The sequence below is a fragment of the Myroides sp. genome (genome assembly GCF_032073645.1).
Classification (GTDB): domain Bacteria; phylum Bacteroidota; class Bacteroidia; order Flavobacteriales; family Flavobacteriaceae; genus Flavobacterium; species Flavobacterium odoratimimum.
On sequence record NZ_DAMANB010000008.1, the window covers coordinates 57672 to 115342 of the forward strand.

The following is a 57671-nucleotide window of genomic DNA, read 5'->3' on the forward strand; positions in this document are numbered from 1 at the left end:
CTCTTTATTATTAATCTTAGTGATAATATCTCCATTTTTTAATCCAGCCTGAGCTGCACCAGAGTTCGTTATTATATCTTGAATATAAAAACCAAAAGAAGTATTGCTAATGTTGAGCTCTTTGACAATTTGAGGAGTTAATTCATATCCAGATACCCCTAGAGTAGCATTCTGTACATTTCCATATTCTAATAAATCCTCAACTATCTTACGCGTTACATTAGAAGGCACAGCGAAGGCGTACCCTACATAAGCACCTGTGTTAGACGAGATCATGGTGTTAATACCGATTAATTCTCCTTTAGTATTGACTAAGGCACCACCACTATTACCAGGGTTGATAGCGGCATCTGTTTGTATAAAAGACTGAATACTTGTCTTAGATAGATTACGAGCTTTAGCAGATACGATACCTGCTGTCACTGTAGAGGTTAAGTTATAAGGATTACCTACAGCGATAACCCATTCTCCTAGTTGAATGTCGTCAGAATCTCCAAATACGATATAAGATAATTTCTCTTTTGGTTCTATTTTTAATAGTGCGATATCCATTTCTTTATCCGTACCGATTAGTCTCGCTTTATACGTTTCATTATTCGAGAGTGTCACTTCTAGTTCAGAAGCATTAGCGATCACGTGGTTATTCGTGACGATATAACCATCTTCAGTAATGATAACACCTGACCCTGTTCCTATCTGAGGTTTTGGCGAAGGCTTATACCCATAGAATAGTTCCATAATAGGGTTAGAACGAGAAGATACATAGCTTAGATTTTTGACGTGGACTACTGTATTTACAGTGTTTTCAGCCGCTTCAACGAAATCAATAGACGAATTTGGGATAATAGAAGATTTAGTAGTAGAAAGTGCAGAGGGTACATCCTCTAGTTTACTTAGTTCAGTATTGTTTTGATTTTCAAAAAAATACTTATAACCAGCCAGTGTCATACTACCACTTAATAAACAAATTAAAAAAACACCTAAGATCTTTTTCATATATAAATCTATTAATTAAATAAGACTAAAATTACTAAATAAAAATTTGAACAAAATGATGTTTAACCATCACTTAACACCGTGTTTTAACATACATTATTTGTATTTTTACCACTTTAAGTAAGATTAGCTATATGTTGAGATTTTATAAATATCAGGGAACTGGTAACGATTTCGTAATGATAGATAACCGCACTAGTTTTTTTCCTAAAGAAGACAAGGAATTAGTAGCACATTTATGTCATAGACGCTTTGGAATAGGTGGAGACGGTTTGATTTTGTTAGAAGAAGCAGAAGGATATGATTTTAGAATGGTCTATTATAATGCAGATGGAAGTGAGAGTACCATGTGTGGTAATGGAGGTAGATGTCTAGTAGCCTTTGCGAAACAATTAAAAATAATTAATGACAATTGCCGTTTTATAGCTATAGATGGAGAACATACCGCTACCATTAGTAGTGAGGGGATAGTATCGCTACAGATGATCAATGTGTCAGGGATAGAGATAGAGAAGTCATACAGCTTTTTAAATACGGGATCACCTCATCATGTACAGGTAGTGAGAGATTTAGGAAATTATGATGTATTCGGTATAGGACAAGAGATAAGAGAGAGTGAATTATACGCACCAGGAGGAACTAATGTAAACTTCGTAGAGCAGGAAGGACCTAATCATTTCAGAATACGCACATTCGAGAGAGGGGTAGAAGACGAGACCTTATCGTGTGGTACAGGAGCTACTGCAGTAGCTATCTCGATGTATGCTCAGGGGAAGTGTGATCACAATGAAGTGAAGATAGATGTAGAGGGAGGATGTCTGACGATTAGTTTTGAGACAGAGGATCGTATTAGTTATAGAAATGTAGTATTAAGCGGACCAGCCAAACTAGCGTTTGAAGGGACAATAGAAATATAAAAAAGATGTTACATATTCGTGGGAATGCTATATTTTTACGTGCTTTAGAGCCAGAAGATTTAGAGTTCATCTATCAGGTAGAGAATGATGTTGATCTATGGGAAGTTAGTAATACGGTGACACCTTATAGTCGCTTCTTGATTCGACAGTATTTAGAGAATGCTCATCTCGATATCTATGAAGTAAAGCAGTTGCGATTAGTAATCTGTGATATAGATACAGAGCAGACATTAGGACTGATTGATCTATTTGAGTTTGACCCTAAGAACAATAGAGCAGGTGTAGGTATTGTAATCCAACACCCAGAGGATAGAGGGAAAGGAGCAGGAGCAGAAGCATTAGAATTAGTTATTAATTATGGCAAAGAAGTATTAGGTTTGCACCAGCTGTATGCTAATATTTCGGTAGATAATTATCCTAGTCAACAACTGTTTTTAAAATACGGTTTTAAACTAGTAGGTATAAAGAAAGATTGGGAAAGAGTTGGCGGAGTTTATAAAGACGAAGCGTTGTATCAATTATTATTTTAAATAAAATTATGAAGTTAAAAAACATCTTAGTTATTCTAGTTGTTCTAGGGGGATTTGGACTATTAGGATACTTGTATATATGGTATGGTAAGGCGTTTTCGCCTAATTTAAAAGGTTGGGATGAAGAACAGTTTATCTACATTAAGCAAGAAGATAACTTTCATTCTGTATTAAAGGTATTAGAACCTTATCTAAATGATAAAGAAGGTTTCGTAGAAATAGCCGAACAACGCAGTTATCCGTCTAATGTATTCAGTGGTCGTTTTAAACTTAGAAACGGAATGAATACTTATGACATCATCGAGGCACTTAGAAAGAATGTACCTGTGCGTCTAACGTATAACAACCTTGAGCGAATAGAAGATTTCGCAGGGAGATTAGGTTCTATGTTTGAGACGGATAGTATAGGTTTCTTAGAGACGTTCTATGAACCTAGTTTCTTAGAAGAAAATGGATTTACTAAAGAAAGTGTATTAGTCTCTTTCTTACCTGAGACATATGAATTCTATTGGAATGTAAGCCCTTTGAAAATCCGTAATAAGATGCATAAGGAGTACATCCGATTCTGGAACGCTGAGCGTCAAGAGAAAGCAAAAGCTCTAGGGCTAACACCTGTAGAGGTATCTATCTTAGCTTCTATTGTTCAGAAAGAAACGAGTAAAGCAGACGAGAAAGAAAAAGTAGCAGGAGTGTACCTAAATAGAATTAAGTTAGGAATGCCATTACAAGCAGACCCTACTGTAGTATATGCTAAGAAACTACATACTAACGATTTTAAACAAGTGATCAAAAGAGTATATCTAAAGGATACTCAGATACCATCACCTTATAATACGTATCAGAATACAGGACTACCTCCAGGACCTATCTTTATGTCAGATCAGTCTAGTATAGATGCAGTGTTGAATGCAGAGAAACACGATTATGTGTACTTCTGTGCAAGTGTAGATAGATTAGGATATCACGAGTTTGCGGTAACACTAGCTCAGCATAATGCTAACAGTAGAAAGTATAGCGCATGGCTAAATCAAGCAGGTATCAATTAAAAAAATAATAGAAGTAAGCTGTCTAATTTTGGACAGCTTTTTTTATATTTATACTTCTGAAGTGGAATATAAATATAGTTTATAGGGATTTAATGTTGTATGACTTTACTATAAATACTCATGCTGTTTTGTTTCGAATGAGTCCGTAGTGAGTCCGTTATGAGTCCGTAGCAAGTCCGTTAATGTGTATAAAATAACGGAGTGAGTATGGACATACGATATAAGTACTAATGAGGTATTCGCAATCTAGGTACAATCTAGCTAAAATAAGAGTAATAGAAAAGGCTGTCCACGGACAGCCTTTTCTGGTATAGATTATAAGAGTATAAATGTGGAGTACTATTTCCATCCACCACCAAGAGCTTGGTATAGTTTTACTCTTGAAATTAGTTTGTTCTGTTTTAATTTGTTTAGGTTCAGCTCACTATCTAGCATATTCTTTTGTGCATTGATAATCTCTATATAGTTTGCATATCCACTGTTAAATAGTAAGTTAGATTGCTTTACCCCTAATCTAGAAGTCGCTACTTGCTCTTCAGCGATCTCTATCTGCTCTTTCACTGTCTCTAATGTGATTAAGGCATCAGATACCTCTGTGATAGCTGTATAGACAGACTTCTGAAGATCTATTTCTGCTTTTTCTCTTTCTATTTTAGCTACTTCATAATCTGTTTTTAGTTTTCGCTTATTAAATAGAGGAGCGGCTACATCACCTATTAACCCACCGAATAAAGAACCAGGTATATTAAACCAATTCTTACCTAACATACTATTTAATCCTCCCGTTACATCTATTGTAAGAGAAGGGTATCTGCTAGTCTGTGCTACACCTACTCTTGCATTACTCGCTTTTAGAGCTAGCTCTGCTTGTTGTACATCAGGACGCTGACTCACTAAGTATAGTGGTACTCCTGTTGTCAGTGTTTCTTGGTAGTTGACCTCTGCTAACTTAGTATCTCGCTCGATAGCATCTGGTAGCTGTCCTGTAAGCAGGGATAGCGCATTCTCCTGAACTGCTATTTGCTGTTTTAGAGAAGGGATTAACGCCTTTGCTACTAGCATTTGGTTACGCGTCTGTTGAATAGCAAGAGAGGTGGTCTGACCTGCATCTCGTTGTAGTTCAACTATCTTTAGGGTATTCTTCGTCAATTCATAGTTAGACTGAGCTACTTCCATCTGAGCATCTAGCAGTAGTAAGTTATAATATCCTTCTGCTATATTAGCGATTAGAGTAGTCTGTACCGCTTTGCGAGCTTCGTGAGTCTGTAGATAGTTCGCTAGAGCTTCAGCACTCATGCTCTTCATCTTTCCCCAGACGTCTAATTCCCAGCTTACACTTAGAGAAGAGACGTATTGAGCAGAGTTGACATACATATTCTTAGGAGCGTCTTTCCCTTTATTTTCGTAGTATTTACTTGCTGCTGATCCATAGTAATTAGAAGAGCGATACTGATAAGCTACATTGCCAAGTGTCATATCTACTGATGGCAGCCATTCTAGTTTAGCTTGTCTAGCCTTTTGGTCAGCTATTTCGATATTCTTTATAGCATTAGCCATATCGAAGTTGTGTTCTAATCCACTGTTGATTAATTCAATCAACTTCTCATCTTCAAAGAACGTCTTCCAATCAATATCAGCTATTCCTACCGAATCCCTAGTATTGTTGATAGAGTCTAGTTGACCTCTATACTGTTCTGGCAATTCGAATTCAGGTGCTTTATAGTTAGACTGTGGAGCACAAGAATGTAAGGCTAAAGCTGCGGAAACCACCGATACATATAAAGTGCTTGTTATAATTCTTTTTGTGTTCATGGTTTCTATCTTTTATTCATTAGTAAGTTTAGATTTAAGTTTTTCGTCCCAAGTCTGGAAGATATAGAATAATACTGGGATAATAAATATACCTGCAATTACTCCAAATATCATACCACCAGCAGCACTGAAGCTGATCGAGTGGTTTCCTTGAGCTGATGGTCCTACTGTAAACATCAACGGTATTAAACCTGCTACGAAAGCAAATGATGTCATTAGGATAGGTCTTAGACGCATTTTAGCTCCTTCTACGGCAGCATCGAATATCGACAATCCGTTTTTGCGCTGTTGTAGAGCGAACTCTACGATAAGGATGGCATTCTTCGCTAATAACCCGATCAACATAATCAATCCTACTTGTACATAGATATTGTTTTGTAATCCAGCTAGGTTAACGAATAGGGCTACCCCTAATAATCCTGTCGGTACTGTCAATAGAATCGCTACTGGTAACAAGTAACTCTCATACTGAGCACATAATAAGAAGTACACAAAGATGATACTTAGCCCAAAGATGATAATCGCTTGGTTACCCGAATCTTTTTCTTCTAATGACATACCTGTGTACTCATAAGAGTAGTTACCAGGTAGTTGTTCTGTTACTTCTTCTATCGCTTTCATCGCATCTCCTGTACTATATCCTGGTGCAGGATTAGCTTTGATAGAGATAGAGTTATATAAGTTATATCTAGTTACGGTCTCTGGACCTAATACTTTCTTCAGTTTAATTAAGGTATTAGCAGGTAGCATTTCTCCATCTTTGTTTTTTACATAGATAGAAGAGAAGGACTGTGGACTCTCTCTAAATGGGATGTCTGCCTGCATATATACACGGTACGTTCTACCGAATCTATTAAAGTCCCCTGCTTTTACACGACCATAGTAGTTCTTGATAGTAGTCATTAGGTCTTTTACACTTACACCTAACGATTTTGCTTTTACATAGTCGATCTCAAGTAAATACTGAGGGTAGTTTGCTTTAAATGAAGTAAAGGCATTAGATATTTCTTCTCTTTCATTTAATTGTTTAATTACCTCATCACTCACTTGGTTGAACTCTGTAAATCCACCTCCCATACGGTCTTGTAATACAAACTCAATTCCTCCAAAATCACCAAAACCAGAAATAGTAGGTCTAGGGAATACGTTAAAAGAAGCCTCGTGTATCTGTGATAAATCGCCTTGTATCTCTGCGATAATCTTGTCTATATTCTTTACTTTACCTCTTTCTTTATACGGTTTAAGGTTAATATACCCTACCGCAAATGATGGGCTGGCATTACCGTCTATCGTATTATATCCTGAGATAGCTGTCATCCCCTCGATATCCGTACGCTGTTTTAAGATACTATCTGCTTTCGCTAATACTACCTTAGTACGTGCTAATGAAGCTCCTGGAGGCATCGCTAGAGAGTAAGTGATGTAACTATCATCTTCTCTAGGGATAAATGAAGAAGGGGTCTTGTATAGATATAGAACTCCAACTCCTATGATTAGGGCTAATCCTGCGATAGCTACCTTCTTGTTAGTAATTAACTTCTTGATCGTTACGACATACTTCTCTGTAAAACTGTCAAATGCAGTATTAAACGCAAAGAAGAACTTATTGCGCACTCTCTTAAATCCTGCTTGAGGTTTCTGAGCAGCGTACTCTTCTCCTGATGGTTGCTTTAAGAATAAAGCACATAGTGCAGGACTCAGTGTCAAGGCATTCACAGCAGAAATCAAAATAGCGAAGGCTAGGGTATAAGCGAACTGCTTATAGAATATCCCTGCAGGCCCTTGCATAAATCCTACTGGTAAGAATACTGCTGACATGACTAACGTAATAGAGATAATAGCTCTCGTAATCTCGTTCATCGTCGTGATTGTCGCTTCTTTTGCCTTCATTCCTGTATGATGCATCTTCTCGTGGATGGCTTCCACTACTACGATGGCATCATCCACCACAATACCGATGGCCAGTACTAGGGCAAACATGGTCAATATATTAATAGAGAATCCCATTAAATAGATAAAGAACAAGGTACCTACTAGCGAGATAGGAATAGCAATAACTGGAATAATCGTAGAACGGAAATCCTGTAAGAACAAGTAAACAATAATGAACACTAAGAAGAATGCCTCGAATAGTGTACTTCTTACTTGACTAATAGATTCGTCGATCTGCGCTTTTACAGAGTAGCTAATTTCATAATGCACTCCTTGTGGGAATGATTTAGACAGTCTCTCTAATGTTTTGCGCACTGCGATATCGATATCACGTGCGTTAGAACCGTTGGTCTGTGTAATATTCATCGTTAGACCAGGGTACCCATTCACACTGTTATCACTACCTACGTTAGAGGCTCCGAACTCTACTCTAGCTACATCTTTTAGCAATAGAACAGAACCGTCCTTATTCGTTTTAATAACGATGTTCTCGTATTGTTCAGGTAAGTTAAATCTCCCTTTGTGCTTTAAAGCAGTCTCAAAGGCTTCATCAGATGTCTCCCCAAAGCTACCTGGTGCAATCTCAAAATTTTGATCTTTGATAGCACTGATGACATCTTGTGGAGTTAAACTATATAAGGCAAGCTTATCAGGGTTTAACCATGTTCTCATAGAGTAGTCACGAGCACCGATACGGCTCACAGAAGCTACTCCAGGTACACGAAGTAATTCACGGTTAATATTAATCTGTGTATAAGCTTGTAAGAAAGTTTCGTCATATACTTCTTCTGGGTGATCACTGTAGAAATTGATCGTCATAATGTTACCACTAAGACGAGGAGTCACAGATATACCGTTCTCATTCACTTCTGATGGTAGATCACCAGCAGCTTTACTTACTCTGTTCTGTACGTTTACCGCAGCTTGATCAGGGTCAGTACCTGCTTTAAAGAATACGTTGATTGTTCCTGATCCACTGTTACTCGCTTTAGAGCTAATGTAGGTCATATTGTCTACCCCGTTAATAGATTCTTCTATCGGAAGTAAAACACTCTGAGCAACAGTCTCTGCATTGGCACCAGGGTAAGAAGTTGATACACTTACACTAGGAGGTGCAATCTCTGGGAACCTTGTAATTGGCAGTAAGGTAAGCCCTACTAGTCCTAGTAACACAAACATAATTGAGATTACAGTGGCTAATATGGGGCGTTCTATAATGGCTTTTAACATATTAAATTGTTTTGTAAGGCGAGTACAAATACTCTAAATTCTGTTTTTGTCTTTTGAATAGTACTTTGTCTAGTTTAAAGGTTTTACATACATCCCTTCAGTAAGTTTATCAAAACCAGTTTTGATAATTCTATCTCCGATTTGTAATCCTTCAGATACGATAAAGTTATTTCCTGACACTCCATTTAATTCGATAGACTGTAATTTTACTTTGTCTTCTTTATCTAAGATATAAACAAAAGTCTTGTCTTGTATAGAAGTAGTTACTTCTTGTGGAATAAGAATAACACGAGGGTTTGTTTCTTTTAGTTTGATCGTTCCTGTATTACCTGATCTCATCACGTCTTTAGAGTTTGGGAATGATGCTCTTAAAGAAATAGAACCTGTTGTTCTGTTTACTTGTCCATTGATCATATCTACTTTACCTTTCTCAGGGTATTCGTGTCCATCTGCTAAGATTAGGGAAACGTCTGGTAAGTAATGACCGTTGCTGATACTAGCTGTATCTGTTTTCTTATTGTCTTTGCTGAAGTATAAGAAGTCAGACTCACTCATTCCGAAGTACACATATACCTCACTCACGTCTGATAGTACAGTTAGAGGTTCTTTATCTCCTTTAGATACTAAGTTACCGATACGCTTAGGCATACGTCCGATGTATCCACTTACAGGTGCTTTTATAATAGTGTAGTCAAGACTAATCTTAGCACTATTAACAGCAGCAGTAGCTTTAGCCAAAGAAGCTTTCGCGATATCGTAGTTAGACTTTGCTGTTTCTAATTGTACCTGAGCGATAACCTCATTATCGATAAGAGGCTTTAGACGGTCTATTTCTAGTTTTGCGTTTTTAAGTTTTGCTTTCTCTACATTTTCAGTAGCGATCATATTGTTTAAAACTTCTTGGTAAGGTAGTGGGTCTATTTGGAATAAAGGTTGCCCTTCTTTTACGAAAGCACCTTCATCTACGAAAATCTTCTCCAGTATACCTTCTACTTGAGGTCTGATTTCTACGTTTACTTTTCCCTCTATATTTCCTATATAATCTTTGATTGTAATTGCAGTTGTTGTATCTACTTTTATGATAGGTAAGGCTAAAGCATTTTCTTTAGGATCTAGTGTTTTAGATGAACCTATATTGCAGCTGTTAATTCCTATCAATGTACCAAACATAATCAACGCTGAAAATGCTACTAAAACTGTTTTTCTACTTGTAATCATAATTCTTTAAATACTATTTGTTGTTGTAGGTGAGAGTCTATCTCCACAGTAACCTTACTCAATACTAATGCCAAAACGACTTTATTTGTAATCAAAAACTAATTTAATAAATATAAATGTTTGATTTGTAGGTTTTTGTATTTGTTTTGTGTTATTGAGTAATAGTCATTATTGTTTAAATTTAACTAATCTTATTTATAAAAGTTGTTGCTTTTTGTGGTATCGCTCCACATATTGGCAAAGATAATGTTTTTAGAATAGTAAGAAATGATTGAATTTATTAGGTAAATATTAATTAATACTCATAAATTATGTTAACAAAGGTGTTTGGGAGCGCTGTATTTGGGATTGAAGCTACAACTATCACAGTAGAGGTACACATAGATGGAGGAGTAGGATATCACTTAGTAGGGCTACCTGATAATGCGATAAAAGAGAGCAGCTATAGGATAGCCGCAGCATTGAAGAATAACAGTTATAAGTTTCCAGGGAGGAAGATAACAATCAACTTAGCACCTGCTAATTTGCGTAAGGAAGGTTCTGCTTATGACCTAGTGATTGCTATTGGTATTTTGGCAGCTTCTAACCAGATGTCATTACAAGAAGAGTTGTCGGATTATATTATTATGGGAGAGCTATCCTTAGATGGTACTGTACAGTGTATTAATGGAGCACTCCCTATCGCTATAAAGGCAAAAGAAGAAGGGTATAAAGGAATTATAATTCCAAAAGAGAATGAGAAGGAAGCCGCTATAGTAGAAGGATTAGAGGTATATGGTGTCAGTAATATAAAAGAAGTGATAGACTTCTTAGAGGGAAAGGGGGAGTTAGTACCAGTGGAGTTAGACTTCGCTAAGATGTTTAGTGAAGAGTCTGAGCATCACCTAGAGATAGACTTTAAGGATGTGAAGGGACAAGAGAGTATCAAGAGAGCGATGGAGATAGCTGCAGCTGGTGGGCATAATATCATCTTAATAGGTCCTCCAGGTTCTGGAAAGACAATGCTCGCCAAAAGACTACCAAGTATACTGCCTCCGATGACACTAGAAGAAGCATTAGAGACAACTAAAATTCACAGTGTAGTAGGAAAGGCAAAAGACTGTGGGCTGATGAGGTCTAGGCCCTTTAGAAGTCCTCACCACACTGCGTCATCTGTTTCTCTAGTAGGAGGGGGAAGTTATCCACAACCTGGTGAGATATCTCTGGCGCATAATGGGGTACTGTTTTTAGATGAGTTGCCTGAGTTTAAAAGAGAGGTATTAGAAGTGATGAGACAACCACTAGAAGATAGGGAGGTGACTATCTCACGGGCAAAGTTTACAATAACGTATCCTTCCTCATTTATGCTAGTGGCAAGTATGAATCCGAGTCCGAGTGGCTATTTTAATGATCCTAGTGCGCCTGTCAAGTCTACACCACTAGAGATGCAACGGTACTTGAGCAAGGTATCTGGTCCTCTGCTAGACCGAATAGATATACATATAGAAGTAAATCCTGTACCTTTTGAAAAATTGTCAGATAAACAATTGTCAGAACCAAGCCAAGATATCAGAGAGCGAGTAGTAGTGGCAAGAGAAGTACAATCAGATAGATTTAAATCTCATAAAGGAGTTCATTATAATGCGCAGATGTCTACTGCTCTGCTAAGGAAGTACTGTGCCCTACAAGAAGATTCGCTAAACTTATTAAAAACCGCTATGGATAAGCTAAACTTATCAGCCAGAGCCTATGATAGGATATTAAAAGTATCTCGCACAATAGCTGATTTAGATGGTTCAGAAAATATAAAGCCCCAGCACATAGCTGAGGCAATACAATATCGTAGTCTAGATAGAGAGGGATGGCTAGGTTAGCGCTGTTTATTCTCTTCTAGATTATATCCTATGACTTGTTTATACAACACAAAGTATACTGCGAATAAATAAGGTAAGACAAATAAAATACCAATAACAAAGAATAGTAAACCACTAATCAAAAAGAAGTAGTTCAATATTATCGTTAGGATGATAGGGATAGGTTGTTTATTCACAACCATGATACTATTCTTTATTGCTGCAATAGGCTTTAGGTGCCCAAATATAATTAAGGGAATAGTGAATATGGTCAAAGTACTAATGATCCAGTTAATAGCCATAGAAACCATTTCAAGGTTTTGTAACTTTAAAGGAATAGTAATCGCCATAAAGACAAGTGATATCAATAAATGAGATATAAAGATATAAAGCCCTTTTATATTAAAGAAGTACTTAAATGCATTAAAGAAAGAAGGAACTTCATTTAAGTGTACTTGTGCATTTAATTTATAAAAACCACCTATAAGTATGCTTCCTAGAGCGCTAAATATAGCAAATGATACAAGATAGTAATAGAAAAAAGGTGGTTCTGTTAGCTGTCTAGTCATTTCCTGAATTTGTTCTTGTAGAACATCTTGATTAGGGTCTAAGGTGACGAATTGACTTAATATCAGAGAACCTAGTAGTGTCGCAGCAAAAAAGGTAAGTAATAAAGTTGTAATTACTAGTAAGAAGGTCTTTCTGTAGTAATTAAACGCTTCACTCATTACCTGAAATGGAGCTAGTGCAAAACTATTCTGTTTAATATTGTCTAGTATATCTTTTAAGTTTGTCATAAGGTTAGGCTCTTAAGAAGAGTCTTTTTAATTGTCTATAAATATTAGTTTGTTTGTGGTAGGAAGATGTGAATCTATCGGATAAAGTCAAAAGTATTTCCTTGCTTGATATCCGCAGTCTCGAATCCTTTCATAAACCACTCTTTTCTTTGTTTCGAACTTCCATGCGTGAACGAGTCAGGATTTACTTGACCTGTTACTCTTTTTTGTATTGCGTCATCTCCTACAGCTTGTGCAGCACTTAAGGCAATATCAATATCTTTAGCATCTAAGTACTTTTGATTATACTTAGCCCATACACCAGCGTAGAAGTCTGCTTGTAGTTCTAAACCTACTGATAGCTTATTCGCTTCTTTCTTACTCATACTTTGTTGAGCTTGGTGTACTTTACTATTAGTACCTAATAGAGTCTGTACGTGGTGACCTACTTCATGGGCGATAACATAAGCGATAGCAAAGTTACCTCTATCTGCTCCAAAACGAGTGTGTAGTTCTTCAAAGAATCTTAAGTCCATATACACTGTTTCGTCAGCAGGGCAATAAAAAGGGCCTACCTCAGCAGTAGCACTACCACATTGTGTGTTCACTTTATCATCGAATAGCTCCATCTTAGGCTCGCGGTATTGCATTCCATTTTCTTTGAATATCTTGTGCCATACATCTTCAGTGTCTGCAAACATCACAGCTACCATCTTACCCATCTCTACTTCTTCTTGTGATAGGTTTCTAGTTTCTACTTGTTCTGTTTGTTGACCTTCACCCATTTGTTCTAATACAGGAGCTATTTGTTTACCTGTTTCTCCTCCAAATAGGTATAGCAACATCGCTATAATACCAATTAAACCACCTCCGATAGCTGTTTTCCCAGCTGAAGATTTACCTCTATTGTCAGTAACATTTTTACTTTCTCGTCTACCTTCCCATTTCATAATGAAAAATTTTTATTGCAAAAATAGGAAAAATAGAGGAGTATAGGTCAATATGTGAGAATATTGCTAGTAGAACGAATGTTTTAAAATAAAACATCCCTTTCTAAAACAACTAGAAAGGGATGATCTTTATGAAGTCTTCTTTACTTTTGTAAAATAAAGGTTATAGAAATTTGCGTCACTAAACAAAATTTATAATCTCACGTACCTAGTACTTTACAAAGTTAGAATAGAGTGAGACATAGGGTCATATTTATCATGGAACATAAAGCGGAGATTTTGTGAATGATGCTGTTTATCTATTCATTAAAAGTCACTCTTTGAATATCTGATGAAATACTTCTTTTTACATAGAAATATAATGTGCCTATACCTCCTTTTATCAAATAAGTCAAAAGTAATAAAGTTAGATTTACACTTTACCAAGTTTAAAAAGAAACTTTAAACTAGTTAATAGGCATAGCAAATATAAAATTTTCTCCATTATTACCAACATCCGCAGGTATAGACTCACTTGTTTCATCAACTCCTGCAAACCATGTCCATAACGTAACCTCATCGGCAGTAACCTCTACTGGTATTACACCTGTTAACATAGAAAAACCTCCGTATGTAGCTATAGAAGGAGATAACCATCCCGAAATATAAATACTAGTACTTATAAATTTAAACCCTGTTTTCGTATTAGAAGTATTACTACTACTTAGAGTTATTCTCACCCATTTATTTTTAGTAGTTGATGCAGAAGTATTACTTCTTAACAGTTGCCCGATATTAATAATCCATTTTCCTCGTGTTAAATTAATAGAAGCACCTAATAACACATGTGAAGCAACTGATTTTGTTGTAGTATTAGGTTCTCCTAATATTGTAGGTCTTATAGATGCAGGAGACTGCCACGTTCCTACACCATTTTCATTACTCATTAAAACCTTTGATTCACCTTGTGTACCATCAGCTATTCTAATAGCACCTCTTGTGTCACTCAAAATATCCAATTTAAAATTTGGATTAATAGTTCCTACCCCTATTTTTCCTTCTTCATCTAAAACTACATCATTTTTTATTTGTTCAGCATTCGGTTTTTCAAATAAAGGGTTGTCTTTTTTTCCATCAATGTGTAATGGTTGTAATGGTAATGAAGTATTTACTCCTAGTTGGGAATAAGCGACTTTAAATACAAACATACATAGGATAAAACATATTTTCTTCATGATTTTTTTTAAAAATAAATATATAGCTAAAGATGTTAATTTTTATATATTTTGTATAAAAATTAACAAAAAACAATTACTGCTGAATATTTTTTTCTTTATTAGCTACTTTAACTATACTAAATTGTTTTTAGTGAGTAGATTTAGTTTTAATCATCTTTAAAAAGGTGTTATGGAAAATAGTTTATTTAAATAATAGCGAATACCTGCCCTAATAAACGAAATGGGCAAGATAATGAAGATGATTATTTTGATGAAAAATCATAAAAAAAAGATATGTTATTGAAAGAACCAAGGCTTGGTTAGATAGCTTTCGCTCTTTACTAAATAGATTTGATACCACACTTTCTAGCTGGATGGCATGGAACTTTATAACTTTTATTGTTATAGAACTAAAAATACTTCAGCAAAATAAAAAGTTGAGATGACTTCTAATTATCTTTTATCTTATTAGAATGTATAAGCTAAACTAAGTTTGAATGACAGTGGTGTAGTAGCTCTCCATCCATAGTGTGTGTATCCCCACGCACCAGGGAAGTGACCTACATAATTATATCTATCTGTGATATTATTAACAATTACGTTGAATGCATAGTTGTTCTTTTTATACGATACTCCTCCATCAAGGGTGAAGTAGTCGTCTGGTAAGAACTTTTTAGCTTGTACAGGAGCTTGTGAGCGATCTTTTTGGTATTGGTATCCAAGAGAAAACCCTAAACCTTCGAATGTACCTGATTGAACTCTATAAGTAAGCCATGCATTAGTACTGTGCTTAGCAGTTCCTGGTAATAGTTGTCCTTTCTTAGCTGGATTATTATCTTCAGTTATCTTAGCATCAGTATACGCATAGTTCATTGTCAAGGTCAAACCATCTGTAATTTGTCCATTTAAGTCAAATTCTACTCCTTTAGACGTAGCCTTCCCACTCTGTACCATAATTTGGTTATTAGCAGAGGCATCACGTGGGGTAAGGATATTTGTTTTATCTACTTGGTAGAAAGCTAATGAAGTGAATAGTTTTTTCTCAAACCATGTCTTCTTTAATCCAAATTCTTTATTGGTTCCTTTAGAAGGATCAGCTGTTTTGTTGTTTTCTAATTGACCAACTTGTTCTTGGAAGCTCTGATCATATAAGGCATAAGCTGAGAATGATGGAGAGATATTATACGTGATACTAAAACGAGGAGTATACGCTTGATTCTTTACAACATCTCCTTTAGAAGCACTCGTTGTTTTCTCTGTTGAGGTGTAGCGTACCCCAAGCCCTAATCTAAGTTTCTCATCTAATAGAAGAAATTCGTCTTGTACATATAGAGAGATATAGCTATATTCTTGAATATTACCTGCTGCTCGTTCTCTTAGTGAACGTGAACGGTCATAAGTAGGGATATCTTTTTTAGTAAGCTTACCATACACAGGGTTATATATATTAAACGATGGACCTACTGGAATAGCATTTCCTTTAGTATCAGAAATAACAGACCAATCAGCCATGTGTTCTTTTTGCCCCATATCTAGCCCAAATAACACATTGTTTTTAATCTGATCTGTGATCTTAAATTTGCCATTCATATAGACTTGCCCAACTTTAGCTGAGTTATACGCATCATTTACAGAAAGTGCTCTTTGTACATTGCCTTTATCGTCTATAGAGTTATAGATAGAGTACAGACTTTCTCCTTCCATAGTAGCTTCTACATAACCCAGTTTAGCAGTAAGATTCCAATCAGCACTTAATCTGTGATTAAGGTTAATAAACACATTGTGTTCTTTAATCATGGTAGGATCTATGATAGGGTCAGTGAATGTAAATTTACGAGGTAGTTCTTTAAACTCCTTTTTAGAATAGGCATATTTAGAGAACCCACCTTCGAACTCATTAGAGTTGAATATATACTCAAAGGTAATATTCGTATCATCACTAATATTGTACTTTAAAGAAGGTGCTAATGATAAGTAATTGTTTTTGTTGTACAATTGGAAAGAACTGGCTTTTGTAGCCATCCCATTGATACGGAATAACAGTCTCTCATCCTTTGTTAGCTTAGTATCTACATCTACCTCTGCACGATATAGATTATAGCTACCTAGTATAGTCTTAACCGTAGTTTTGTTACTACCTGTTGGTTTTTTGGTTACGATATTATAGAAACCACCTGGTTGTGTGTTTCCCATCATAAAACCTGCTGGTCCTTTTACAAACTCTACACGTTCTATAAAGGTATTGTCTTCTCTGATAGGGCCAAAGCTTCCTGAGATATCCATACCATTTCTTAGATTACTAGCGCCATAACCACGTACATATATACCTGCACTAGCTTGCTCTTGATGTAATACAGATCTTACACCGCTCACATTCTGAGCAATAGCATCACTCATCGTCATACTAATCTGATCATCCATTAACCCTTTATCTATCACTTGGATGTTTTGTGGTACATCTAATAGGTTAGCTGCTGTTCGCAAAGAAGAAGAAGAACGAATGTTTTTATTTGTATTAATGACTACTGCATCTAAGGTTTCATTGTTGTCATCAAATAGCATGAAATCTTTTATGACAGTTTGATTTGCAGGTATAACGATACTGTCTTTTGTAATGCTATTTTTATACTGAAGAGTAATAAGGTATTTACCTGATTCGATATTTTCTAGTAAGTAGTATCCGTTATTATCTGAAACAGTTTTAAATAAGTTGTTATTTAAAGTAATTGTAGTTCCTACCAATTTTTCTTGAGTATGGCTCACAACAGTTCCTTTGATATTCCCCTTTTCTTGGGCATAGGTACTTATATTGATCAAAAGTAGACCAGTAAGTATGAATTTATGACTTGTGTTGATTAAAAAGAATCTTTTCATCTGATACTTAATTTAGATTGAATAAATTTGAATGCGGAAACAAAAGTATATTCTATATCATGGAATGACTTAGCCAAAAGGGAATAAAAATTAGCAGTTTAGTAATCAATAGGTGGTTTTATGAGTAAAGGTGATCAAATCGTTGAGTTTTTTGAGTTAGAGAATATGGTAACTAATGAGATGTATCAGAGTAAAAAGGAATTAGTAAATGATTCTGGGAGTTTCGTGACTTATCATATCTTTGATTCTGCTGATATTATTATTAGACAGTATTATCTGAAGTATACACAAGATTATGCCCTGCACTATGTTTTTGAAGAAATAGAGTATGTAGAGCTAAGTTTCTTTTTTGGGAAGCATATCGTCAGAGATGTCATTAATGGGACACCTAATAAGTACTTGCCTTTTCACTGCTATTTGACTTATCTGAGTACAGGATCTGTAGCAGATGTCATATTCGAAAAAGATGCTGTATATGAGCATTTAGATATCTACTTACCTTTAGAGTTCTTTAATGAATGGGGACAACAAGATGAGGCTATAGCGAAGTTTACTACTGCGATAAAGAATGACCAGACCTCTAGGTTAATTAAGGATATAAAACTGACGCAAGAGCTTTTAGTACTGTTAAATGAAATTAAAACATGTAGTTATAAAGGAATAGCTAAAGATATGTATGTCAAAGGGAAGGTACTAGAGGTAATATCTGTATTGTTACATGAGAAAGAGGTTGGGGTAGAGGAGTGCTCTAAGTTACAGCTTGGGGTAAAGCTGACACCAGAAGATGAACTAATACTATCTAATATAAAAGAATTTATAGACCTTAATTACCGAGAGTTTTATACTACAGAAGAACTGTCTAAACTGTTTTTTATCAATGAGTATAAACTAAAGAGAGGCTTTAAGCATCTGTATAATCTAGGACTATTCGAATATGCTCAACATAGACGTATGAATATCGCTATACAGAAGTTAGAAGAAGCTCATCATACCATTGCAGAGATAGCTTTTGACTTAGGATATTCTTCTTCTGTTGCCTTTTCTAAAGCGTTTAAGAAACACTTCGGATACCCTCCTAAACGATTTCACCTGACTTAGTAAGATTTAAATAAAAAAGACGGAATACTTTAGATAAAGTATTCCGTCTTTTTATATTATAAACGAAACTGTGGATTATGCCATAGTAGTGAAAACGTTTTGTACGTCGTCATCTTCTTCGATTTTTTCTAATAATTTTTCTACGTCAGCTATTTCTTCTTCAGAAAGCTCTTTCGTTACTTGTGGTATTCTATCGAATCCAGAAGACAAGATCTCAATTCCTCTACCTTCTAATTCTTTTTGGATAGATCCGAAGCTTTCAAAAGGAGCGTAAATCATTACACCATCTTCATCTTCAAAGATTTCATCGATACCAAAATCAATTAATTCTAATTCGAACTCTTCTAGATCTCTACCTTCTTCAGCAGGGATTCTGAAGTTACATGTATGGTCGAACATAAACTCAACAGACCCTTGTGTACCTAAAGTACCGTTGCATTTATTGAAGTAACTTCTAATGTTGGCAACAGTTCTATTGTTATTATCTGTAGCACATTCGATTAAGAAAGCGATACCATGAGGTCCGTATCCTTCGAATATTACTTCTTTATAGTTTTCAGTATCTTTATCAGTAGCACGTTTAATGGCACGCTCTACGTTATCTTTAGGCATATTCGCTGCCTTAGCATTTTGTATTACGGCACGAAGGCGAGCATTAGCCTCGGGATTAGGTCCACCTTCTTTTACAGCCATTACGATATCCTTACCAATTCTTGTAAACGTTTTTGCCATAGCAGACCAACGTTTTAGCTTACGTCCTTTTCTAAATTCAAACGCTCTTCCCATAATAATTTGTTACTTAATTTTATAATTGCAAAAATAACTCATTATTCAAATATATCATAAAAAAAAAGGAAGCTTATTTTTAAGCTTCCTATTCTTTTGCCTTATTTTTTATAAAAAGGTGTTTTTACCACTTTTGCTTCAACATCATTCTTACGAATACGGATGAATATTTGGCTTCCTTCAGCAGCTAGTGCTACAGGTACATATCCCATACCGATTCCTTTACCTAATGAAGGAGATTGAGTACCAGAAGTCACTTTTCCGATTACGTTACCTTCAGCATCTACGATTTCGTAGTCATGTCTAGGAATACCTTTACCTACTAGTTCGAAACCAATCAATCTATTTTTGATACCTGCTTCTTTTTCAGCTTTTAAATTATCAGAGTTGATGAAGTCTTTTGTGAACTTCGTTACCCATCCTAATCCTGCTTCTAATGGAGAGATCTCATCGTTTAGCTCATTTCCATATAGGCAATATCCCATCTCTAGACGTAATGTATCACGCGCAGCTAATCCGATAGGTTTGATCCCCCAGTTAGCACCAGCTTCAAATACTTTATTCCAAAGAGCTTCTACATCTTCATTTTTTACATATACTTCAAAACCACCTGAACCTGTGTATCCAGTAGCAGAGATCACTACATCTTTTACTCCAGCGAAAGTATCAATCACAAAGTTGTAGAATTTGATATCCGCTAAGTTAACGTCAGTTAAGCTTTGCATAGACTCAATAGCCTTAGGTCCTTGTATCGCTAAGATAGAGTAGCCATCAGATAGATTCTCTAAGGTAGCATTCATATCATTATGAGAACTTACCCAGTTCCAATCTTTTTCAATATTTGACGCATTTACTACCATCAAATATTCATTTTCATTCACTCTATAAGTAATAATATCGTCTATAACTCCTCCAGTAGTATTAGGGAAGTAGCAGTATTGAGCTTTACCATCTACTAATACAGAAGCATCATTAGAAGTAACTTTTTGGATTAATGCCAAAGCATTTGGTCCAGAAATTTTGAAGATTCCCATATGAGATACGTCAAAAACACCAACACCGTTTCTAACTGTTTCGTGTTCAATGTTTACTCCTTCATATTGTACAGGCATATTAAATCCTGCAAATGGAACCATCTTCGCTCCTAAAGCTTCATGGATATGGTTTAAAGTTACTTGTTTCATTGTGTTGTTAATGATTTAATTATAATTAGGTGCTAAAGTAAGTTTTTTTTACCTCAAATAAAAGTGCTTTTGTATGGAGATTGTTGTGTTAGTATGAATTAATTATATTATTGATATTAACTACTTTGTTTTATTATAGATAATTCTTTGTTATTGATTTTTAAATGATTATAGTTTTTATTATCTTAGAGTAATCTAATTTATAAAGAATTAAAGTATGGAAAGGGCAATTAAAATATTAATAGCACTTTTATTGATCTTAAGTGCATTTACTTCTTCATCAGATTTTGATCTTTTAGTGGGATTTATCGTTATGGTTGGTTTAGGAATATTAGCCTATAACTCTCATATCAATAAGAAAGTTATCGAAATGGCAATGTATATTCTTATTATTGGAATATTCCAGCCCTTTTATGCTATCCCTATAGAGCATATATGGTGGGTTATAATAGAATTAGTAGTAGCAGCATATTTAGTTCTATCTGCTATATTTGTTAAGTCTAAAGCAGTAGCGCAAGATTAGTCTTATCCCTTTTTTGAAGATGAGCTAAAACAAAAAGCTTATCACAACACCAGTTGTGATAAGCTTTTTGTTTTTAAGAGCCCTGTTTTGGCTGTAGAAATGAACGGCATGTACTAAAAGTAATGTCAATTTAAATTTTAATGAATAAAATTATGTTTTATTGAAAAAGATATATGTAGTTGATTATAAGAGTTTTTAAATGTTATTTTATTGATTGATTTTCTGTTTTTATATTAATTTATTACGTCTAGTTCTTTTAAATGTTAATATTTGCTTTTTTTTTGTATATTAGCACTGTTAAACTTTGAAGATATTTAAGAACATCTAATTACTTTAATAAAAAACAGAGTGGGGACTTGTTTTTTTTTATATAGATGATTCTGATTAGGCCATTCTTTGGGATGGCCTTTTTTTTAGGTTTAATAAGCTAAAAATTGGTATTTGTGTTTGCAATTTTAGTTTTTAAGGTGAGTAAAAAGCCTGGGTAGATCACCCTGGCTTTTTTGTTTCTATACCTGTTGTCTTAAATTAAAAACATAAAAAAAAACCAGAGCTATGGTGATCGCTCTGGTTAAAAAAATGAAAGGTATTATAAAAAAAATGATGATTAAAGTTTAAGATTCTTTAGTCGTAACGAGTTTGTAATAACTGATACAGAACTAAAGCTCATCGCTACAGCTGCAATCATAGGTGATAATACTATTCCGAAGATCGGATATAGCACACCTGCAGCGATAGGAATACCTACACTATTATAAACGAAGGCAAAGAATAGGTTCTGTTTAATATTCTTCATTACTCCATGACTTAGGCTAATAGCCTTCGGTATACCTGCCAAATCTCCTTGTAGTAAGGTTACTTCTGCACTTTCGATAGCGACATCAGTTCCAGTACCCATAGAGATACCTACATTAGCTTGGGCTAGAGCAGGAGCATCATTAATACCATCACCTGCCATGGCTACTATCTTTCCTTGTTCTTGTAGTTTCTTTATTTCGTTTAACTTATCTTCTGGCATAGCCTCAGCTAAGAAGTGTTTAATATTTAATTCTGTAGCCACAGCCTGTGCTGTCTTAGGGTTATCACCAGTGATCATAATCACTTCGATTCCTTTATTTTGAAGATCTTTTACAGCTTGTTTACTCGATTCTTTTATTTTATCGAATAATACAGCATATCCTATGACTGTATTGTTATCAGCTATATAAGATACAGTTTTTCCTTGGCTTTGTTCTTTTTCTACTTGTTGTACTAAGCTATCAGTTAGTGATGCTTGTACTACATCCATAAGTGCTTTATTCCCTAGAGAAATACGTTTTTTATCTACTAGACCTTGTATTCCTTTTCCTGTGATATTGTTAAACATCTTTACAGGGGTTAGGCTTAGACCGTCTTCTTTCGCTTTTTTAGTAAAAGAAGTCGCTAATGCGTGCTCACTATTTTGGTTAAGCGAGGCAGTTAGCACTAGTAAATCTTCTGCTGTGTAGTCTGGAGATATACGCACGATTTTCTCTACAGATGGCTTACCTTCTGTCAGTGTACCCGTCTTATCTGTGATTAATACATTTACTTTATTGGCTGTTTCTAGTGCTTCAGCATTTTTAATCAAGATACCATTCTGTGCCCCTTTACCTATTCCTACCATGATAGACATCGGAGTCGCTAGTCCTAAGGCACAAGGACACGCAATGATTAATACTGCTAATGCATTAACGAATGCATAAGCTAATCTTGGTTCAGGCCCTAATGTCTTCCATAGAATAAAAGTAGCTATGGCGATAATCACTACGATAGGTACGAAGTACTTCGCTACTTGATCTGCTAGTTTTTGGATAGGCGCTCTAGATCTACTGGCATTATTCACCATCTCAATGATTTGAGAAAGCAATGTTTCGTCACCAACCTTCTCAGCCATCATGATGAACGAACTATTTCCATTAATGGTACCTGATACTACTTTATCACCTTTTACTTTGTGTACTGGGATAGGTTCTCCAGTGATCATAGATTCATCTATACTAGATTCTCCTTCTATGATTTCGCCATCTACAGGTATCTTCTCTCCTGGTTTTACACGCAGGTGATTTCCTTTGACAATTTTGTCTATTTGTATTATTTCTTCTCCATTTTCAGTAACCAAAGTTGCTTCTGTAGGAGATAGTTTTAGTAATTCTTTTATAGCGGTATTGGTACGACTATGCGCTTTTGCTTCCATTACTTGTCCTACTAATACCAGTGTAAGAATCACGGCTACAGATTCAAAGTAAAGGTGAATACCATGCTCTCCTTTAAAATCATCAGGGAAAAGATCAGGGAAAAATAAGGCTACAACACTAAAGATTAACCCAGCAGCAGATCCTAAACCGATTAAACTAAACATATTCAGATTCCATGTCTTAAATGAAGTCCATGCTCTACTAAAGAACATCCAACATACATAGACTACAGGAATAGTGAATAATAACTGTATATAGTTATTCCATTCATGTGGTACAACTTTTCCGATAGGATCCCCAGGTATCATAGACCCCATGGCTAGTATAAATACTGGAATAGTGAAGGCTACCGAGATACGCAGTTTCTTCAGCATATCTGTATATGTAGTATCTTCTTGTTCTACTAGTATGGTCTTAGGCACTAAGTTCATCCCACATTTAGGACAATTCCCCGGTTTGTCATAGGTCTTGTCTCCCTCACATAGCATCGGACAGTAGTAGACTGTCTTCTCTACTTTAGGTGCAGGGATTTGTTCTAAGTTCATCCCACATACAGGACAGCCTACATTGGTATCATATACTTTATCCCCCTCGCATAGCATCGGACAGAAGTATTTACCCGCTTTATCTTCCATTCCCTTAGGAAGTTCTTGTTGGTACATATCTTCTTCTGATACTTCTACAGCTGGTAGAATCTCTTGCGTACCATCTTCATGAGTTACTATTTCTTGTAGTATATAGTTTCCTTTTTTAAGTAATTCTTTCTGAAGTGTTAAGGTATCTATATCATGATGAGACTCTATATTGGCTTGCTCTTGTTCTAAAGAAACTTCGGCCGTTACACCGTGTATTTCATTTAGGGTATCTTCTATCTTGGTTCTACAGCCATTACAGCTCATACCACTTACTTTATATTCTTTTTTCATTTGTACAATAATTCTTTTTGTGCAGATACAAAGTACGAATAAAAAGACAGATATAGTGTTATACAATTTTGAAGAAGGGTTATACAGTTTTGTATTAATGTAGAGTGAATTTGTTTTTATTGATTAGTTTATGTGGGTTTGTTATCGTTTTTTTAGAGTAATTTCTGCTATATGTTGCAATGACCGAATCTTTATGGGGTTATGATAGCATAGTGGTCGCATAGTTTTAGCCCTTTTTTATGCGACCATTATGCCATCACTATGCGATCACTATGCGACCACTGCTGTAAAAACGGTTTCGTCCTAATATAGCTGTACAGTTATTGTTTATAATCCTGCTTTTAACTGTACACTTGTTTTTAGTGATTATCAGATTGTTTTGCGGGTTTAGTATTTATTATAACAAGAAGAAATAAGAGAACGTGGTTATTTTTTGTACTTTAGATTTTCAATATAAGATAGAATGATAAGACTTAGTTTAGGATTGTTTATAGTAGGGATAACCCTGATGGGATGTAAGGAGAATAGACAACAAGAAGTCAGTAATACAACTGCAGAGTCTCAAGAGAAAGTGGTTGTAAATAAGAAGAAGTTTATAGAAGGGGCTCTAGTGTATAAGATGTCATTAAGTGATTCTCTTCTCAATCAGTTTATCGTACACATTAGTCATGATCCATTGTACAGTAAAGAATTAGCTAATAAGTACCTAGCTGAGCTATCTGTAGAAGATAGAGATAGAGTGAAGCAGTTTCTGACAGAGAATCCTCAGATATTAAAAGAATACGGTAGATTGCCTTTTATAAAGAATAATGTATATGTAGCAGGGTATGAAGTCGTGTATAAGGCAGAAGGAGCTACTTACCTTCTAGAGAATAAGTGGAATGATATACTAGATGAAGGATTTGTATATGCGACCTCGACGATAGTTCCTAATACAGCATTAAACTTCTCTTACCAAAAAGACTTTTTAGAAAAAGAACACTGGCATACTCATATTACCTTAGATGATTATACTCGTGTGACGTCTGATGAGGTAAGTATGGTAGCAGGGTATGAAGTAGAGAAAATAATCTATACTCTAAAGAAAAATAGCAAAAAGAACAATTTGCCTAAATCTCTAATAGTTTATACCAGTATACTCTTTAATCCTGTTATCAATAAAGTACAGCCTTATTGTCTAAATGAAGAAGGAGGAATCCTAAAATTAGAAGTAGAGATGCCTAGTGTACCTCAAAGTATGAATATGGTGTATGAAGCTGAAATGATCGTAGGGAGAAAGCTGTTAGAACAAGAGACAGCCATAGTAGCTACTAAAGCATTCTATGGGACTAAAACAAATGATGACTTAGCTAAGTTAAAAGAAAGATTATCTAAGATTTTTGTGGTACCGAGTATATAGAATAAGAGATGAAACAAACAATAAGTATATATGAAACCAATTATCCAACCAGTTGAACTATTGTCTTTAAGAGAACAAGGAAGTAGTTATATATTAATAGATGCTACGAATAGTAAGGTGGCTAGAGCTGAGTATGAGAAAGAACACTTAGACGGAGCTTTATTTGTAGATGGAAATACACAGCTAGCCCATATAGGAGAAGATGCGTCAAAAGGAGGGAGACATCCATTGCCTTCTGTAGCACAATTTGCTCACAGCTTGAAGTCTTTAGGTATTACTCCAGATAGTCATGTGATTATTTATGACACAGTATTCGGAGGTAATTCTGCTGCTCGATTTTGGTGGATGCTGACAGCTGTAGGTCATCAGAAAGTACAAGTGCTAAGTGGTGGAATGAGTGCTGCGCAGCATGTAGGTTTTCCAAGCAATAATAATGTGGTCAAAGCAAGTGAAGTAGGAGTGTACCCTGTAACGGAGTGGCAACTACCACTAGCTGATATTCATGAAATAGAGACGAATGTAGGGCGAGAGGATTATGTAGTGATCGATGTACGTGAGGCAAATCGATATAAAGGGATAACAGAACCTATTGACACAGTGGCAGGGCATATACCAGGAGCTATCAATGTTCCGTTTATGTCTAATCTAGATGAGAAGGGGATGTTCTTGACAGAAGAACAGTTAAGAGAGAAGTACACTGCTATTCTACAAGATTATCCGTTAGAGAATAGAGCAGTACACTGTGGCTCTGGTATTACAGCATGTCACACTCTATTAGCCATCACAGCAGCTGGTATCCCGACGCCTAAGCTATATGTGGGCTCGTGGAGTGAATGGTCTAGAAGTAATAAACCTATTGCAACAGAAGCGTAAATAGTATAAACACTAAGAGCTAACTTTATAAAGTTAGCTCTTAGTGTTTTATTGTGCAGTATAGAATAGTTGTGCTCCTGGCCCTAGAGGTAATTCTAGAAGTAACCAAATCACAAATATAATAGACCAACCGATAAAGAATACAATAGTATAAGGAAGCATCGTAGAGACGATAGTTCCTATACCTGCTTTTTTGTCATAACGCTGCATAAAGGCAACAATTAAGGCAAAATAACTCATCATCGGAGAGATAATATTAGTAACGCTATCTCCTATACGGTAAGCCACTTGGACTAGTTCTGGAGAATACCCTAATAACATGAACATAGGGATAAATACAGGTGCCATAATAGCCCATTTAGCAGAGGCACTTCCCATAATTAGGTTAATTAAGGCCGAGACTACAATAAACATCAGCATCAATGGAATAGCTCCTAAACCTGATTTTTGTAGTGTTTCTGCACCCTCTATTGCGAAGATTAACCCTAGATTAGTCCAATTAAAATAAGCAACGAACTGAGCAGCAAAGAACACTAAAACAATATAAGACCCCAAAGTTTCCATCGCTTTTGACATTCCTTTCATTACATCTGTATCGTTTTTGATGGTTTTAGCTCCGATACCATAAGCGATACCTGCTAGGGCAGCTCCAATAAATAATAAAGCAACAATACCTGACATAAAAGGAGACTTCAAAATCCCACCATCAGTACCTCTTAAATAACCGTTCTCTGGGATCAGACCTCCTAGTATAAATGCAGTGAATAAAAGACCTGCTATAGAGGCATAGATTAGGCCTTTCTTTTCTTCTTTTGTTAAAGGATCTATAGAAATTGCTTTTTCATCTCCTGTGTATTCTCCTAATCTAGGTACGACTATGCGCTCTGTAACCCATGTACCAAGAATAGCAATAATGAAGGTAGATACAAATAAAAAGTAATAGTTCGCAGCGGGGTTAACTACATAAGCAGGGTCTATAATTCTAGCTGCTTCTTCTGATAATCCTGCTAATAGCGGATCTATAGTTCCCAATAATAAGTTAGCACTATATCCTCCTGATACTCCTGCGAAGGCAGCTGCTAGTCCTGCTATAGGATGTCTACCTGCTGCTAAGAATATGATAGCAGCTAAGGGTACTAATAAAACATAACCTACTTCACTAGCCGTATTAGAAAGTATGCCTGCAAATACGATAACGAATGTCAGTAGCTTCTTAGGAGAGGATAGTACAATCTTTTTTAAGATAGTTCCTATTAATCCAGAACCTTCTGCAATACCAATACCTAGTAAAGAGACTAGTACCGTACCTAAAGGAGCAAAGTTAGTAAAGTTAGTAACCATTTTAGAAAGAATCATGTGTAATCCTTCTGCACTTACTAGGTTGAATGACTTTATCTCTTCTTTAGTACCTGGATGGAGTACGGAGAGATCGAAAAAACTGGCTATCCATGAGGCTATAATAACTAATACAGCAAAACTAGCAAACAGAGTTGCTGGATGAGGTAACATATTACCAATCTTTTCAACACTAGATAAAAACTTATCTACTAAACTTTTTTTAGGCTTATCATTCATTTATCAAAAAATTATGTAAAAAGTGAAGATAATATTTTTTACTTATCTATGAAATGGGATTCGTTTTTTTACAATAATTTATATTGATAATATATGCTTAGCGTTTTTATAACTTTAGGTCATAGATGGATACGCCTTTTTCATTACATGATAAGAACTGCTGAGAGGTAGTGTTATATATATAAGTACGAATGGTATGATCCTGATGAAGTACTTCTCCATTCTTAGATACGATATATACCCCTTCATCTGAGTTAACTAATACGAAAGCATCGAGTATAGCGTCAAAGTACATAGCGTTGTATTGGATAGCTTTATCTTGTAGTTGTATTTTATCTAATAAGGTAGCTTTGTTTTCTTCTAATAGGTATAGGTGTATTTCATCTAAGGTGTCCTCTGTTGCTTCTTCCTCTTCTTCTGTATAAGGGCTGTGTTCTACGGCAAGGATATTATTGCTTACCCAACATATTTGTCTTGATTCATGTTCTCCTCCATGAACGATGATATCTTGTATTCTAGGGTTGGTGATAAAATTATCGACATCATAAGCATTGATACAATCAAAAGAACCCCATACCCATCCTACACTTGCGAAGTATTGATGATTAGGAGATAATAGTAACTTACCATAGAAATAATCATAGGTACTCGGCCAAGCTAGCTTATTGTGTTCTTTATGAGTTTTATAAAACTCGATATGCTTCTCTTCTGCAGCGTCTTCTATTAAAGATTTAGCAGCAGTTAGTACTTGACGAGTATCTAAATTCATGATTTGTACATGGTTCCAATCATCCGCATAGATGATATGAGGTATTTCATTGGCATCTTTATACAGTGCGATAGGGTACTTCGTAATATTAGCGTAATAATCCCCTCTCCATAGATGTAGTCGGTATTCTTGTTTAGGATTAATGATATAACCATGACGTTTAAAGTCGTTTACGATAACGATAATATCATCTAAAGTATAGATAGAAATAGGAGCAGTGAGGTCAAACCCGTCATCAGTATACCCCATACTATCTTGTAAAGTAGATACTAGGGTAGTTTTGTCTGTCTGAAAGTTATGTCTTGTTACATCTCCATTGCTCAGTACCATCACTATTTCGTCAGTATTAGATAGTGTAGAAGCGAGTATGGTGTCATCAGTCCGTTGTGTATAGCTATATTTCTTTTCTATTTGCATACTTTGTAATTTGTAGCGAAGATACGAAGTTGACCAATAGGAGATTATAGAAATATAAAAAGCTATTCATTTCTGAATAGCTTTTTGTATTATTTTGGTTCTATATTATTCCATATTACTTCATCAGGAGTAGGAGCTACTATGGTAAGTGTCTCTTTAGTCACTGGGTGAATAAAGGTAAGCTTACGAGCATGTAAGTGAATACCTCCATCAGGATTACTTCTGTCTGCTCCATATTTTAGATCTCCTTTAATAGGGCAACCTATAGCTGATAGCTGGCATCTTATCTGATGGTGACGTCCTGTGTATAGATCTATTTCTAGAGTAGAGTAGGTCTTTAGTTGGTGAAACATTCTATACGTTAGCTTTGCCTTTTTACTATTAGGAACTTCTTTTTTATGTGCTTTAGAAGTATTATTCTTAGGGTTTCTAACTAGGAAGTGCTCTAATGTGTCCTCTACTTTAGGGGGAGCATCTTTTACTACTGCCCAATACGTTTTTTGTGTTTCTCTGTTCTTGAATGATTCGTTTAAGCGACTCAGTGCTTTAGATGTTTTTGCAAATACTACTAATCCAGAAGTAGGACGGTCTAAGCGATGTACTACGCCTAGATAAACTTCTCCAGGTTTATTGTACTTCTTTTTTAAGTATAATTTTACTATTTCACTTAGTGGCATATCACCTGTCTGGTCACCTTGTACGATATCGCCTACGCGTTTATTAATGACGATGATATGATTATCTTCATGTAGTACTTGTAGGTTTTCGGGTGTAGAAACAATCTTCATTTGTAATAATTTGAAACAAAAATATCCTTTTTATATGTAAAAAGGATATTCTTTGTATTTTAAATAAGTAAGCTTTCTTAATACTGTTCGTTTTCATTCGGAAAATCAACAGACTTAACATCTTCAACATATTGAGATACTGCATTTTTCATATCTTCAAAAATGTTCATATAACGACGTAAGAATTTAGGGCTAAATTCGTGAGTAAGTCCTATCATATCATGTACTACTAATACTTGCCCATCTACACCATTACCAGCACCGATACCGATAACAGGGATAGAAATACTCTCAGCAACTTTCTTTGCTAAAGCAGCAGGAATCTTTTCTAGTACAAGAGCAAAACACCCTATCTCTTCTAACATTTTAGCGTCTTTGATCAGCTGATTAGCTTCTTCTTCTTCTTTAGCTCTTACGGTATAAGTACCAAATTTATAGATAGACTGAGGAGTAAGTCCTAAGTGGCCCATCACAGGGATACCTGCATCTAAGATACGTTTAATACCGTCCTTAATCTCTTCTCCACCTTCCATCTTTACTGCATGAGCGCCACTTTCTTTCATGATACGAATAGCTGAACGCAATGCTTCTTTAGGATCAGATTGGTAAGAACCAAAAGGTAAGTCCACAACAATTAGCGCTCTGTCAGCTCCACGTACTACAGACTGTGCGTGATAGATCATCTGATCTAATGTAATCGGTAGAGTAGTCTCATGACCAGCCATTACATTACTAGCAGAATCTCCTACAAGCATTACGTCAACTCCACCTGCTTCTAATACTTTAGCCATAGAGTAGTCATAACATGTTAACATTGATATTTTCTCTCCGTTGGCTTTCATATCTATTAGCGACTTAGTTGTCACTTTTTTATAGTCTTTTTTTGCTACAGACATTTTTCTTGTTTTTTTGGGTTATTGTAAAATTGTTATTTCAGAATAAAAAGAAGAGAACTAGCAGAAGTAAATCAATTCTACTTTACTCAGCTTACCTTCTGCAAATGAAAATTGGTATACCATATCTCCAGCTGCTATCTGATACGCTTTTTCTAAAGGAAGAATTGTATTAATAAGGCCTTTTCCTGTTTCTAAAAATTCTTTTTCTGTTGTATTTTCATTCACGATGCTGTTGTTGATCTTGAATCCAGCATCATTTTTTATTTCTATTATTCTTAACTTATATGTTTTATTGACATCATGTCCAATACATTCAGCTGTATTGAATATTATATTGCTCTCATAGTCTCCTAGAGCACAATCATCTAAGTTAGAATAACTCTCTTTTATCTTCCCTAGACTTTTCTCTAATGTGGCTAAGCTAAAACCTTTTCTTGGTTCTAACACATTATTTAACGTAAAACCGAATAGTTGTTGGTTTAGCATATTTTCTATTTTGTCAGCTATTTCTTCATTATTAGGAGACACTTTTAGAACTTCTGCTTGTAGTCTAGCGATGGTTGCTTTTTCTGGACGGTTATTTTTGTCCGCATATTCAGCAAAAACTCCTAGTGCTAGTGCTGTTTCATCTTGGCTACTATTCCAACCAAGCTCTACGATACGTTGGATAAATCTCTTTTGATCTTTTGGATCAGTAGCTTTTTTATAATTTGTTATTAGATTGTTTAGGTTAGGTCTTTTACCTAAATATTTCACTGGTACATAGCCTGTATTTCCTAAGTGAGATACTTCTACCCAAGCTTCTTTATCATAAGGGTAGTAATCTATGGCTAATGGTGTACCTGTGTACAGTGTCTCTAATACTTCTGCTTGATGATTAGGAGCTTTTCTTACCTTCAGTCCACCTACTGTTGTGAATAAGTGAGGACTTCCATAATAGTCGTCAAAGTCTATAATCGGATTAGGAGAGGCTTCTGATGTATCTTCTGCTGAGAGCGTTTTTTTTAGATTATTAATATCTAAAATATAAGTCTCTTCTGCATAAGCATTAGTTACCTTGAATACATCTTTGTTTATTTTTTCTATATTTTCTAAATAGGCACCACGTGTATAGACTCCTATCTGAGTAGTACCATTAGCATCGTTGTAAGCTACAGTGGGTGTAGATACATAGAGTTGACTCTGTCCTAAAGCATAGGCAGAGACTAGGAAACACAATATTCCAATCGTTTGTTTCATCTGTTTAACAGTCTGATAAGTTTACAGCTACAGCAAGACCACCTTCTGAAGTCTCTTTGTATTTATTATTCATGTCTTTTGCAGTTTCCCACATTGTATTGACTACTTTATCTAAAGGAACTTTTGCATTCTTAGGGTCAGTATCTAAAGCAAGCTCTGCCGCATTTATAGCTTTAATAGCGCCCATCGTGTTTCTTTCTATGCAAGGTACTTGAACTAGACCTCCGATAGGGTCACATGTCAGTCCTAAGTGATGTTCCATAGCTATCTCAGCTGCTACAGTTACTTGTTCTGGAGTACCTCCCATTAGCTCACATAAGGCACCAGCAGCCATTGCACTAGAAACCCCAATCTCTGCTTGGCATCCTCCCATAGCAGCAGATATCGTAGCTCCCTTTTTAAAGATACTACCTATTTCGCCAGCTACCATTAAGAACTGTTTGATTTCTTTATCGCCTGCTTTATGGTTCTCTATAACTAGATAATACATTAATACCGCTGGTATAACTCCTGCACTACCATTAGTAGGGGCAGTCACTACACGCCCAAGAGAAGCATTCACTTCATTAACAGCTAAGGCAAAACAACTTACCCATTTCAATATCTGTCTAAAGTAAACCTTTGTCTTACGAATAGTCTGTAACCATTCTTGAGGTGTGTTATAAGGGAGGTCTCCTTTCAGTTTAGAATGAGTGTCATAAGCACGTCTACGTACGTTAAGGCCTCCTGGTAATATACCTTCTGTATGACATCCGATATACATACACTCTAGCATGGTATTCCACACGCGTAATAACTCATTATGTATCTCTTCTTCTGAACGTATAGACTTTTCATTTTCATATACTAATTCAGAGATAGACATATTCTGCTCTTTACAGTAGGCTAATAATTCCGTAGCTTTTTCTATAGGGAAAGGGAAAGTAGCTTTGATCTCTTCTTTCTCTTGATTATCAGGGTTTTCTTCTTTTACTACAAATCCTCCACCGATAGAATAAAAGGTAGATTCATATAGTTCATGTTCACCATATTGTACAGTAAATGTCATTCCATTAGCATGGAAAGGGAGGAAGTTTCTATTAAATACAATGTTTTCCTTAGGGTTAAACACTACAGGCATTGTTCCTCCTAATAATAAAGACTGTGAAGCATTAATATGATCAATAATACCACTAATGTCTTCGACAGGGACATATTCTGGATCAGCTCCACTTAGTCCTAACATGACAGCTAAGTCAGTAGCGTGCCCTACTCCCGTAAGAGAAAGTGAACCAAATAAATCTATTTTCAGAGAAGAAACTTGGTCAAAGATATTGCGATCACGCAATTCTTTTAAAAAAAGCTCAGCGGCTCTCCAAGGACCTAAAGTATGCGAACTAGATGGTCCTACACCGATTTTGAGCATATCAAATACAGAAATACATTCCATAAAATAGTAGTGATTTAATAATACGAAGATAGCTAAATTCTAATCAGAGACAACTTTTAGAGATTTATTTAACGCAAGATGGGAAGGGAATTATGTGGATAGATAATTATATAGTTGTTTTATGTTTCTTGTATTGATTACTAAGTAGGAGTAGTAAGTGATGTGTTTTTTAAGGAGAGGGCTTCTTAAGGAGAGGTATCATTGTCAGTATATACTGACGTTATGTATGCTTATTTCTTATCTAAAAGAGAGGTAAATGACAATATGACATTATTTAAAAGATAAAATGACCTAAAAACAGACAAAATATTCAATTTTTTCTGTTGGCACAAAGATTGTTTAAGAGTAACCGAGCATGAAGCTCACGACAATGAATTAAGTATAAAAATAAACTATAGAAAATATTATGAGTAAAATAATTGGTATTGACTTAGGAACTACAAACTCTTGTGTTTCTGTAATGGAAGGAAACGAGCCAGTAGTAATTTCAAACGCTGAAGGAAAAAGAACTACACCATCTATCGTAGCTTTCGTAGAAGGTGGAGAGATTAAAGTAGGTGATCCTGCAAAACGTCAGGCTGTAACTAACCCAACAAAAACAGTTGCGTCTATCAAACGTTTTATGGGAGAGAAATATAGTGAGGCTGCGAAAGAAGCAACAGCAGTACCTTACCAAGTAGTAAAAGGAGATAATGATACTCCACGTGTAGATATCGATGGACGTTTATATACGCCACAAGAAATCTCTGCGATGACACTACAAAAAATGAAAAAGACAGCTGAAGATTTCTTAGGACAAGAAGTATCGGAAGCAGTTATTACTGTACCAGCTTACTTTAATGACGCACAACGTCAAGCGACAAAAGAAGCAGGAGAGATTGCAGGATTAAAAGTAAGACGTATCATTAACGAGCCTACAGCGGCTGCGTTAGCATACGGATTAGACAAAACAGGAAAAGATCAAAAAGTAGTAGTATATGACTTAGGTGGTGGTACATTCGATATCTCTATCCTTGAGTTAGGAGACGGTGTATTCGAAGTATTATCTACTAATGGAGATACTCACTTAGGAGGAGATGATTTCGATAACGTAATTATCAACTGGTTAGCAGATGAGTTTAATTCTGCTGAAGGAGTAGATTTACGTAAAGATGCTATGGCATTACAACGTTTAAAAGAAGCTGCTGAGAAAGCTAAAGTTGAGTTATCTTCTGCTACACAAACAGAGATTAACTTACCTTATGTAACAGCTACTGCTTCAGGACCAAAACACTTGGTACAAACATTGACAAGAGCTAAATTTGAGCAATTATCAGATGATTTAGTACGTCGTTCTATGATTCCTTGTGAGAAAGCTTTAAAAGATGCTGGTTTATCTAAATCAGATATCGATGAGGTAATCTTAGTAGGTGGATCTACACGTATCCCAAGAATCCAAGAAGAAGTAGAGAAATTCTTTGGTAAAAAACCACACAAAGGAGTTAACCCTGATGAGGTTGTAGCTATCGGTGCTGCTATCCAAGGAGGTGTATTAACTGGAGATGTAAAAGATGTATTATTATTAGATGTTACGCCACTTTCATTAGGTATTGAAACTATGGGAGGTGTATTCACTAAATTAATCGAATCTAATACAACTATTCCAACTAAGAAATCTCAAGTATTCTCTACTGCTGCAGATAACCAACCATCGGTTGAAATCCACGTATTACAAGGAGAGAGACCAATGGCTAATGATAACAAAACAATCGGTCGTTTTCACTTAGATGGTTTACCACCTGCACAAAGAGGAGTGCCTCAAATCGAAGTAACTTTCGATATCGATGCTAATGGTATTATCAAAGTATCTGCTACAGATAAAGGAACTGGTAAATCTCACGATATTCGTATCGAAGCTTCATCTGGATTAACTGAAGAAGAAATCCAAAGAATGAAAAAAGAAGCTGAAGCCAATGCTGATGCTGATAAAAAAGCAAAAGAAACTGTAGAGAAAATCAACGAAGCTGATGCTATGATTTTCCAAACAGAAAAACAATTAAAAGAGTTCGGAGATAAATTATCTGAAGGAAATAAATCTAATATCGAAGGAGCTTTAGCTGAATTAAAAACAGCTTTTGAAACTAAGAACTTAGATACTATCCAACCAGCGTTAGACAAAATTAACGAAGCTTGGAAAGCAGCATCTGAAGAAATGTACAAAGCACAAGCTGAAGGTGGTCAAGCAGGTCCTCAACAAGGACAGCCAAACCAAGGTGGTGATGCTGATGGTACACAAGATGTAGAATACGAAGAAGTGAAGTAAACCCACTTATATAGTTGTAAAGAGAGAAACCGAGTCTGTATAGGCTCGGTTTTTTTATGTGGTAAATTTATAGTTAGGGAGGAATGTGTTTATTTATTTTGTGTAACTTTGTGTTGTAAATGAATTAGTTATGAGTGTAGAGGTAAAGAGACAGCAGATAGTTAAATCCCTTATGGATATTCACGATGAGGCATTGATCGACCAGATAAATGAATATGTCAATGCTCTGAAACGAGTGGAAGAGGAGATGTTTTTACCTATGACAGAAGAGGAATTAGAGAGCAGATTAGCTATATCTCGTAAAGACTATGAGGAGGGAAGGTATTATACCTTAGAGGAAGTAGAAGAGATGAGTACTAAATGGTAGTAGTATGAAAATAATATTATCTGATTTTGCAGCCAGTCAATTAAGGGATATATACTTCTATTATGTTAATCATGTCAGTGTAAGCAAGGCTAAAGAGGTAAAGGATAATATTATTAAAGCAATCAAGCAGTTAATTGATTTTCCCTATTTAGGACAGAAAGAAGGTATGATGTATAGTCGATTCGAGAGAAGGTATCTCTTAGTTTATGAGTATAAAATTCTATATGAGGTAACTGAAGAGAATATTGTTATTCTGGATATCTTTCATACTAAGCAATCTCCTCATAAGATGTATGTCAATGAAGATAGAGAAGAATATCAGAGAAATAATAGTAAACCGAGTCTGTAAAGGCTCGGTTTTTTGTTATCTTTAATTGTATGTAAATTTCAGATACTATGGCAAATAGAGTGTATTTAACTTTTAAAAATAAAAATAACGAGGAGGAAGAGCTAGAAGCTATAGGAACTTTGCCACAATTGTGGCAAGAATTATATGATTTAGAACTACTGAATGAACAAAAAAGTAAACTAATAGAAAGTTATATAACGGAAGGAGATAATAGAGTTTCTTTGATAATTGATAAATCAATAGTACTTAGTAATTTACAACAAAGAATTAATCATAATTTAGCTATTGAAACATCTACTAAAAAGCAATTGAGAAAAGATTTTTACAATTTCTTATTGAATGAGGTGAAAGATGATGAAATTATATGTATTGATTTTGAAGAGTTAAGTTGGTTTTATAATGAAACAGAAGATTTCTTTAGTGAATTAGAATTATTTCATAATGACGATGAGGTATACCAAAGAAGTAGCTTGGAAGACTCAGTTTATAAAATAATGGGATGTACTGATACTTTAAAAAAATACTCTGATATTTATAAACAATGGAGCGATGATAATGAGAGTATTAAGCAATTGTATTTAGAAGAGTATGCGAAAAAACTAAAGAGGGAAGATAGAAAAGAGTTTTTTAAAAATATATTCTATTTATTTTTATGTTTAGTTTTTCTTGTTGTAGGTGTATTAATGCTTATCAAAGAACCCAATCAATTTTGGACAGCATTGAGTGGCGTGATATTTGGATTAATAGGATGTATAGTGTTTGGAGTGAGAATTTATGAATACCTATTGGAATAGATACAGTGTATACTATAGTTAATCTATAAGAAACTTAGTTTATTAGTAATATAGTGTTTTCTCATAACAATTAAACACCCCTTTTCTAAACTGAACTGTACCTACTAATTGATAACCTTTTTTAGTGTAAACCGCATTAGCAGTAGTATTTAGTGTATATGCATCAAAGCGAATAGATGCATAGTTATTGTCTTTGGCGTATTGTTCTGCGAATAGAATCATCTTACTAGATATCCCTTTACCTTGTGCTTTAGGACTGACAAATAATCTATGGATAACAATAAATGGAGTAGGACTAGTCCAACGAAGATCATTATACTCTACATCATATTCTTCGTTTAAGACCATATAGGCTAAGATCTGTTCGTTTTCTGTATAGATATAAGCTTGCTTCTTTTGAATGTCATTAGAGATAATATCTTTATTAGGATAAGATTCATCCCATTGATCAATACCTTGGCTGAGCATATGTTGTTTTACTTCTTCTAATACATGTAAAGTCTGGGGTAAGTCGGTAATATCAATTGGTTTTATCATCGTTATTTTGTTTGTAGTAAAATGTCTTTTATCTCCTTGTTGTAATAATTAGGAGTACTTATTAGAAATGAACTAGGTAAGTCGACATCATACAAATCGTTATAAATAAAGGTAAAGTCTATATAGGGAGGAACAGCCAATATTACTAAATTATAGGCAATAATCGTATAGTTATCATTAATATCGGTAGTGCCTTCTAATATAGTAATTCCACTGTCTGTAATAGCATTAGATATAGTAGTCACAATGTCTTCCCATAGTTCTTCTAAGTAATCAAAACTGTTGTGTATATCCACGATAGCATAGTCAAACTGTACAGATAGTGCTACTTTTTGCGGATAAGGAATAAGTAAGTTTTGTTGAGATATAATCGGCATAATGTTATAATGAATAGCTAAAGGTAATCAAAAGCAGTTTTAAAAAACTTAATTTTGTTGATATGATGTTATATGACTTATTATGTTTGACCTATTAATTCAACACATTCAAGAAAAAGTACACTTGACCACAGAAGAAACTGTTCGTTTAGAAGATTATTTTACAGTTAAAAAACTAAGGAGAAAGCAATACTTATTGCAAGAAGGAGACGTGTGTAAGCACATGGCTTTTGTTGCGAAAGGAGTACTGAAGTCTTATGTGATAGACGAAAAAGGAGTAGAGAATATTAACTTCATTGGTTGGGAAGGCTGGTGGATGGCAGATTCTTATAGTTTCTTTACCGGTGAAAAAGCAGTATTGAACATTGATGCCTTAGAAGAAGTGGAGCTACTGCTTATAAGTAAAGAAGACTATGATAGAATAGTGATAGATCTGCCTGTGATGAGTAACTATTTCAGAATACTGTATGAACGCAGTTTAGCGAATAAAGATAGACGTATATTGAGTAATATAGCCTATAATGCAGAGGAGAAATATGCGCAAATCATTACTTGTTATCCAGACTTAGTCAACCGTATTCCACAGCATCTTTTGGCTTCCTATTTAGGTCTAACCCCAGAAACAGTTAGCCGTATTAAGAAAAAAATGAAGTAATCTACTTGATCTAGATCAAGGGATTGACTTATCTTAGGTCAATGCACAGCTATTTTACTTGCTTTAGCTTTGTCTTCAAAGAAATGAATCATGAAGAACAAAGCATTAGTAGTAGGCGTTAGTGGTATTGCTGGTAGTAATCTAGCAAAAGAACTAATCGCTCAAGATTGGACAGTATATGGATTAGCAAGAAATCCAAAAGGAATTGTAGACGGAGTCATTCCCATTGCTGCAGACTTATTAGATACAGAAGGTTTAGCTATAGCCTTACAAGATATAGCTCCTACCCATGTTTACTTTACCACATGGATGCGTAAGGATACAGAGACAGAGAATATCATTGTCAATGCTACTTTAGTTAGGAATTTACTAGATGTATTATCTCCTAAACAGAGCATAAAGCATGTAGCCTTAGTAACTGGATTAAAACATTATTTAGGCCCTTTTGAATCTTATGTTAAGTCAGGTATCTTACCTATTACCCCTGTTAGAGAAGAACACCCTCGATTAGAATTAGAGAATTTCTATTATGCTCAAGAAGATGAAGTGTATAAAGCATCTGAGCGAGACGGTTTTACTTGGAGTATACATAGACCTCATACTTTGATAGGACATGCAGTAGGTAATCTGATGAATATGGGGATTACACTTGCTGTGTATGCGAGTATATGTAAGGAAGAAGGACTTCCTATGGTGTGGCCAGGGTCAGAAGCACAGTGGAATGGGGTGTCAGATGTAACTGATGTAAGCGTATTAGCAAAACAGTTGGTATGGGCATCTACTACAGATACAGCTAAGAATCAAGCATTCAATGTTACCAATGGAGATGTGTTTAGATGGAAGTGGCTATGGGAAGAAATAGCTAATTATTTTGATATACCTTTTGAAGGGTATAAGGATACTATCAGACCATTAGAAGCAACCTTGTTACAGAAGAGTGAGGTATGGCAGACTATTATAGCGAAGCATAAACTACTAGCTATGGATTTAGGTACATTAGTCTCTCCATGGCATACAGATGCAGATTTAGGTCGTCCTATAGAAGTGATTACTGATATGTCTAAGAGTAGGAGATTAGGCTTTACAACTTATAAACCTACAAAAGACTCTTTCATAGAACTATTTGAACAATTAAAAGCAGAACGTCTTATACCATAAAATAGAATTAAGCAGACTACGGTCTGCTTTTTTATTGGTATTATTTTAACCCAGAATAAGCGTTAGCCAAATACTACAAAGCAATTCTACTTCATATCTCTTTCATTAGCTCTAAAACCATACTATAGTATGCTTGTATCACTAATTCAGAGCTATTTTGTATAATTACTTTTCGTTTATCTGTCTATCACTGATTCTGGGTTTAATCAATTTTCTTTAAACTGGACTATCTCGCTTGCTGATTATAGTTGTATTTTTGTAAGAAATAATTTAAGAAGCACAGATGTATATTTTCCTTGTCTTATGGAAGTAAATAGACAAGAGTATAGAAGTGTTTTCTCATTTCATTATCATGACAAATAACACAATAGAACCTCATATTATATCCATACAGAGTACTGTCTCTACTGGGTATGTGGGGAATAACTCAGCTAGTTTTGCTATACAGCTTCACGGAATTAATTGTGTAGCGATGCCTACCATTCTTTTATCAAGTCACACAGACAAGCCTGTTTATTATGGAGAGGCTGTACCTAAAGAATTATTCGAAAAGCTGGCTCGTGGAGTATTAGAAATTAACACGGCACAACTTACGCAGTATGTAGTAAGTGGGTACTTAAAAAGCAAAGAGATAATAGATGCGACAGCACAGTTCATTAAGCAATTAAAAGTACAGCATACCATCACCTATATCTATGACCCAGTGTTTGGAGATACGCGTACAGATGGGTTGTATATACCTAAAGAGCAGGCAGATTATTCTAAAGAACGATTATTAGCGCTAAGTGATATCTTGACTCCTAATCACTTCGAATTAGAATACCTTTTAGGCAAACGTATAACGAATGAGCAAGAACTACTAGAAGCAGTACAGACAGATGAGGTATTGTCTTCTAAAATCATTGTTTTGACTACAGCCGAAATGAAAGAGAATATTAATCATCAAGTAGAAGTCATCTTGATTCATCAAGGTAAGTTGACTCATTTTTATGCTGATAATATACCTGTAGAAGTAGTAGGAACGGGAGATTTATTCACAGGTACACTTGCTGCACAGCTGACGAAGGGGCGTACCATAGAAGTAGCTATACAGACTAGTATGAACTTCTTGTCTGAAGTATTGAGATATGTTCATGAGCATGGATTGAAAGAGATGAATGCTATGGCTATCCTACAAGCACAAGATGTACTGGCAGTAAAGTATTAATAAAACACAAAGGCAGTACGTTAATATTTCATACTGCCTTTCTTATTTATTACTAACTACTTAGAGTTTATGTATGTGATAGCGAAGCTACCATGGTCTTCTGATCAAAGAATAAGTCTATTAGCTCTTTTGTCACCATCAGCGTGATATCGTCATCTTCTTTATATAAGCTATAAGTAGCTTGTTCTATCTCAGGGCTAAACGCAAAATAGATAGTCTGTGTCTCTTCTGTACAACATGCATCTATTATCGCATCGAGTTGTTTGACATTGTGATCTCTTTGATAAATAGAATAGATTGTCAGTTCGCTTTCTTCTTGCTCATAGATAATAATGGCATCCAATGTTTTGCTGTAGTAAATAGAGTTTTTAAAACCAAAATCTAAATTAGCATAACAATAAAAGAAAGCCAACCCTACATTTTTAGTATTTAGCCTATTATAGGTATATCCATTTTTGACATATTCTTCAAATAGGGCAAGCGATGTAGGATTGTCTAAATCTAATTTCTCTAAACTCGATAGAGTAGAAGGTTTTGTATTCACCTTGAGTGTAGCTTGATATTCTTCTACAGGTACATACCCAAATTTTGGGTAGAAGTCCAGTACTGTATCATTTGCAAACAAGAAGTAACCTGTTACGATGTCTTTATATTCTGCTTCTATATATTCTAATAAGAACCTTGATAAACCGTTATTTTGATAGGCAGGGTCTGTCATCACAGTACCTAATTGTCCTGTTTTATACGTTTTATTATCTTTCGTTATTTCGAATAGGCTTAAAGTTGTATGTGCTACTATTTTATCTTCTTGGAATAAAGAAAACACGATACAATCCTCTCCCCAATATCCCGATTGGTAGTATCCTTCAAAGTCAAACTCCCACACCTCCTGACACATTCTATTGAACTCTTTTCGTTTTTGTTCATCATCTTGATAGTTGATATATAAGGTATAAGATGTGTCTTTTATAATTACTGATTTACTGATCATATTTCTTTTTTATTTGGTGCAAAGTTCTGAATAAGACCTTGTTTATCTATTGACAGTATTGTTTTGTAAATGTGCAATAAGTTGTTTTTATTGTTAACTTTGACTTATTAACTACTGTGTGATGAGTCAGCATTTCCCTATTCAGATTATAACATCGGATCGTATTATTCCTTCTTTATTCTCTACTACCACATATAGAGAGAAAGGAATATTGTTGTCTTATTGTATGGAGGGAAGTAATGAGCTCAAAGTTGACAACCAAACAGAGATGTTCTCTGTAGGTTCTCTATTGACAGTATTTCCACAGCGTTTGTTCTCTATTCCTACTACAGAAAACAAGGGGAAGTATCTATGTGTGTTGTTTGATCTGGATAGTATAAAGGATCTTATTCTACCTACTAATTATCAGTTTTTAAATGAGTTGGTCAGACATCCTATTATTCATCTGAATGAGGGGGATCAAAAAGTGTTTATAGATTACTATCAGTTGTTGTTGGCCAATCGCAGTACAGATGCATCTGTGTTTTATCCTGATGCGATGAAGTATTTACTGTATTCTTTAATCGCTCATATCAACCGATTCTATGAACAAGATGAGGTAAAGTTGAAGCCAAGTTCGAAGAAAGAAACAACTGTTTTTAGACTGTATAATTTGGTTCATCAGCATTATTTAGCTGAGCGCACAGTACAGTTCTACGCTGATCAACTAAAGCTCACTCCTAAGTATCTAACGACTTTGGTACGCAGGCAGACGGGCAAGACAGTCTCTTCGATTATTAATGAACTAGTACTCACTCAAGCGCAGTCTTACCTTATCGCAACGGATAAACCTATCTACACAATAGCTGAAGAGCTTCATTTCTTAGATGCGACTAGCTTCTGTCGTTATTTTAAAAAATCTACAAGTCTATCTCCCTTGGCATATAGACGAGCACATCTATAAGCACTCAGTTTAGAAGGAAGTATATTCATTCTTTTAGGAGTAAACTTAGAAATGCTCTTGAGGCAATTTACTTTTTATATGGGGTTAATTCAATTTTATTTGAAGTAGAATCTTCAGTGAATTTTTGCAGCAGATCAGAGGAGAATAGGAGGAGAGTAAAAGAATATTTCTTGGACAAATAACCTTTCTAGTCCACCATTCTCGGGTTATTGTCCTTGTATTGTCGAAGGAAATCAAATGAAGGTCTGTATTCACTAGGGTTAAGAGCTGTTTTATGTTTTCATAGATTTGATGTTGTTTTGGTTTAATATATTGATATATAGTGCTTTAATTATTTTTATATGCAAAAAAAATGTACCTCTTTTTTAAAATATTGATGTGATAGAAGCTGTTTTTAGGGTGTTTTTGAAAAAAAGTGAGTATATAAAATATTTTAAAGCCGTTTTTAGAACGCTTTTTAAGTGAAAAATAAAAAGAATGAAATGCTTTTTTTAATGTTTTGTTGTAGAAGGAATACTGGGCTTATCAAAAATAGGGAGTGAGCTCTAAAACAATTTTTAAATAAAATGAAGTTTAGGAAGTTGTTCTAAATTATAGCAAAATAGGCAGTAAAGAATTGATAGTTATTTCGTTGAGATAAAAATTAATATCTTTGGGATATGAGTGAAGTGAGTAGAATACATTCTTTTAAACCTGTGGTGTTTGATGAGGCTAAAGTGTTGATATTGGGTACGATGCCGAGTATTAAATCGTTAGACTTTCAGGAGTATTACGGCAATAAGCAGAATGTGTTTTGGAAGATATTATTTAGTGTTTTTCGAGAAGAGTATAGTGATGTGTATAAGGATAAGCTCGATTTGCTTCAGCGAAAGGGGATAGCCTTATGGGATGTCTTGCAGTCTTGTGAACGCAAGAGTAGCTTAGACAGTGATATTACAGCAGAAGAAGCTAACGATATCAAGGGATTACTGATAGAATATCCCAATATCCGTACAATCGTCTTCTCTAGTCAAAAGGCAAGACAATATTTCGATAAATACATAGGGCAGATAGAGGGAGTATCTTTACTAACTTTACCTTCGCCGAGTGGAGCAAATGCAAGAATGAGTTTTCAAGAGAAAGTGGCTCATTGGCAAGAATTAAAAAATAAAGTATGAAACAGTTAAAAAAAGAACATATAGATTTCTTAGTGACGTTAAGTCAGAATAATAATAAACCTTGGTTTGCAGATCATAAGCCAGAGTTCGATAAATTATTCGCTGAGGTGAAGGCTTTCTTTAAAGTAGTACACGATGAGATGTTACAGCATGATAGTATAGACCTATTACACGTACATCGCATCTATAGAGATGTACGCTTCTCGAAGGACAAGACACCTTATAAAACTTATTTTGGACTGCATTTAGGACGTACTAAACCGATGCTTAGAGGAGGATATTATGTGAATATAGAGCCAGGTAGAAGTTTTGTAGGAGGTGGTTTTTGGGAGCCTAATAAGGAAGATTTATTGCGTATCCGCAAGGAGATCGCTATGGACGATAGTGAACTTCGTGAGATTATAGCAGAGGAGCAATTCCAACAGTATTTTGGAGAATTACAAGGGGAGGAACTAAAGACAGCTCCTAAGGGATTTGACAAGGAGCATCCCGCTATTGACTTATTGCGCAAGAAACAGTATCTCGTGATGCGTTCGTTCACCGATAAAGAGGTATTAGCACCTAATTTTAAAGAGGAAGTAATCAAGACATTTATAGCGATGAGATCATTGTTTGACTATATGTCAGATGTACTGACTACTGATGTGAATGGGGTGAGTCTGTATGAGTAGAGGATTTTTGTTAAGGTGTTTTTTTGTGAAACCGTTTAGTCTATCATATTAATCAATAGTATATGACGTATTCTAAGTATTTGGGGAATTTGATTCCTATTCAGTTTGCAAGTTGGAAGTTTGAGAATAAACTACAAATAGCAGATAGCATTTTTATTGATGTTATTTTGGATAACTATTTCTTAAGTGAAAACAATCAGTTAATTAGCCAAGTAGATTTATTTGTTGAACAAGTTCTTTCTAAACAATGGAAGGTTGATTTTGAAAGGTTTACTACCTACTTATATCATCAATTAATACTAAAGAAGGGGTATGCTTTTGATAAACAAAAATATATTTACACTACACCAGTAGAGGGTATATCTCCTCAGCAACTTTGGGATTGTTTAGATGTGGAAATTATCGTTTTATTGGATGAAGATGTAGAAGAATGGTCTATTAAATTTGATGTTTCAGGCTTTGATACCCATTTATCAGTACTGTTTACTGTAGATGGAAATTGGGTTTCACGAGACTTAAATGACAGTAGAACTCCTATAAAGACGGAGTATAAGTCACTCGATTTAGATTTAGAATTTTATTTTAGTGAAGATGTTTATGAATGGGTAAGTACTCGTTTTATATCTTCATTAGTATGGGGAATTCGTCGAGGGTGTCGTATCTCCATACAAGAAGGATTATTTGCAAGAGAAGGGATGGAGGCGAGAATAATAAATTGTATAAAGAAATATGAGCAGAAGAATAAAAATGAGATTTATGTAGCTGTTATGAGCGCTTTGGAGGAATCTTTTAATGTAGCTTGGCAAGACTATAATGAGGAGTATGAAAAGGATTTTGTATTAGAAAAAGCTAATGTGAATAGAGAATTATTATGGCAATTAGTTGCGCCACCTAATAGTGTAAGAATAGTATTAAACGCCAATGAACAACTTGTTTTTATTCACTATAATGATTGTTATTGGGAGGAAGAACATGGAATTCACTTTATATATAATGAACAATTAGATTTTCTTAGGATTGGCTTTGGTAGTGATTATTGGGAAGAAGAATAAAATTCATATAATAAAAAATGCTGACCATGGTCAGCATTTTTTGTTTTCAGTTTTCAGTTTTCAGTTCTCTGTTCCCTGTTTTCTGTTTTCAGTTTATGGTTCCCTGTTCCCAGTTTCCAGTTCCCAGTTTTCTGTTTCTAGTTCTCTGTTCCCTTTATTCAGTTCCCTAAATTATTTAATAATCTGTACTTCGAACATTTTGTCCCAGTTTTTACCTGTTAGGAAGAATGTCTTAGTCTGTGGGTTATAAGCGATACCGTTCATTACATCTCTGTCTTCGTGATATGTAGTCAGGTTTACTAATTCGCTGAAGTCTATAACAGCTTCTATTGCTCCTGTTTGAGGATTGATTACAGCTACTGCATTTTGTGCGTAGAAGTTAGCATATATCTTACCATCTACCCATTCTAATTCATTAGCGTATGGAATAACATTCTTATCTGTATATACGCTTACTCTGTCTATTTCTTTAAATGTTTCTGGATCTAGTTTATAGATAAACTCAGAACCTGATGTCATATACAGGTGCTTACCATCATTCGTAAGTCCCCACCCTTCCATCTTCTGAAAATAAGGAAGTGTTTTTTCTTGTTCTAATGTTTCAGGGTTGAATACATAAGCTTCATTGTTTTGATAAGTTAGTTGGTATAGTTTACCATTTAAGATAGTACACCCCTCACCGAAGATCTCCATTGGTTGTTTGTGAATCTTGATGATTTTACCCGTTTTATAATCTACTTGGCGTACACTAGAGATTCCTTTCTTACCTGTTCCTCTTCCCGTGTTCGTTGTTCCTCCACCTTCGCCATTCCCCGTACTTTCGTATAAAATACCATTGTAGAATTCTAGACCTTGTGTATAGGCTTCTTGATCATGAGGATAAGTGTTTACTAATTTATAGCTGTAAAAAGCAGGTTCTTTTGGAGCTGTTATTTCTATATTCGTAGTGAATTCTTTATTCGAATTCTCAGCATAAGCAACAGCTTTAATCGTTGTTTTACCTAACTTTTGTTCACCTAAGTTTAGATTTAACACCTCATTTTTGATAGAAGTACCTACTTTTTTGTCGTTGAAGTAATAAATTACAGAGTCTACTTGCGCATTTTCGGTAGTTTTTAGACTCAGTTTTATGTCTTCATTTCCCTTATATAGCTGTTTTAGATGAGTAGTATCAATAGATAAAACATTTTTTTCTAAATTTTTTTTGTTTGAACAGCTTATAAAAGCTACTCCTAATGCTAACGGAACTAGAATGTTATATTTTTTCATTGTCATTTTTTAATTTGATACAATATACAAATCTAATGCGAATAGTTGAAAAAGCTTGGAAAAATAAAAAACCGTTGTATATTTGCAGTGGCAAGTCCTACACGACCAGCTCCCTCTTAATCCTCCAGGGTGGGAACGCAGCAAAGGTCCGAGGTTGTAGCGGTGCGATGTAGGTAGCTTGCCATTTTTTTCTTAATTGTAGATCTCCGTGTTGGAGATTTTTTTTTGCCCTAAAGTTTTTTCCTTTTCCTTTGAATATCATTGTTGGAGAGGTACGATTTTTGTTATTTTTGTATAAAAAATTTGTTTTGAAGAAGATAACAATTAAAATAGGTAAGGTACTGGGCTGGTTCTTACTTAGTTTATTTCTAATATTACTACTTCTTATCGTTGCGATACAGATACCTGCTGTCCAGAATAAGGTGAAGGATTTTGCAATCACCTTTGTACAGGATAAGATAGGTACCCCTGTGTCCTTAGATAGGATAGAGATTGCCTTTCCTAAAAAAATAGTAGTTAAGAACCTTTATGTTGAGTCTCAACAGAAGGATACTTTGTTATATACTAATTATCTAGGTGTAGATATTAGCTTATTTGCCCTCCTGAAGAGCTCTGTCAATGTCAATAGTGTTCAGTTAGATGGACTAAAGACAGATGTTAAACGCGATAGTCTAGGACGCTTTAACTTTGATTATATCATCGAAGCCTTCGCTTCAGAGGAAGAGGAGGATAAAGAGGACAGTAGCTCTATAGCTATAGATGTAGGTGAGATAAGTCTTAGCGATATCCAGGTGAAGTATAATGATGATTATGATGGTCATCACGTCTCATTTGGGTTAAAGAGATTTATTACGCGTTTTAAACAATTTGATTTAGAGCAGATGAAATTTGCTATTCCTAAGATTGCGATTGCAGGAATAGACTTAAATTATAAAAAAGAATTGCCTTCTCAGGCTTCTATTGAGGCAGCACAGTTAGTGGTAGAGCCGATAGAGGAAGAGTCAAATACTTCTGTGATGCCTGTAGTAGATTTAGGTACTATAGAGTGGACAGATAGTAATATCGTTTTTGAGGATAAGGAGAGCAAGTTATATGCTAATCTTGCATTAGGAGCTTTTAAAACTACATTTGAGCAAATTGATTTAAAGAATCAACAGATTGATTTAAAAGAGATCCGTCTAGATGATACTAAGGCTGTTGTTCATTTATTTCCTACAACGATTAAGGCAACACCACCCGTAACAGAAGAGGAGACTGCTCCTGTAGTGGATGAATCTGCTCCATGGAAGCTAGGGATAAAGGAGTTTGCCCTTAACTCTATTGATGTCAAGTTTGACAACGATAACGTTAAGGCATTGACCTTTGGGTTAGACCCTAATCATATTGCATTTACAGATATTAACTTTGATTTAAAAGATTTTCAGTTTTCGCCTAATGTGATCAGAGGAAATTTAGAAGGTTTTTCTTTTAAAGAAAAGAGTGGATTGCAATTAGATAAGTTCAAAACTTATTTTCTATACGGGGATCAAACTACTTTCATTAAAGACTTTATTTTAGAAACCCCTAACTCTAAGTTTGACGCTAATGTAACATTGAATTATAAAGATGTGAATAAGTTGTCAGAGCATTTAGAGGATACTTCTGTGGATGTATTGATCAAAGAGTCTCATCTAGGATTAAGAGATGTATATCTAGCTATGCCTACTGTTTTTGAAGAGGCTGGACTAACAAGTTTAACGAATAAAAACTTAGCTGTAGACATTAAAGCAAAAGGTGTAGTAGGAGATTTGTCTATCGAACAGTTTTTACTAACTGGATTACAGTCTACAACTATTAATGTGGTTGGGAATATAAAAGGAGCGACTACTCCAGAAAAAGCGATAGTAGATTTAAAACTGAATAAATTTCAGACTTCTGCTAAGGATATCTTTAACATCGCACCGAAAGGGTTGTTGCCAACGAATATAGAGATTCCTTCGCACTTATCACTATCAGGTAATGTAAAGGGAGGAATGAAGGCAATACAGTCTCAATTAGCCCTTAAAACGACTTCAGGTAATGCAGATGTAAAAGCGTTCTTTGATCAACGCATAAAAGGAAAAGAGAAGTATTCTTTAATAGCCAATATCAATGAACTAAAATTAGGTCAAATCTTAAAGAATGACTCTATTGGTACACTATCGATGTCTGCTTCTGTAAGTGGGATAGGGCTAGACCCAAAAAATATAAACGCAAAAGGAAATATCAATGTTTTAAAAGCAGAGTATAGCGGGTATAGTTATAACAATATTGAAGTAGATGGAGCCATTGAGGATGGGAAATATACTGTTCATTCTATTAACAATGATCCTAATCTAAACTTTGCATTAGATGCTAGTGGGCTGTGGACAGATAAGGGAATTAGCTTAGACTTATTGGCTGATTTTAAAAATATTGATTTATATAAATTAAGTATAGAAGAAGCTCCGGCTAGTTTTAAAGGAACGATAGAAGGGAAACTAGCTAATATTATGCCTGATGATCTGGATGGTATAGTGTCTTTAAGAGGACTGTCCTATATGTCTGCTTCTAGGGCATATAATCTACAACCGATAGAGATCGTTGCGACGAGTAAGGATACTCATAGATCATTAGGACTGACTTCTGAACTAATAGACTTCAATATGCAAGGAGAGTATAAAATCACTCAACTAGCAGATGAATTAATGAAGACAATAGATGTCTATTATGCAATAGAAGAGCCTAAAAAAGAAATTGCTACAAAGACTGTAACTGAACAAAATGGAGCAGAGGAAAAGGAGCAAGATAAAAACTACTTTACGTATAAACTCTTGGTTAAGGAGAGTTCGGTTATTCACTCTGTGGTACCTGATCTAAAAGAATTAAAACCAATAGAGGTGTCAGGTAAGTATGATGCGAGTACTGATTATATCAGTTTAAAAGGCTTGATACCCTTAGTAATCTACGGAGAAAATGAGATTAATAATATTGCCTTAGAATTAAAACCTGTCAATGAAGCATTAACTTATGGGCTGTCTGTAGAAAGAGTGGCGAATGCTAGTGTGGCGCTTAGAAGAGTATCATTAGAAGGGGGAATAAAAGATAATACGATTAGTTATAATCTGAGCTTAAAGGATAAATTAGATGCTGTGTGTTATCTTATCGCTGGAGATGTTCGTGCTGAGAATGGAGATATGATAGCAAGATTATATCCAGATGGTTTTATACTAGATTATCAAAAGTGGGTAGTCAAACCAGAGAATAGATTTGTATTAAAACCGGAAGGGTTTTATGTGAAGGACTTTAAATTATCACATGAGGATAGTGCTTTAGTTATTGAGTCTAAGGACGAAGTAGCCAATAGTCCAATGAGAATATTGTTTAATGATTTTAGTATTGAGATGTTGACTAAGATGGTTAAGAAAGATGTTCTGTTGGCTAGTGGATTTATTGACGGTGAGGTGTATTTAAAAGATTTAGCTACAGACTTTAGATTTATATCAGATATTGACATTTCTAAGTTACAGGTGATGGAGATAGGGTTAGGTGACTTACACGTAGGAGTGAAGAATGAGAGTGCGAGTAAGTTTATAACTGATATTACTTTACAAGGAGGTGAGAATAAGATATCTATAGACGGATGGGCTGATGCTGATACTCAGGAGATGGATATGAATGTGAACTTGGCTAAGTTCCAAATGGCAGCGATAGAGTATTTTGCAAAAGATCAGTTGTCTAAGGCAGAAGGCTTTTTCTCAGGTAATCTAAAAATAGGCGGCAAGTTTACAGATCCTAAAATATTAGGAGCTATGAACTTTAATGATGTTGGATTCCATGTGAATGATTTAAATGCTGATTTTAGAAAGATTAACGAAAAGATTTCTTTTACAAACAGAGGGATAGAATTAGATAAGTTTAGTATCACAGATACAGATGGAAATCTATTAGTGGTAGATGGTCAGGTACTTACTAAGTCATATCAAGATTTTGCTTTTAATCTGAGTATTAAGGCAGTTGATTTTAAAGCAGTGAACTCTACATCTAAAGATAATGAGATGTATTATGGTAAATTGGTTTTTGACAGTGATATAAAGATCAAAGGAGATTTAAACAAGCCTGTTGTTACTGGAGGTATTGAGATAGGTAAGAAAACCGATTTCTCATTTGTATTACCACAAGAAGATCCTAGTATAGCAGATAGAGAAGGTATTGTGGAGTTCGTAGATCAGCACAGCTTACAATTGGCTGAAATGCAGAAGTATGAAGAGGATTTTAACAACTCAGCGTTGAAAGGACTAGATGTTTCTGTTTCGATTAAAGTAGATAAAGAGGCTAGTTTTACGATGATTATGGATAAGTCAAGTGGAGATAAAATTATCTTAAAAGGAGAAGCAGATTTAGTTGGAGGGATTGATCCGTCTGGTAAAGTAACATTGTCTGGAAGATATGAGTTCTCTCAAGGTTCTTATGATTTGTCATTTAACATGATGAAGAGAAAATTCGAAATTCAGAAAGGAAGTTATATTATCTGGGCAGGTGATCCTACAGACGCTAACCTTCACTTAACGGCAATCTATGAGACGAAGACAGCTCCAATAGATCTATTAGGAAATCAGCTAAGCAGTCTATCTCCTACACAACAAAATATGTATAAGCAGAAGATACCATTCCAAGCATTATTAAAGATGGAAGGCGAATTACTGAAGCCTGAAATATCTTTTGATGTACAGTTAAAAGAAGGAATTACAAGTGTATCTGGAGATGTGCTAAGCAATACAAAGACGAAGTTAGAACAGTTAAGACAGAATGAGTCTGAACTAAATAAGCAAGTATTTGCGTTGTTGTTATTAAATAGGTTTATCGGTGAGAATCCATTTGAGAGTAGCGCAGGAGGAATGAGTGCAGGGTCTATGGCTAGACAGAGTGTGAGTAGATTACTATCAGATCAATTGAATAACTTAGCAGGTAACTTAATCGCAGGTGTAGAACTTAACTTTAACTTAGAATCATCAGAAGATTATTCTTCAGGAAGTAAAGAGAATAGAACAGATTTAAATGTAGCAGTGTCAAAACGCTTATTCTCTGATCGACTAAAAGTAACAGTAGGAAGTAGTTTCGAAGTAGAAGGAAATGCCCGTCAGAATGAACAGGCAGCTAACATAGCAGGAGATATTGAATTAGAATATGCCTTGTCAAAAGATGGTAGATACTTAATGAAAGTGTATAGAAAGAACCGCTATGAAGTAGCTCTTCAAGGACAAATCGTAGAGACAGGAGTCGGGTTTATAATAACGATGAGTTATGAGAGATTCCGCGAATTATTTGAACGTAGTAAAGATAAAAGACAATTAAAAAAGCAATTAAGAGATGAAGCTAAAGCAGAGTAAAATATATAATGGATTAGCGGGATGTCTTGGACTATTATTTATATTCTCATGTAACACAACTCGTCATTTGGCAGAAGATGAGTATCTGTATTCTGGAGGGAAAATAGTGATTAACAGTGATTCATTATCTAAGTCTCAAAAGTCTGAGATGAATGATGAACTCCATGGTTTGCTACGTCCTATTCCTAATGCGACACTGTTAGGTATGCATCCTAAATTGTTTTTTTATAACCTAGCAGGGGATCCAGAAAAAAGTAATAAAGTGCGTCGATGGATGCGAAACAAGTTAGGTGAACCACCTGTATTATTCGATCAAGTAGATATGGAGAACAATAAGGCTATTCTATCTAATCGATTAGAGAATCAAGGGTACTTCAATGTAGATGTGACTTATGATACACTTCAACCAAGTGATAAGAAGAAAGGAGCAGAGTATACGGTAATCCCTGGTGAGCAATATAAAATACGTGAGTTTACCTTTGCAAAGGATTCTACAGGTATCAAACAAGAGCTGTCTAAAGCGATGCCCTATACAAGATTGAAAAAAGGAAGAGCTTATGACTTAGATGTTATTAAAGATGAACGTACTAGATTTGATAATTATTTAAAAAATAAAGGATATTATTACTTCAGTGCAGATAACTTATTAGTGCAGGTAGATAGTAGTGTAGGACATCATCAGGTCGACTTAGCTTTAAAGATTAAAGAGAATACACCTAAGTTAGCATTAGAGCCTTATACGATAGATAATATTTATATATTTTCTGATTATGTGCTGTCTGATACGAACTATATGCAGGCTCTTGACTCAGCACAAGTATATAAAGATTTTAAAATAGTAGATCCTAAAGGAAAGTTTAAATCGTCTATTTACGATAGAGCGATTCACTTAAAACATGGAGATACCTATAACAGAAATGATCATAACTTATCTTTAAATAGGTTAGTGAGTTTAGGTGTTTTTAAGTTTGTGAAGAATCAGTTCGAGATATCAGATAGTTTAAATCATAAATTAAACGCTTATTACTTCTTAACTCCTGATAATCCTAAGGCTATTAGACTTGAGTTGTTAGGGAAGATGAACTCAGCTAGTTATAATGGAGCAGAGTTAAACTTGAACTGGAGCAATAAGAACTTTATGAAAGGAGCTGAGGTGTTCTCTGTGTCTGCTTATGGTGGGGCAGATTTCCAAATGTCATCGGCTAATAATGGGTATAATGTATATAAGGTAGGTCTTGAAACTAGTCTGACTTGGCCTAAGATTATATCTCCATTTAATCTACAATCGACTAGTGCTTATATCCCTAAGACACGTGCTATTCTTGGGGGAGAATATTTGGAACGTAGCCAATTGTATTCATTGCAGTCTTTTAAAGCTTCTTGGGGATATCTCTGGAAAGAGAGTGCTTTTAGAGAGCATGATTTGAAAGTATTTGATATTAACTATGTAAAACCTGGGCATGTCACAGATTACTATAAGGAGTATGCAGCTGGTAATCCGTCGCTGGAGAGAGTATTAGATAAGCAGCTGACCTTTGGTCCTACTTATACCTATACTTATACAAATACTAGTAAGAAATTTAAAAAAGGGACAATATACTATCGTGGAGGATTAGATCTGTCTGCTAATATCACAGGATTATTAATGGGGGCTAATGTGGATAAGGATAAGGAAAAAAGTTTGATAGGTGTTCCATTTAGTCAATATATAAAAACAGAACACGACTTTAGACATTACCTAAGACTAAGTAAAACTTCACAGTTAGTGAGTAGAATACACGCAGGTATAGGGATAGCTTATGGAAATTCTAAACAAATGCCTTATACAAAGCAGTTTTATGTAGGAGGGTCAAATAGTATTAGAGCGTTTAGAGCACGTACTTTAGGACCAGGTTCATTCAATCCAGAGATTAACAATGCTAAATTTATACCAGATCAATCGGGAGATATGTTGTTAGAAATGAACTTAGAGTACCGAAAAAAACTATTTAGTATTGTACATGGTGCATTGTTTGTTGATGCTGGGAATATCTGGAATCTAAACGATGTATCAGATCGACCTGGAGGTAAGTTCAGTGGTGACTTTTTAAATGAGTTAGCAATTGGAGCAGGAGCAGGATTGCGATTTGATGTTACATTCTTAGTTCTTCGTTTTGATTTTGCATTTCCATTGCGCGTACCATATCATGCATCAGGTGAACGCTGGGTAATAGATGATATCAATTTTGGAAGTAGTAGATGGCGAAAAGATAACCTAATGTTTAACTTCGCTATTGGGTATCCTTTCTAATATGTGTGGAAACAATACACAAAAAACTCCCCATCTTTTCCTATTGTGGAAAGTTGGGGAGTTTTTTTTTAATTCGCATAATGTGTTGAATATAAAATAGATATATGAATAGGTCTTATGCCTATTAGGTTTGGCATGGTTTTGTATATATACTATTACAGTAAGGTGTTATAAAAAAAGTAAAGAAGTTGAAAAACTTCCTGCTTTTGAAAAAGAAAATTTAAGTGTTTATTTAAAAGTTATGTTATCGAGAGATAACAAGTTAGATCGTTAGTAAGGTGAAGAAGAGAAATCTTCAGGTGAACAGGGAGCTTAGGCTCCCTTTTGCTGTTTATATAGGTTAATTTTATATCGTAATTGGGAATGAATAATAAAAAGTATAAATTTGCAAGAAGCACATAAAAAATAAAAATATGAGTCACAAGATTCTGGTTATAGATGATGATGTTCCTTTCTGCGAAATGCTAAAAACTTTTTTATCTAAAAAAGGGTATATAGTTTCGAATGCATTTAGTAGTACAGAAGCAGAACAGTGTATTGATGAAGAGTGCTATGATATTGTCCTTACAGATGTTAGACTACCTGATAGTAATGGTTTAGAATTACTTAAATATATAAAATCAAAATGTAGAACTTCACAAGTTATTTTAATGACAGGATATACTGAAATTAAAACAGCTGTGAATGCAATGAAGTTAGGAGCATTCGATTATGTAGCAAAGCCAATAAACCCAGATGAGATACTGTTGACAATCAAACAAGCTCTCGAAAGAAAAGCAAGTGTGGAAAGTGGTGAGCCTTTAAAATCAAAAACTAAATCTACTGTAGTAAAAGATGTAGAGAATGCAGAAGAGCAAGTGGAAGAGGTAGAGTATGTAAGAGGCGAAAGTAATGTGTCTAAACAATTACATGAATACATTGATCTAGTAGCACCTACTAATATGTCTGTTTTGATTATAGGTGATAGCGGTACAGGTAAAGAAAATATAGCACATTCTATTCACTTAAAAAGCAAGCGTAAGGATAAACCATATATTGCAGTAGATTGTGGTGCAATCCCTAAGGATTTGGCTTCTAGTGAGTTTTTTGGACACATTAAGGGATCTTTTACAGGAGCTGTTACGGATAAGGTAGGGCACTTTGAGGCTGCTAATGGAGGAACTATATTCCTAGATGAGGTAGGTAACTTATCTTATGAGGTACAGGTGCAACTATTAAGAGCGCTTCAAGAACGCAAAGTAAAACCTGTGGGAAGTAGTAATGAAATAGATGTAGATATTAGAGTTATTGCTGCAACTAATGAGGATTTGCCAAAGGCTGTAAGAGAAGGAGAATTTAGAGAAGATTTATATCATCGCTTAAATGAGTTTGGTATTGTAGCTCCTAGATTAGCGGATAGAGGTGCAGATATATTGATGTTTGCGATGCATTTCTTAAACGAGTCTAATATTGAACTTGAGAAAAAAGTAAAGAAATTCTCTTCTGAGGTAGAGTGTATCTTTTTAACTTATGATTGGCCAGGAAACTTAAGAGAGATGAAGAATATCATTAAAAGATCAGTTCTCTTGACTCGTGGAGAGATTATAGAAAAAGATGTACTACCACAAGAGATTCTCGTGCCAAAATCAGAAGCGATTAAAGCTAGTGTAAGTAGTGAAACTGCAGAGGATGATCTCAAGTTATTCTCTTCTAGAAATGAAGAACAAGCTATTCGTACTGCATTAGAAAAAGTTAAGTTTAATAAAACTAAGGCTGCACAGGTATTGGGAATCGATAGAAAAACATTGTACAATAAAATGAAATTGTATAATATTGAATTATAAAATTTAAAGGTGTTGAAGATAATTCAACACTTTTTTTATTCAATGATAGGGTTAATATAAAGTAGAGATATGCTTAAAGTTTAAGTATATCTCTACTTTTCTTTTTACCTTTGCTTTAAATAAGAGAAGTATAGAATATGGATATAAAAACGCTAATACATCATAATTTAGATGAGTTATTTTATTTAGCTGATAAAAAGGAAATTCTAAATACAGACTTGGTCGTGAAGATTGGAGCTTATGTAGGAGCTGCTGTATTAAGAGGGAGATATGCAGATCAGAAAGAAGTTACTTTAGAAGAGGTAAACGGAGTGTTTGGTATTATAGGAGATTTTTGTAAAGAGAGTTTTGGAGGAAGAAGTTTCTCTAAAACACATTTTAAAAAGATGACAACCTTATCTCTTGAATTAATTCAAGAAACAACGTTTGATGCTGATGTTGAAGAATTCATTGCATCACTGAGAAGCTAAGAGAGATCTATGATATAATTTTAAAAGCCTGAGGATAGAAATGTTCACAGGCTTTTTTTATGTTTAGTTTCCAGGTTAGGATAATCTATTTTTATTATCATATAAGATTCGTAATTGATTGGTAGGGTGAGTTTTGAAACTTTTTACTATATTGTAGTAAACCAACTAAAAAACAATCAAATGAAAATAAAAACAATAGAATCAGCAAGTAATGCTCATGCCTATCAACTATTGATAAAAGACTTGCTAGAGAATTCACTTCGTGTGAATCCTAAACATGAAATCGTTTATAAGAACCAAGAGCGCTTTGATTATTATGAACTGTATAGTAGAGTGAAGCAGTTGTGTAATGTATATCGAGAATTAGGGTTAGAAGGAGGTAGTGTGGTAGGAGTAATCGATTATGACAGCCATCGCTATTTAATGAATTATTTTGCTGTTCCTA

45 protein-coding genes, 1 other RNA gene and 1 pseudogene (2 of these 47 cut by a window edge) are annotated in these 57671 nt (G+C 35.0%); 26 read left to right on the plus strand and 21 right to left on the minus strand.

Annotated features, from left to right (window positions below; all coding sequences use genetic code 11):
* Window positions 1-996: the 5' portion of a S1C family serine protease gene (locus RT228_RS07930; protein WP_006266646.1), read on the minus strand. The gene continues 405 nt to the left of window position 1, outside the view; the window shows 996 of its 1401 coding nt (coding positions 1-996); the start codon lies at window positions 994-996; the stop codon falls past the left edge of the window.
* 134 nt (window positions 997-1130) lie between these two features.
* Here RT228_RS07930 and dapF point away from each other — a divergent pair, with 134 nt between their 5' ends.
* From dapF to mltG, 3 genes are read left to right on the plus strand one after another with little or no spacing between them, the layout of a single operon-like run.
* Entirely contained in the window at window positions 1131-1913 is a 783-nt protein-coding gene (dapF, locus tag RT228_RS07935; RefSeq protein WP_006266647.1) for a diaminopimelate epimerase, read from the plus strand.
* Between the two features lie 5 nt (window positions 1914-1918).
* Entirely contained in the window at window positions 1919-2443 is a 525-nt protein-coding gene (locus RT228_RS07940) for a GNAT family N-acetyltransferase (protein WP_006260795.1), read from the plus strand.
* Window positions 2444-2451: 8 nt separating this feature from the next.
* The gene (gene mltG / locus RT228_RS07945; RefSeq protein WP_006256786.1) at window positions 2452-3489 is read left to right on the plus strand and encodes an endolytic transglycosylase MltG; all 1038 of its coding nucleotides are present in this window, start codon (window positions 2452-2454) and stop codon (window positions 3487-3489) included.
* Between the two features lie 339 nt (window positions 3490-3828).
* Here mltG and RT228_RS07950 read toward each other — a convergent pair whose 3' ends face one another.
* From RT228_RS07950 to RT228_RS07960, 3 genes are all read right to left on the minus strand, one after another.
* Window positions 3829-5301: an efflux transporter outer membrane subunit gene (locus tag RT228_RS07950; RefSeq protein ID WP_006260798.1), complete on the minus strand. Its 1473-nt coding sequence runs from the start codon at window positions 5299-5301 to the stop codon at window positions 3829-3831.
* 12 nt (window positions 5302-5313) lie between these two features.
* Window positions 5314-8463 (minus strand): efflux RND transporter permease subunit, encoded by a 3150-nt coding sequence (locus RT228_RS07955; protein WP_006266648.1) that lies wholly within the window; start codon window positions 8461-8463, stop codon window positions 5314-5316.
* 69 nt (window positions 8464-8532) lie between these two features.
* On the minus strand, window positions 8533-9681 hold the full coding sequence (locus RT228_RS07960) for an efflux RND transporter periplasmic adaptor subunit (RefSeq protein WP_006256783.1): 1149 nt from the start codon (window positions 9679-9681) through the stop codon (window positions 8533-8535).
* A gap of 311 nt (window positions 9682-9992) precedes the next feature.
* On the opposite strand from RT228_RS07960, the gene RT228_RS07965 reads away from it, so the two are divergent.
* Complete coding sequence (locus RT228_RS07965; protein WP_006263127.1) at window positions 9993-11534, plus strand: YifB family Mg chelatase-like AAA ATPase; 1542 nt, start codon at window positions 9993-9995, stop codon at window positions 11532-11534.
* Here RT228_RS07965 and RT228_RS07970 read toward each other — a convergent pair.
* From RT228_RS07970 to RT228_RS07980, 3 genes are all read right to left on the minus strand, one after another.
* Window positions 11531-12310: a hypothetical protein gene (locus RT228_RS07970; protein ID WP_006256780.1), complete on the minus strand. Its 780-nt coding sequence runs from the start codon at window positions 12308-12310 to the stop codon at window positions 11531-11533. The genes RT228_RS07965 and RT228_RS07970 overlap by 4 nt on opposite strands.
* A gap of 74 nt (window positions 12311-12384) precedes the next feature.
* A complete protein-coding gene (locus RT228_RS07975) occupies window positions 12385-13239 on the minus strand; it encodes a neutral zinc metallopeptidase (RefSeq protein WP_006263128.1) in 855 nt (284 codons plus the stop codon).
* Window positions 13240-13685: 446 nt separating this feature from the next.
* Window positions 13686-14453, minus strand: coding sequence for a hypothetical protein (locus RT228_RS07980; protein WP_006256778.1), 768 nt, complete (start codon window positions 14451-14453; stop codon window positions 13686-13688).
* A 192-nt stretch (window positions 14454-14645) separates the two neighbouring features.
* Here RT228_RS07980 and RT228_RS07985 point away from each other — a divergent pair.
* Window positions 14646-14881, plus strand: a pseudogene (locus RT228_RS07985) (IS5/IS1182 family transposase); the annotation flags it as partial.
* 22 nt (window positions 14882-14903) lie between these two features.
* Here the strand turns inward: RT228_RS07985 and RT228_RS07990 are convergent.
* Window positions 14904-17309: a TonB-dependent receptor gene (locus RT228_RS07990; RefSeq protein WP_058699436.1), complete on the minus strand. Its 2406-nt coding sequence runs from the start codon at window positions 17307-17309 to the stop codon at window positions 14904-14906.
* A gap of 120 nt (window positions 17310-17429) precedes the next feature.
* On the opposite strand from RT228_RS07990, the gene RT228_RS07995 reads away from it, so the two are divergent.
* A complete protein-coding gene (locus RT228_RS07995; RefSeq protein ID WP_006260803.1) occupies window positions 17430-18407 on the plus strand; it encodes a helix-turn-helix domain-containing protein in 978 nt (325 codons plus the stop codon).
* A gap of 75 nt (window positions 18408-18482) precedes the next feature.
* On the opposite strand, the gene RT228_RS08000 is transcribed toward RT228_RS07995, so the two are convergent.
* Together RT228_RS08000 and gcvT are read right to left on the minus strand one after the other, a co-directional pair.
* Window positions 18483-19193, minus strand: a complete 711-nt coding sequence (locus RT228_RS08000) for a YebC/PmpR family DNA-binding transcriptional regulator (RefSeq protein WP_006256775.1) — start codon at window positions 19191-19193, stop codon at window positions 18483-18485.
* A gap of 101 nt (window positions 19194-19294) precedes the next feature.
* Window positions 19295-20377 (minus strand): glycine cleavage system aminomethyltransferase GcvT, encoded by a 1083-nt coding sequence (gene gcvT, locus RT228_RS08005; RefSeq protein WP_006260805.1) that lies wholly within the window; start codon window positions 20375-20377, stop codon window positions 19295-19297.
* 217 nt (window positions 20378-20594) lie between these two features.
* Here gcvT and RT228_RS08010 point away from each other — a divergent pair, with 217 nt between their 5' ends.
* On the plus strand, window positions 20595-20900 hold the full coding sequence (locus RT228_RS08010; protein WP_006256773.1) for a DUF6804 family protein: 306 nt from the start codon (window positions 20595-20597) through the stop codon (window positions 20898-20900).
* 607 nt (window positions 20901-21507) lie between these two features.
* On the opposite strand, the gene RT228_RS08015 is transcribed toward RT228_RS08010, so the two are convergent.
* On the minus strand, window positions 21508-24042 hold the full coding sequence (locus RT228_RS08015; protein WP_286401663.1) for a heavy metal translocating P-type ATPase: 2535 nt from the start codon (window positions 24040-24042) through the stop codon (window positions 21508-21510).
* Between the two features lie 463 nt (window positions 24043-24505).
* On the opposite strand from RT228_RS08015, the gene RT228_RS08020 reads away from it, so the two are divergent.
* Entirely contained in the window at window positions 24506-25441 is a 936-nt protein-coding gene (locus tag RT228_RS08020; protein WP_006263131.1) for a hypothetical protein, read from the plus strand.
* A 30-nt stretch (window positions 25442-25471) separates the two neighbouring features.
* Complete coding sequence (locus tag RT228_RS08025) at window positions 25472-26314, plus strand: sulfurtransferase (RefSeq protein WP_006260808.1); 843 nt, start codon at window positions 25472-25474, stop codon at window positions 26312-26314.
* Window positions 26315-26362: 48 nt separating this feature from the next.
* Here RT228_RS08025 and RT228_RS08030 read toward each other — a convergent pair whose 3' ends face one another.
* From RT228_RS08030 to RT228_RS08055, 6 genes are all read right to left on the minus strand, one after another.
* Window positions 26363-27889: an AbgT family transporter gene (locus RT228_RS08030; RefSeq protein ID WP_006263133.1), complete on the minus strand. Its 1527-nt coding sequence runs from the start codon at window positions 27887-27889 to the stop codon at window positions 26363-26365.
* 106 nt (window positions 27890-27995) lie between these two features.
* Complete coding sequence (locus RT228_RS08035; RefSeq protein WP_006256768.1) at window positions 27996-29075, minus strand: hypothetical protein; 1080 nt, start codon at window positions 29073-29075, stop codon at window positions 27996-27998.
* An 89-nt stretch (window positions 29076-29164) separates the two neighbouring features.
* Window positions 29165-29863 (minus strand): RluA family pseudouridine synthase, encoded by a 699-nt coding sequence (locus RT228_RS08040; protein ID WP_006263134.1) that lies wholly within the window; start codon window positions 29861-29863, stop codon window positions 29165-29167.
* Between the two features lie 77 nt (window positions 29864-29940).
* The gene (gene panB / locus RT228_RS08045; RefSeq protein WP_006256766.1) at window positions 29941-30759 is read right to left on the minus strand and encodes a 3-methyl-2-oxobutanoate hydroxymethyltransferase; all 819 of its coding nucleotides are present in this window, start codon (window positions 30757-30759) and stop codon (window positions 29941-29943) included.
* A 57-nt stretch (window positions 30760-30816) separates the two neighbouring features.
* Window positions 30817-31998 (minus strand): SH3 domain-containing protein, encoded by a 1182-nt coding sequence (locus tag RT228_RS08050; RefSeq protein ID WP_006263135.1) that lies wholly within the window; start codon window positions 31996-31998, stop codon window positions 30817-30819.
* A 4-nt stretch (window positions 31999-32002) separates the two neighbouring features.
* Window positions 32003-33427 carry an L-serine ammonia-lyase gene (locus tag RT228_RS08055; RefSeq protein ID WP_006256764.1) on the minus strand — a complete coding sequence of 475 codons (1425 nt, stop codon included), beginning with the start codon at window positions 33425-33427 and terminating at the stop codon, window positions 32003-32005.
* A 406-nt stretch (window positions 33428-33833) separates the two neighbouring features.
* Between RT228_RS08055 and dnaK the strand changes: the two genes are divergently transcribed.
* The 4 genes from dnaK to RT228_RS08075 all read left to right on the plus strand — a co-directional run bounded on the left by dnaK (window position 33834) and on the right by RT228_RS08075 (window position 37239).
* A complete protein-coding gene (gene dnaK / locus RT228_RS08060; RefSeq protein ID WP_006256763.1) occupies window positions 33834-35729 on the plus strand; it encodes a molecular chaperone DnaK in 1896 nt (631 codons plus the stop codon).
* Between the two features lie 130 nt (window positions 35730-35859).
* Window positions 35860-36096, plus strand: a complete 237-nt coding sequence (locus RT228_RS08065; protein ID WP_006256762.1) for a hypothetical protein — start codon at window positions 35860-35862, stop codon at window positions 36094-36096.
* A 4-nt stretch (window positions 36097-36100) separates the two neighbouring features.
* Window positions 36101-36445: a type II toxin-antitoxin system RelE/ParE family toxin gene (locus RT228_RS08070; protein ID WP_006256761.1), complete on the plus strand. Its 345-nt coding sequence runs from the start codon at window positions 36101-36103 to the stop codon at window positions 36443-36445.
* A gap of 47 nt (window positions 36446-36492) precedes the next feature.
* The gene (locus RT228_RS08075; protein ID WP_006256760.1) at window positions 36493-37239 is read left to right on the plus strand and encodes a hypothetical protein; all 747 of its coding nucleotides are present in this window, start codon (window positions 36493-36495) and stop codon (window positions 37237-37239) included.
* A 42-nt stretch (window positions 37240-37281) separates the two neighbouring features.
* Here RT228_RS08075 and RT228_RS08080 read toward each other — a convergent pair whose 3' ends face one another.
* Window positions 37282-37776, minus strand: a complete 495-nt coding sequence (locus tag RT228_RS08080) for a GNAT family N-acetyltransferase (RefSeq protein WP_006256759.1) — start codon at window positions 37774-37776, stop codon at window positions 37282-37284.
* A 2-nt stretch (window positions 37777-37778) separates the two neighbouring features.
* Complete coding sequence (locus tag RT228_RS08085; protein ID WP_006256758.1) at window positions 37779-38153, minus strand: hypothetical protein; 375 nt, start codon at window positions 38151-38153, stop codon at window positions 37779-37781.
* Between the two features lie 82 nt (window positions 38154-38235).
* Between RT228_RS08085 and RT228_RS08090 the strand changes: the two genes are divergently transcribed.
* The 3 genes from RT228_RS08090 (at window position 38236) to pdxY (ending at window position 41173) form a co-directional block, all read left to right on the plus strand.
* Entirely contained in the window at window positions 38236-38808 is a 573-nt protein-coding gene (locus tag RT228_RS08090; protein WP_006256757.1) for a Crp/Fnr family transcriptional regulator, read from the plus strand.
* A gap of 90 nt (window positions 38809-38898) precedes the next feature.
* On the plus strand, window positions 38899-39966 hold the full coding sequence (locus RT228_RS08095) for an SDR family oxidoreductase (protein WP_006256756.1): 1068 nt from the start codon (window positions 38899-38901) through the stop codon (window positions 39964-39966).
* 352 nt (window positions 39967-40318) lie between these two features.
* Entirely contained in the window at window positions 40319-41173 is an 855-nt protein-coding gene (pdxY, locus tag RT228_RS08100) for a pyridoxal kinase (protein ID WP_006256755.1), read from the plus strand.
* A gap of 67 nt (window positions 41174-41240) precedes the next feature.
* Here the strand turns inward: pdxY and RT228_RS08105 are convergent, their stop codons facing one another.
* On the minus strand, window positions 41241-42164 hold the full coding sequence (locus RT228_RS08105; protein ID WP_006256754.1) for a GNAT family N-acetyltransferase: 924 nt from the start codon (window positions 42162-42164) through the stop codon (window positions 41241-41243).
* Window positions 42165-42285: 121 nt separating this feature from the next.
* On the opposite strand from RT228_RS08105, the gene RT228_RS08110 reads away from it, so the two are divergent.
* The 4 genes from RT228_RS08110 to RT228_RS08125 all read left to right on the plus strand — a co-directional run bounded on the left by RT228_RS08110 (window position 42286) and on the right by RT228_RS08125 (window position 45987).
* Window positions 42286-43107: a helix-turn-helix domain-containing protein gene (locus tag RT228_RS08110; RefSeq protein WP_006256753.1), complete on the plus strand. Its 822-nt coding sequence runs from the start codon at window positions 42286-42288 to the stop codon at window positions 43105-43107.
* A 659-nt stretch (window positions 43108-43766) separates the two neighbouring features.
* On the plus strand, window positions 43767-44264 hold the full coding sequence (locus RT228_RS08115) for a DNA-deoxyinosine glycosylase (protein WP_006256752.1): 498 nt from the start codon (window positions 43767-43769) through the stop codon (window positions 44262-44264).
* The gene (locus tag RT228_RS08120) at window positions 44261-44935 is read left to right on the plus strand and encodes a DUF2461 domain-containing protein (protein ID WP_006256751.1); all 675 of its coding nucleotides are present in this window, start codon (window positions 44261-44263) and stop codon (window positions 44933-44935) included. Before RT228_RS08115 ends, RT228_RS08120 begins: the two co-directional genes overlap by 4 nt.
* Before the next feature lie 62 nt (window positions 44936-44997).
* Window positions 44998-45987, plus strand: a complete 990-nt coding sequence (locus RT228_RS08125) for a DUF6985 domain-containing protein (protein ID WP_006256749.1) — start codon at window positions 44998-45000, stop codon at window positions 45985-45987.
* A gap of 171 nt (window positions 45988-46158) precedes the next feature.
* On the opposite strand, the gene RT228_RS08130 is transcribed toward RT228_RS08125, so the two are convergent.
* Window positions 46159-47256: a glutaminyl-peptide cyclotransferase gene (locus tag RT228_RS08130; RefSeq protein WP_006256747.1), complete on the minus strand. Its 1098-nt coding sequence runs from the start codon at window positions 47254-47256 to the stop codon at window positions 46159-46161.
* 88 nt (window positions 47257-47344) lie between these two features.
* Between RT228_RS08130 and ffs the strand changes: the two genes are divergently transcribed.
* The 6 genes from ffs to RT228_RS08160 all read left to right on the plus strand — a co-directional run.
* An RNA gene (ffs, locus tag RT228_RS08135) (signal recognition particle sRNA small type) lies at window positions 47345-47443 on the plus strand.
* 121 nt (window positions 47444-47564) lie between these two features.
* Window positions 47565-52643, plus strand: coding sequence for a translocation/assembly module TamB (locus RT228_RS08140; protein ID WP_006256746.1), 5079 nt, complete (start codon window positions 47565-47567; stop codon window positions 52641-52643).
* Complete coding sequence (locus tag RT228_RS08145; protein WP_006256745.1) at window positions 52624-54933, plus strand: BamA/TamA family outer membrane protein; 2310 nt, start codon at window positions 52624-52626, stop codon at window positions 54931-54933. Before RT228_RS08140 ends, RT228_RS08145 begins: the two co-directional genes overlap by 20 nt.
* Before the next feature lie 413 nt (window positions 54934-55346).
* Window positions 55347-56756: a sigma-54-dependent transcriptional regulator gene (locus RT228_RS08150; protein WP_006256744.1), complete on the plus strand. Its 1410-nt coding sequence runs from the start codon at window positions 55347-55349 to the stop codon at window positions 56754-56756.
* A gap of 137 nt (window positions 56757-56893) precedes the next feature.
* On the plus strand, window positions 56894-57226 hold the full coding sequence (locus RT228_RS08155; RefSeq protein WP_006256743.1) for a hypothetical protein: 333 nt from the start codon (window positions 56894-56896) through the stop codon (window positions 57224-57226).
* A gap of 180 nt (window positions 57227-57406) precedes the next feature.
* Window positions 57407-57671, plus strand: partial view of a fatty acid--CoA ligase gene (locus RT228_RS08160; RefSeq protein WP_006256742.1) — the start only. It continues 1391 nt past the right edge of the window; only the first 265 of its 1656 coding nucleotides appear in the window; the start codon lies at window positions 57407-57409; the stop codon falls past the right edge of the window.

Coding starts and splice junctions, on each gene's coding strand:
- dnaK (WP_006256763.1), top strand. CDS start 33,834: ATGAGTAAAATAATTGGTATTGACTTAGGAACTACAAACTCTTGTGTT.
- RT228_RS07950 (WP_006260798.1), bottom strand. CDS start 5,301: ATGAACACAAAAAGAATTATAACAAGCACTTTATATGTATCGGTGGTT.
- RT228_RS08155 (WP_006256743.1), top strand. CDS start 56,894: ATGGATATAAAAACGCTAATACATCATAATTTAGATGAGTTATTTTAT.
- RT228_RS08115 (WP_006256752.1), top strand. CDS start 43,767: ATGAGTGAAGTGAGTAGAATACATTCTTTTAAACCTGTGGTGTTTGAT.
- RT228_RS08150 (WP_006256744.1), top strand. CDS start 55,347: ATGAGTCACAAGATTCTGGTTATAGATGATGATGTTCCTTTCTGCGAA.
- RT228_RS08010 (WP_006256773.1), top strand. CDS start 20,595: ATGGAAAGGGCAATTAAAATATTAATAGCACTTTTATTGATCTTAAGT.
- RT228_RS08055 (WP_006256764.1), bottom strand. CDS start 33,427: ATGGAATGTATTTCTGTATTTGATATGCTCAAAATCGGTGTAGGACCA.
- RT228_RS07980 (WP_006256778.1), bottom strand. CDS start 14,453: ATGAAGAAAATATGTTTTATCCTATGTATGTTTGTATTTAAAGTCGCT.
- RT228_RS08085 (WP_006256758.1), bottom strand. CDS start 38,153: ATGCCGATTATATCTCAACAAAACTTACTTATTCCTTATCCGCAAAAA.
- RT228_RS08030 (WP_006263133.1), bottom strand. CDS start 27,889: ATGAATGATAAGCCTAAAAAAAGTTTAGTAGATAAGTTTTTATCTAGT.
- RT228_RS07965 (WP_006263127.1), top strand. CDS start 9,993: ATGTTAACAAAGGTGTTTGGGAGCGCTGTATTTGGGATTGAAGCTACA.
- RT228_RS07955 (WP_006266648.1), bottom strand. CDS start 8,463: ATGTTAAAAGCCATTATAGAACGCCCCATATTAGCCACTGTAATCTCA.
- RT228_RS07960 (WP_006256783.1), bottom strand. CDS start 9,681: ATGATTACAAGTAGAAAAACAGTTTTAGTAGCATTTTCAGCGTTGATT.
- RT228_RS08020 (WP_006263131.1), top strand. CDS start 24,506: ATGATAAGACTTAGTTTAGGATTGTTTATAGTAGGGATAACCCTGATG.
- pdxY (WP_006256755.1), top strand. CDS start 40,319: ATGACAAATAACACAATAGAACCTCATATTATATCCATACAGAGTACT.
- RT228_RS07940 (WP_006260795.1), top strand. CDS start 1,919: ATGTTACATATTCGTGGGAATGCTATATTTTTACGTGCTTTAGAGCCA.
- RT228_RS07990 (WP_058699436.1), bottom strand. CDS start 17,309: ATGAAAAGATTCTTTTTAATCAACACAAGTCATAAATTCATACTTACT.
- RT228_RS08080 (WP_006256759.1), bottom strand. CDS start 37,776: ATGATAAAACCAATTGATATTACCGACTTACCCCAGACTTTACATGTA.
- RT228_RS08070 (WP_006256761.1), top strand. CDS start 36,101: ATGAAAATAATATTATCTGATTTTGCAGCCAGTCAATTAAGGGATATA.
- RT228_RS07995 (WP_006260803.1), top strand. CDS start 17,430: ATGAGTAAAGGTGATCAAATCGTTGAGTTTTTTGAGTTAGAGAATATG.
- RT228_RS08015 (WP_286401663.1), bottom strand. CDS start 24,042: ATGAAAAAAGAATATAAAGTAAGTGGTATGAGCTGTAATGGCTGTAGA.
- RT228_RS08075 (WP_006256760.1), top strand. CDS start 36,493: ATGGCAAATAGAGTGTATTTAACTTTTAAAAATAAAAATAACGAGGAG.
- RT228_RS08125 (WP_006256749.1), top strand. CDS start 44,998: ATGACGTATTCTAAGTATTTGGGGAATTTGATTCCTATTCAGTTTGCA.
- panB (WP_006256766.1), bottom strand. CDS start 30,759: ATGTCTGTAGCAAAAAAAGACTATAAAAAAGTGACAACTAAGTCGCTA.
- gcvT (WP_006260805.1), bottom strand. CDS start 20,377: ATGAAACAAGTAACTTTAAACCATATCCATGAAGCTTTAGGAGCGAAG.
- RT228_RS08110 (WP_006256753.1), top strand. CDS start 42,286: ATGAGTCAGCATTTCCCTATTCAGATTATAACATCGGATCGTATTATT.
- RT228_RS07975 (WP_006263128.1), bottom strand. CDS start 13,239: ATGAAATGGGAAGGTAGACGAGAAAGTAAAAATGTTACTGACAATAGA.
- RT228_RS08120 (WP_006256751.1), top strand. CDS start 44,261: ATGAAACAGTTAAAAAAAGAACATATAGATTTCTTAGTGACGTTAAGT.
- RT228_RS08130 (WP_006256747.1), bottom strand. CDS start 47,256: ATGAAAAAATATAACATTCTAGTTCCGTTAGCATTAGGAGTAGCTTTT.
- RT228_RS08095 (WP_006256756.1), top strand. CDS start 38,899: ATGAAGAACAAAGCATTAGTAGTAGGCGTTAGTGGTATTGCTGGTAGT.
- RT228_RS07970 (WP_006256780.1), bottom strand. CDS start 12,310: ATGACAAACTTAAAAGATATACTAGACAATATTAAACAGAATAGTTTT.
- RT228_RS08065 (WP_006256762.1), top strand. CDS start 35,860: ATGAGTGTAGAGGTAAAGAGACAGCAGATAGTTAAATCCCTTATGGAT.
- dapF (WP_006266647.1), top strand. CDS start 1,131: ATGTTGAGATTTTATAAATATCAGGGAACTGGTAACGATTTCGTAATG.
- RT228_RS08040 (WP_006263134.1), bottom strand. CDS start 29,863: ATGAAGATTGTTTCTACACCCGAAAACCTACAAGTACTACATGAAGAT.
- RT228_RS08000 (WP_006256775.1), bottom strand. CDS start 19,193: ATGGGAAGAGCGTTTGAATTTAGAAAAGGACGTAAGCTAAAACGTTGG.
- RT228_RS08145 (WP_006256745.1), top strand. CDS start 52,624: ATGAAGCTAAAGCAGAGTAAAATATATAATGGATTAGCGGGATGTCTT.
- RT228_RS08105 (WP_006256754.1), bottom strand. CDS start 42,164: ATGATCAGTAAATCAGTAATTATAAAAGACACATCTTATACCTTATAT.
- RT228_RS08090 (WP_006256757.1), top strand. CDS start 38,236: ATGTTTGACCTATTAATTCAACACATTCAAGAAAAAGTACACTTGACC.
- RT228_RS08025 (WP_006260808.1), top strand. CDS start 25,472: ATGAAACCAATTATCCAACCAGTTGAACTATTGTCTTTAAGAGAACAA.
- mltG (WP_006256786.1), top strand. CDS start 2,452: ATGAAGTTAAAAAACATCTTAGTTATTCTAGTTGTTCTAGGGGGATTT.
- RT228_RS08050 (WP_006263135.1), bottom strand. CDS start 31,998: ATGAAACAAACGATTGGAATATTGTGTTTCCTAGTCTCTGCCTATGCT.
- RT228_RS08035 (WP_006256768.1), bottom strand. CDS start 29,075: ATGCAAATAGAAAAGAAATATAGCTATACACAACGGACTGATGACACC.